The organism is Pseudomonas orientalis (assembly GCF_001439815.1).
Taxonomy (GTDB): domain Bacteria; phylum Pseudomonadota; class Gammaproteobacteria; order Pseudomonadales; family Pseudomonadaceae; genus Aquipseudomonas; species Aquipseudomonas orientalis.
Window position 1 is genome coordinate 284,483 of record NZ_JYLM01000004.1, and the last position, 55,108, is coordinate 339,590.

Here is a 55,108-nt window from a genome sequence, read left to right on the forward strand (position 1 = left end):
ACAGGGCACGGTGCCACAACGCGTAATACACCCGCCCTGACTTCTGCTCCCGGTGCAGGCGCCAGCTGCCCGGCAAGCCGAGCGTCGACGGCGCGGTCTCGCTCTCAGTGTAGATCCACGCATCCGGCGCCAGCCACTGGCGTTCTTCCAGCAACGCACACACAGTCGGCAGCAGGTTCTGGTTGAACGGCGGGTCGAGGAACACCACGTCGTATTCGCTGGCTGCCTGGGTTTCCAGGTAGCGCAAGGCGTCGGCGGTCTGGACCTGGCCGTTGGTGCAGCGCAAGGTGCCCAAGTGTTCCTTGAGGCTGGATACCGCCACATTGCTCGCATCCAGCGCCTGTGCCTGGGCTGCGCCACGGGACAGCGCCTCCAGGAACAACGCGCCACTGCCGGCAAACGGGTCGAGTACCTTGGCGCCGCCGATGTACGGCGCCAGCCAGTTGAACAAGGTTTCGCGCACGCGATCCGGCGTCGGGCGCAGACCCACGACATCGGGGAAGCTCAGCTTGCGGCTGCCCCATTCACCGCCAATGATGCGCAGTTGGCCCACACCGTTATGCACGTTGTGGACAGGTTTTTTCGGGCGAGATGAACTGGCCATTAATGCTCCGGAACCCCGAGCGGCTGCTCGGCGGGTTTATCAGTGGGGGGCGGTAGTGGCTTTTGCGCAATCGTCGGGCCGGCGGTCACGATGACCATCTTGTCGGCGCTCAAGTGTTTGTTCATTGCAGCCTTGACCTGCTCTACGGTCAGGGCCTGGGATTGTTTCATGAAATCTTCCAGATAGCTCAGTGGCAGGTTATAGAAACCCATGGCACCGAGCTGACCGACGATATCGGCGTTGCTGGCGGTGGACAGCGGAAAGCTGCCGGCCAGCTCGCGCTTGGCGTCATCCAGCTCTTTCTGGGTGGGGCCGGTCTTGAGGTAGTCCGCCACCACGTCTTCAACCAGGCGCAAGGTGCCGCCGCTCATTTCGGCGCGGGTCTGCAGGTTGATCATGAACGGGCCGCGCACCTGCATCGGCGAAAAACCGGAGTACACGCCGTAGGTCAGGCCGCGTTTTTCGCGCACTTCGCTCATCAGGCGGGTACCGAAGCCACCGCCGCCGAGAATCTGGTTGCCGAGGGACAAGGCCGCGTAATCCGGGTCGGCACGATCGATACCCAGCTGGGCGAACAGCAGGTGGGTCTGCTTGGAGGGAAACTCGATACGGCTCAGGCCGGCCTTTGGCTCCGTCGGTTGGGCAATCTTCGCCAGCGCCGGGCCCTTGGGCAACGCGGCAGACACCTTGGCGGTCATGGCTTCGGCTTCGGCACGGCTCAGGTCGCCGACCACCGCGATCACCGCATTGCCCGCCGCGTAGGCCTTGGCGTGAAAGGCCTGCATCTGTTGCACGGTAATCGCCGGAACGCTTTCAGGCGTGCCTTCGCTCGGGTGGGCATACGGGTGGTCGCCGTACAGGCGCTTGAACAGCTCGATGCTCGCCAGCTTGGCGGGGTTCTGTTTCTGGTATTCGAAGCCGGCCAGGATCTGGTTCTTGATGCGTGCCAGAGAGTCAGCCGGAAACGTCGGCTTGCCGATCACGTCATCGAACAGCGCCAGTGCGGCCTCGCGCTTGTCGCTGTCGCTCAGGCTGCGCAGGGACACCAGCGCCATGTCGCGGTAGGCGCCATTGCCAAAATCGGCGCCCAGGCCCTCAAAGCCGCTGGCGATCTGGCTGACATCCTTGCCCGGCACGCCTTCGTTGAGCATGGCATTGGTCATCAAGGCCAGTCCCGGCACGTTGCCGTCCTGGCTGCTGCCGGCGGCGAACAGGATGCGCACGTCGAACATCGGCAACTCGTGGGCCTCGACGAACAGCACCTTGGCGCCTTCGGCGGTGGTCCAGGTCTGCACATCGAGCTTGCGGTTGGTCGGCGCTTTACCGTCCAGCTCAGCCAGCGATTGCAGCTTGCTGGCCGATTGAGCCTTGTCCAGCGCCGGGCTGGCGAAGGACTCGTTCGGGCGCAGGAAATACACGGCACTGGCCGCGATCAGGGTAACGGCGATCAGACCGGGCAGAATCAGGCGGCTGCTTTTGCGATCACTCATGAGCGGTCTCCTCAGGCAGAACATGGGCGACGCTCAGACGTTCGCGGGTGAAATAGGTGCGCGCCGCCTTCTGGATATCTTCCGGGGTCACGCTTTGCAGGTCGGCAAGCTCGGTGTCCATCAGCTTCCAGGACAGGCCGACGGTCTCCAGCGAGCCGATGGCCGTGGCCTGGCTGGTGATGGAGTCGCGCTGGTAGACCACGCCGGCAATCACCTGGGCGCGGATGCGCTCGAGTTCTTCGGCGGTGGGCGGCTTGGCCTTGAGCTCTTCCAGCAGGCGCCACAGGCCGGCTTCGGCCTGGGCGACGGTCTTTTTCTTCTGCTGGTTAGGCGTGGCGCTCAACATGAACAGGGTATCGCCGCGGGTGTAGGCGTCGTAATTGGTGGAGGCGGCGGAGACCAGTTCTTCACCGCGCTCCAACTGCTCGGAAATCCGCGCGCTGTAGCCGCCGTCGAGCAGGGCCGAGATCAGACGCAGGGCTTGTACCGAGCGCTTGTCTTCGGCAGTCGCCAGGCCCGGCACGTTGAAACCGAGCATGACGCTGGGCAACTGGGTTTGCACGTGCAGGGTCAGCAGGCGCTCGCCGGGCTCGGCCAGCTCCATCGGAATCTTGGCGGGCGGGACGTCGCGCCTGGGGATCGGGCCGAAGTAGCGCTGGGCCAGGGTTTTCACCTCGTCCGGCGTGACATCGCCGACCACCACCAGGGTCGCGTTGTTCGGCACATACCAGGCCTGGTACCAGTGGCGCAGTTCCTCGACCTTCATGCGTTCCAGGTCGGCCATCCAGCCGATGGTTGGCGTGTGATAGCCGCTGGCCGGGAAGGCCATGGCCTTGAAACGTTCAAAGGCCTTGGACATCGGGTTGTCGTCGGTGCGCAGTCGGCGCTCTTCCTTGATGACCTCGATTTCGCGGCTGAACTCATCGGCCGGCAGGCGCAGGCTGGCCATGCGGTCGGCTTCCAGCTCGAAGGCCACGCCCAGGCGGTCGCGGGCCAGCACCTGATAGTAGGCGGTGTAGTCGTCACTGGTAAACGCGTTTTCTTCGGCGCCCAGGTCGCGCAGGATCAGCGAGGCTTCGCCGGGGCCGACCTTGGCGCTGCCCTTGAACATCATGTGTTCCAGTGCGTGGGATAAACCGGTCTGGCCCGGGGTTTCGTAGCTCGAGCCCACCTTGTACCAGACCTGGGAAACCACCACCGGCGCACGATGGTCTTCGCGCACGACGACCTTGAGGCCGTTGTCGAGGGTGAATTCGTGGGTGGGTTGTGGGTCGGCAGCCAAAGCTGAAAGGGGCAGACAAACTGTGCTGAGCAGCAGGCCTGCGGCGCGGCGGGCTAGAGCATTCATTCGTTTTTTAACCTGTTGGACTGCCCGCTTGGTCTTAGCGTCGGCGGGCGAGGAGGTGCTAGGATACCGATCCGACTTAGGGGCGGCCACTACGGCTGTCTTGTTGAGGCCCTATTTTGGCCTTCAAAATGTTGCGCATGAACGAGCTGGCTAAAAAACAGTCTGTTACGCATCGAATTTTATTTACCGAAGCGCCGCTTGGCGCGTCGCTACCTTGAGATAGCCGTCTCCATGTTTGGTTCCAACGACGACAAGAAGACCCCAGCTGCGGCTGGCGAGAAAAAAGGCCTGTTCGGATGGCTGCGCAAAAAGCCGCAGGAAACCGTCGTCGAACAGCCGCAGGTTCAATCTGAACCGATTCCAGAGCCTATAGTAGAAGCCGAGCCGGCTGCCGAAGCGCCGGCACCGGTGGTGCTGCCTATTGCGGAGCCGGTGTTGCAGCCGGTAGTCGAGGCAGAACCTGCGCCTGAACCTGAACCCGAGCACAAACCGTGGCTGGAGCTGCCGGTAGCCGAAGAGCCGGTGGCACTGGTCGAGGATGTGCAGGCTGAACACGTGACGCCGCCCATTCCTGTCGCGCCACCGGCAGCGGTCGTTGTCGAGGCGCCCCCTGCAGTCGAAATCCCTGCCGAAGTGCCTGCTGTGGTTGCCATGCCTGCGGTCATCGAAGAGCCCGCCGTACCCGCCGAAACCAGCAAGGCCGGCTTCTTCACCCGTCTCAAGCAAGGCCTGAGCAAAACCAGCGCCAGTATCGGCGAAGGCATGGCCAGCCTGTTTCTCGGCAAAAAGACCATCGATGACGAATTGCTGGAAGACATCGAAACCCGCCTGCTTACCGCCGACGTGGGCGTCGAAGCCACCGCCGTGATCATCCAGAGCCTGACCCAGAAAGTCGCGCGCAAGCAATTGACCGACGCGGACGCGCTGTACAAGTCCTTGCAGGCCGAGCTGGCCGCCATGCTCAAACCCGTTGAAGCGCCGCTGGTGATCACCCCGAAGAAACCTTTCGTGATCCTGGTCGTGGGCGTCAACGGCGCCGGCAAGACCACTACCATCGGCAAGCTGGCCAAGAAGCTGCAGGGTGAGGGCAAGAAAGTCATGCTCGCCGCCGGCGACACCTTCCGTGCCGCTGCCGTTGAGCAACTGCAAGTGTGGGGCGAGCGCAACAAGATCCCGGTGATCGCCCAGCACACCGGTGCCGACTCCGCTTCGGTGATCTTCGATGCCGTGCAGGCCGCCAAGGCCCGTAACATCGATGTGTTGATCGCCGACACCGCCGGTCGCCTGCACACCAAAGACAACCTGATGGAAGAGCTGAAGAAAGTTCGCCGCGTGATCGGCAAGCTCGACGCCGATGCCCCGCATGAAGTGCTACTGGTGCTGGACGCCGGTACTGGGCAGAACGCCATCAGCCAGGCCAAGCAATTCAACCAGACGGTGCAACTGACCGGCCTGGCCTTGACCAAGCTCGACGGCACGGCCAAGGGCGGGGTGATTTTCGCCCTGGCCAAACAGTTCGGGTTGCCGATTCGTTACATTGGCGTCGGTGAAGGCATCGACGACCTGCGCACCTTTGAAGCCGAACCCTTTGTACAGGCACTGTTTGCCGAGCGGGAGCGTTCATGATTCGATTCGAACAGGTCGGTAAACGCTACGCCAACGGGCATGTGGGCTTGCATGAGCTGAGCTTTCGAGTACGGCGGGGCGAGTTTTTGTTTGTCACCGGTCACTCCGGCGCCGGTAAGAGCACCTTGTTGCGCCTGCTGCTGGCCATGGAGCGTCCGACCACCGGCAAGCTGCTGCTGGCGGGCCAGGACCTGGCCACCATCAGTAATGCGCAGATCCCGTTCCTGCGCCGTCAGATCGGCGTGGTGTTTCAGAACCACCAGTTGCTGTTCGATCGCACGGTGTTCAACAACGTCGCCTTGCCCCTGCAGATTCTCGGGCTGTCCAAGGCCGAGATCGTCAAGCGGGTGGATTCGGCCCTGGAACGCGTGGCGTTGTCGGACAAGACCGACCTCTACCCCGGCGACCTGTCCACCGGCCAGCAACAGCGCGTCGGTATCGCCCGCGCCATCGTCCACCGCCCGGCGTTGCTGCTGGCGGACGAACCCACCGGTAACCTTGACCCACGCCTGGCGGCCGAGATCATGGGGGTGTTCGAAGACATCAACCGCCTGGGTACCAGCGTATTGATCGCCAGTCACGACCTGGCCCTGATCGCCCGCATGCGCCATCGCATGCTGACCCTGCAACGTGGTCGCCTGATCGGTGACGGGGAGGCCGGCGTATGAGTGCAACACGCAGTCCAAAAGTGTCCGAACGCGTGGCGCCGAAACCGGCCGACCCGCAACCGAACAAGAAAAAACGCGACGATGACGACGGCCCGGACTTCGGCACCCTGTTGCGTGCCTGGATCGAAAGCCATCGCGCCAGCCTGCTCGACAGTCTGCGCCGCCTGGGCAAGCAGCCGATCGGCAGCTTTTTCACCTGCCTGGTGATGGCCGTGGCCCTGAGCCTGCCGATGGGCTTGTCGTTGCTGCTCAATAATGTGGAACGCCTGGGCGGTTCCTGGCAGCGCGCGGCGCAGATTTCGCTGTACTTGAACCTGGATGCCAGCACCCAGCAAGGCGAAGCGCTGCGCGACGATATCAAGAACATGCCGGGCGTGGCGGAGGCCGAATACATCAGCCGCGACCAGGCCCTTGAGGAGTTCCAGCAACAATCCGGCCTGGGCGAGGCGCTCAAGGAGCTGCCGCAGAACCCGTTGCCGGGCGTGGTGCTGGTGACGCCGAATGAGGTGGACAAGCCGGCCCTGGAAGCCCTGCGACAAAAACTCGCAGAGATGCCCAAGGTACAACAGGCGCAACTTGATCTAGTCTGGGTAGAGCGCCTGGCCGCGATCCTCAAGCTGGGCGACCGCTTCGTGTTCGGTTTGACGGTGTTGTTGGTGTCTGCATTACTTTTGGTGATAGGTAATACCATTCGTCTTCATATTGAAAACCGTCGCACCGAGATAGAAGTGATTAAACTGGTCGGCGGCACGGACAGCTATGTGCGTCGTCCTTTTCTGTACATGGGCGCGCTTTATGGCTTGGGTGCCGGGGTTTTGTCCTGGGGCGTGCTGGCTTTTGGACTGGACTGGCTGAACGATGCGGTTATCGGGCTGGCCGGCTTGTACGGCAGCGATTTTGCCCTGGCTGGCGTGCCGGTAGCTGACGGCCTGAGCCTCTTGCTTGGCGCGGTATTGTTGGGGTATATCGGTGCGTGGATTGCGGTCGCACGGCATTTACGTGAGCTGGCGCCGAAGTAGTTAATGTCAGGGTAATGTAGTTTCGTTTGTATTGACCGTGTCAGCAGTTTAGGGAACTTGTCCTACGGTTCCCCGGTCAATTTTCGCAGTGCTGAACTGCACGAGTTATGTGAGTCGGAGGTTTTTTCGTATGACCACTTCTTTGCAACCTGCTTATGCCCTGGTCCCGGGTGCGAACCTGGAAGCCTATGTGCACACGGTCAACAGCATTCCATTGCTGACGCCCGAGCAGGAGCGTGAACTGGCCGAGAGTCTCTACTATGAGCAGGATTTGGGGGCGGCTCGGCAGATGGTGCTCGCCCACCTGCGTTTTGTCGTACATATCGCCCGTAGCTATAGCGGCTACGGTCTGGCCCAGGCTGACCTGATTCAGGAAGGTAACGTCGGCCTGATGAAAGCTGTAAAGCGTTTCAACCCTGAAATGGGTGTGCGCCTGGTGTCGTTCGCCGTGCACTGGATCAAGGCGGAAATCCACGAGTTCATCCTGCGCAACTGGCGCATTGTGAAAGTCGCGACCACCAAGGCCCAGCGCAAGCTGTTCTTCAACCTGCGCAGCCAGAAGAAACGCCTGGCGTGGCTGAACAACGAGGAGGTCCACCGCGTGGCCGAAAGCCTCGGCGTGGAGCCTCGTGAAGTGCGCGAGATGGAAAGCCGTCTGACCGGCCATGACATGGCCTTCGACCCGGCTGCCGAGGCAGACGACGACAGCGCCTTCCAATCGCCGGCCAACTACCTGGAAGACCACCGGTATGACCCGGCGCGTCAACTGGAAGATGCCGACTGGAGCGACAACTCCAATCACAACCTGCACGAAGCGCTGGAAGTACTGGACGACCGCAGCCGTGACATCCTCTACCAGCGCTGGCTGGCGGAAGAAAAAGCCACGCTGCACGACCTGGCGCAGAAGTACAACGTGTCGGCCGAGCGGATTCGTCAGCTTGAGAAAAGCGCGATGAACAAGCTGAAGCTGTCGATCGCTGCCTAAAGCTACTGGCAGCACTGGGTAAAAAATGTGGGAGGGGCTTGCCCCCGATTGCAGAGTTTCAGTCGACATCAAAGTGACTGATCCACCGCTATCGGGGGCAAGCCCCCTCCCACAGTTGTTTTGTATTGTGTCAGTCGGACCAGGGGGTCTTGCGGGAGTTGTTCAGCTCAAGCAGGTAGCCATCGCCACCGAGTTGACTCATCTGCTGGCGAATCCACGCCGCCCGCCGCGCCACATAGGCGGTCGGATGGCTGGCACTCCACACTCGCGGGTTCGGCAATACGGCAGCCAGATAGCTGGCTTGCTGGCGGGAGAGGGATCTGGCACTCACCCCGAAATGATGCCGCGCCGCCGCTTCTGCGCCAAACACGCCCTCATCCCACTCCACGCTATTGAGATACACCTCAAGAATGCGCTGCTTGGGCCATAGCACCTCGATCAGCCCGGTAAACCACGCCTCCAGGCCCTTGCGCAGATAACTGCGGCCGGCCCACAGGAACAGGTTCTTCGACACCTGCTGGCTCAACGTGCTGGCGCCGCGGATCGAACCGCCGCGTTCGTTGTGCTGGATCGCTGCCTGGATGGCGCCAAAATCAAAGCCCCAATGCTGTGGGAAACGCTGGTCTTCACCGGCCATCACCGCCACTTTGAGGTCATCGGAGATCTCGTCCCACGGCACCCAGCTGCGCTGCAGGTCAATAGGCTCGCCGTCGATCCAGGATTCGACCTTGCGTTCCACCATAAGCGCGGTGAACGGCGGCGGTACGACGCGAAACAGCAGCACCAGCAGCACACTGCCGATGGCGAACCATTTCAGGACGTTGAGAAAGCGTTTGAAGAGGACACGCAGCATAGAGATGGCTTGGCCGAACCCGTTGAGCGGGCCATTATACAGACCCTGCCCGATGAGTCTGACTGGAGTTCCTCATGCTGCGTAGCTTTCTGATGCTGGCTGCTTTTTTCGGCTTCACCGGTGTCGCCCTCGGCGCCTTCGCCGCCCACGGCCTGAAGAACCGCCTGAGCGCCGATTACCTGGCGATCTTCCACACAGGGGTGACGTATCAACTGGTGCACGCCCTGGCGTTGTTTGGCGTGGCCCTGCTGGCCGCGCATATTCCAGGGCGACTGGTCACCTGGGCGGGTGTTTCGTTTGTCGTCGGTATTCTGCTGTTCTCCGGCAGCCTGTATGTGTTGACGATGACCGGGATCAGCAAGCTGGGCATCATCACGCCATTTGGCGGCCTGGCGTTCCTGCTCGGCTGGTTCTTCCTGGGCTTGACGGCGTGGCGTCTGCAGCTTTGACCGCTTGACGCCTGGAGCTGACCTTCAGGCCCCAATCGCGTTAGAATGCCGGCCCCTAAAAACGATGGCGGCCCGTGGCATGCGCATTCAGTTGAACGGCGAACCCCTTGAACTGCCCGACGGTGAAACCGTTGCGGCCCTGCTGGCCCGCCTGGATTTGACCGGGCGTCGTGTCGCAGTGGAGCTCAATCTGGATATCGTCCCGCGCAGTCAGCACGAAAGCACCGCGCTCAGCGACGGTGACCAGGTCGAAGTGGTCCACGCCATCGGCGGCGGCTAGTCGCCCCGGCTGTAACGCATTCTGCAGAACCTCACCCCATTACGAGGATTTCCCATGAGCATCGTTCGTAGCGACAAGCCCTTCGTCCTGGCCGGTCGTACCTACCAGTCCCGTCTGCTGGTGGGCACCGGCAAGTACCGCGACATGGAAGAAACCCGCCTGGCCATCGAAGCCTCGGGCGCCGAAATCGTTACCTTCGCCGTACGTCGCACCAACCTCGGCCAGATCGCGGGCGAGCCGAACCTGCTTGAAGTCTTGTCGCCGGACCGCTACACCTTCCTGCCGAACACTGCCGGTTGCTACGACGCCATCGAAGCCGTGCGCACCTGCCGCCTGGCCCGTGAGCTGCTCGACGGCCATAACCTGGTGAAGCTGGAAGTGCTGGCCGACCAGAAAACCCTGTTCCCCAACGTGATCGAAACCCTCAAGGCCGCCGAAACCCTGGTCAAGGAAGGCTTTGACGTGATGGTCTACACCAGCGATGACCCGATCATTGCGCGCCAACTGGCGGAAATCGGCTGCATCGCGGTGATGCCGCTGGCCGGCCTGATAGGCTCCGGCCTGGGTATCTGCAATCCGTACAACCTGCAGATCATCCTTGAAGAAGCCAAGATCCCGGTGCTGGTGGATGCGGGCGTGGGTACTGCCTCCGACGCCACCATCGCCATGGAACTGGGCTGCGACGCGGTGCTGATGAACTCCGCTATCGCCCATGCCCAGCAACCAGTCATGATGGCCCAGGCCATGCAACATGCAATCGTCGCGGGCCGCCTGGCTTACCTTGCCGGGCGCATGCCGAAAAAACTCTATGCCAGCGCCTCTTCGCCGCTGGATGGTCTGATCAAGTAAGAGCTATTGATGACTGAATCAAACGAAACGCCGAACACCCTGGAAGCAGGCGACGAGTCCAAGCACCGCCGCATCAAGAGCTTCGTGATGCGCGCCGGTCGCATGACCGAAGGCCAGCAAAAGGGCCTGGAGCAGGGCACACCGCTGTTCGTATTGCCCCTGGCCGACGCGCCGGTGGATTACGACCAGGTGTTCGGCCGTTCGGCCCCGCGCTCCCTGGAAATCGGCTTCGGCATGGGCCATTCCCTGCTGGAAATGGCTGCGGCCGCGCCGGAACAGGATTTCATCGGTGTGGAAGTGCACCGTCCAGGCGTCGGCGCGTTGCTGAACGGCGTGCTGACCCAGGGCCTGACCAATCTTCGGGTCTACGACTGCGATGCGATTGAAGTGCTCAACCGTTGCATCGCCGACAACAGCCTGGACCGGCTGATGCTGTTTTTCCCCGACCCATGGCACAAGGCGCGTCACCACAAACGCCGCATCGTCCAGGCGTCCTTCGCGGAACTGGTGCGCAGCAAGCTGAAAGTGGGCGGCATCCTGCACATGGCCACCGACTGGGAACCGTACGCCGAATACATGCTGGAAGTGATGAACGTCGCCCCGGGCTACCGCAACCTGGCCGAAGACGGCAAATGCGTGCCACGCCCGGCGGAGCGGCCGATCACCAAGTTCGAACGCCGTGGCGAGCGGTTGGGGCACGGGGTGTGGGATTTGAAGTTCGAGAAGCTGGCGTAATTCGCCCCTGACTTGAAATGCAATCAAATGTGGGAGGGGGCTTGCCCCCGATAGCGGAGTGTCAGTCGACATCTAAGTGACTGATCCACCGCAATCGGGGGCAAGCCCCCTCCCACATTTGGTTTTGTGTTGGGTTCGGGATCAGCGGCGGTCTGCGACTACGCCGATCAACACCAGCACCACCACCAATACCGGCGCCAGGCTGTAGTTATTGAACTGGCTCAGCCCCCGCACAATCCACGGCGTGGCATAGATCAGCGCCGCACCGCTGCCGATCAGGCACAGCAGGGCCATCAAGGGGACGCGCAAGGCGCCGGCGATACTGCCCAGGCGGGCTTCGACCCAGCCCTTGATATCGGCGCCGAACAGCACCAGCAGACAGCCGACCAGGGCCAGGGAGATTTCCGACAGGTTGCTACGGCTCCAGCGGGACACGGTGGCGAGCAGGTCGAGTACCAGATCCATTCGATTTCCTTAAAAAGCGTCAGCTCAAAAACGTCTGCAACAGGTCATTGAGAAAGAGTTGCCCGCGGTCGGTCGCCGCCAGGCGTGACGGTTCGACCCGCATTAAGCCACTTTGTTCGGCCTCGCGGCGGCCTTCGTCGAGGCTCGCCAGGTCAAGCCCGGTGCGCTCGGCGTAGAGCTTGGCATCGACCCCTTCGGTGAGGCGCAGGGCGTTCATCAGGAATTCGAACGGCAGCTCTTCGTTGGTCAGCTCTTTGGCCCCGGCCTGGAAGCTTTTGGCCGGGTTGAGGTAGTCCTTCGGTGCGCGGGTTTTCCAGGTGCGTACGATGCGTCCGTCGGGGTGGCTGAGCTTGCCGTGGGCGCCGGCGCCAATGCCGATGAAGTCGCCAAAGCTCCAGTAATTGAGGTTATGTCGCGCCGCGCGACCCGGTTGGGCGTAGGCCGACACTTCGTATTGTGCGTAAGCGTGTTCGGCGAGCAGCGCCTGGCCGGCTTCCTGGATATCCCACAGCGTATCGTCTTCGGGCAGCGCGGGTGGCTGGTTCCAGAACACGGTATTGGGTTCCAGGGTCAGCTGGTACCAGGACAGGTGTGTGGGCTTGAGCGCGATGGCTTGGCGCAGGTCGCTCAACGCATCGTCCAGGGATTGGTTGGGCAAACCGTGCATCAGGTCCAGATTGAAGTTATCGAACCCGGCCTTGCGTGCCATATCCGCTGCACGTACGGCTTCGTCGCCATTATGAATGCGACCCAGCGCCTCGAGTTTTTCCTGCTGGAAGCTCTGGATGCCGATGGACAGGCGATTGATCCCCAGCTTGCGGTACGCCACGAACTTCTCTTGCTCGAAAGTCCCGGGGTTGGCTTCCAGGGTGATCTCGATATCGCCGGCAAACGGGATGCGTGCCTCCACACCCTCAAGCAGGCGGCCCAACGCAACGGCGCTGAAGAGGCTCGGCGTACCGCCACCAAAGAAGATCGAACTCAACTCGCGGCCGTAGACCGCGTGCAGGTCCTGATCGAGATCGGCCAGCAATGCGTCCACATACTCTTCTTCCGGCAGCACTGTGCTGGCGGTGTGGGAGTTGAAGTCGCAATACGGGCATTTGCGCACGCACCATGGAATGTGGATGTACAACGCCAGCGGAGGCAGCACAGGCAAGGCTGCCCGAGGTGTTTGCGCGCCGCCGTGGATCAGCGGCAGCGCCGGGGTGTCGTGGGTCATTTCAAACCCAGGCGCTGGCGCAGCAACGCCATCGCGCGGGCGCGGTGGCTGATCTGGTTCTTGTCGGCCGGGCTCAGTTCGGCGCTGGAGACATTGCGCTCGGGCACCCAGAACAGCGGGTCATAGCCAAAGCCATGCTCACCGCTGGCCGCATGCAGGATGCGACCGTGCCACAAGCCTTCGCACAGGATCGGCAACGGGTCATCGGCGTGTCGCACCAGGGCCAGCACGCAGACAAACTGTGCACCACGTTCTGCGTCGGGCACGTCCTTGAGAGCGTCCAGCAACTTGGCGTTATTGGCTGCGTCGCCTTTGCCGTCGGCGTAGCGGGCCGAGTAGATCCCAGGTGCGCCGCCAAGAAAATCCACCGCCAGGCCCGAGTCATCCGCCAGGGCCGGCAGGCCGGAGATACGCGCTGCGTTGCGTGCCTTGAGGATCGCGTTTTCAACGAACGACAGGCCGGTTTCTTCCGGTTCGACCTGGCTGAACTCGCCAATCGAACGCAGTTGCACGGACTCACCGAGCATGGCCTGCAATTCCTTGAGTTTGCCGGCGTTATGGCTGGCCAGTACGAGTTGGGTAAGGTTCATCATTCGGCCGGAAACAGTTCCTGGTTGAATTGGAAGCCGTGGGCTTTGCCACCGGTTTCAACGTTGATGGTAAACGTCTTGTATTCCCGCTGGGTCACCGAGTAGGGCGCCAGGTAGCTGATGCCGCCTTTCTCTTCGATTTGCTTGAAGGTCAGTATCTCGCTCTTGCCGCCCAGGTCCTTGATGGTACCGGTCACTTGGGCCGCGACCGGGGTGACGCCCTTGATCACCGTCACATTGATCAAGCCCTTCTCCTTGCTGCGCACCACGCCGACTTTCTGGGCGGTTTCCGGCGGCAGGAAGCTTGAGGTGAAGGTGTTGTAGTGCACGGTGATATCACCGAAGTCTTTCTTGCGATTAGCGTCGATAGTGTCCGCGGCCATGGCGCTGGCGCCCAGGCACGCGGTCAATAGAAAAATAGCCAAGCGACTCATGAACGTCCCTCTTGAAAATGATTAGACGGCAATTTTGTGGTCGGTCAGGCCAGGGCTGCTGACCCGGTAGATACCGATTTCGCCCAACAGGTTGGGCCATAGCTTACTCGCCCAGCCGTGGCGGTGCTGTTGATCGACGGCAAGGCGGTTGATCACCTTGGCTTCACGCTCGCCACACAGGGCTTCGAAGTCTTCGAAGGTGCAAAAGTGAATGTTCGGCGTGTTGTACCAGGTGTAGGGCAGGAAGTCCGAGACCGGCATGCGGCCCTTGGTGGCCAGGTACCAGCGGCAGCGCCAGTGACCGAAGTTGGGGAAGGTGATGATGCACTGGCGGCCGACCCGCAGCATTTCATCGAGGATGCGGTCCGGGTAGTGCACCGCTTGCAGGGCCTGGGTCATCACCACGATGTCGAAGCTGTTGCTGGCAAAGTTGCCCAGGCCCTTGTCCAGGTCCTGCTCGATCACGTTGATGCCCTTGGCCACGCACTGGGCGATATTGTCAGGGTCGTTTTCCAGGCCATAGCCGGTGACTTGCTTGTTATCGCGCAGCCAGCTCAGCAGTTCGCCATCGCCGCAGCCCAGGTCGAGCACGCGGCTGCCGGCGGGGATCCAGTCTTGGATGATTTCCAGGTCGGCTCTCATGGCGTTCTCCCAAAGCGTAAGCAATTCATATAAGCGCTATTCGGTTCATGTAATTGCTGAACGCCTGCAGATAACGGGGGATCGGAATCAGGAAGGCGTCGTGGCCCTGCGGTGCATCGATCTCCAGGTAGCAGACGTCTTTCTTCGCAGCCATCAGGGCGTCCACCAGTTCGCGCGAGCGCGCCGGCGAGAAGCGCCAGTCGGTGGTGAACGACATCACGCAGAACTTGGCCGTGGCGTGTTCGAAGGTTTTCGCCAGGTCGTCGTCGTGGTTCGCGGCCGGGTCGAAGTAGTCCAGCGCCTTGGTCATCAGCAGGTAGGTGTTGGCGTCGAAACGCCCGGAGAACTCCTCACCCTGATAACGCAGGTAGCTTTCCACCTGGAACTCGACGCTGTGGAAGTCGTAATTGAGCTTTTCGCTCTTGAGACCACGGCCGAATTTTTCGCCCATGGAATCATCGGACAGGTAGGTAATGTGCCCGACCATCCGCGCCAGCATCAGGCCGCGCTTGGGGATCACCCCGGCTTCCTGGAACGAACCGCCGTGGAACTCGGGGTCGGTAAGGATGGCCTGGCGCGCCACTTCGTTGAAGGCGATGTTCTGCGCCGACAACTTGGGGGCCGAGGCAATCGCCAGGCAATGGCGCACGCGATTTGGGTAGGTGATGGTCCATTGCAGGGCTTGCATGCCGCCCAGGCTGCCACCGATCACGGCCGCCCACTGGTTGATGCCGAGCAGGTCCGCCAGACGCGCCTGGCTGTGCACCCAGTCTTCCACGGTGAGCACCGGGAAGTCGGCGCCGAAGGGCTTGCCGGTTTCCGGGTTGAGGCTGCTGGGTCCGGTGGACCCGTTGCAGCCGCCGAGGTTGTTCAGGCTGACCACGAAGAACTTGTTGGTGTCGATGGGCTTGCCGGGGCCGATGCAGCTGTCCCACCAGCCGGGCTTGCGCTCGTCGACCGAGTGGAAACCGGCGGCGTGATGATGGCCGGACAAGGCGTGGCAGATCAGCACGGCGTTGCTCGACGTAGCGTTCAGTTGGCCGTAGGTTTCATAGATCAGGTCGTAGGCCGGCAGCGAACGGCCACAGGCCAGCGCCAGCGGTTCGCTGAAGTGCGCCACTTGGGGCACGACCAGTCCAACGGAATCGGGGGGGAAGGCAGTTGGCATCGACCCTGCTCTCGTTTAAATGAGGCGTAAGTCTAAAGAGCGGGGCCCCCAGCGGCAAGCAATGGTCTGCGCGTATTCAATTCAATACGCAGATGCAAAATGTGGGAGGGGGCTTGCCCCCGATAGCGGTGAGTCAGTTACAGATAAGTTGACTGATCCGCCGCTATCGGGGGCAAGCCCCCTCCCACATTTTCATGCGTATTTTCAGATCAGGCCGAACAGCTCTTTTGGCATGAACGCATAGAACGCCAAGCGCGGAATCACCCAGCTCTGAATCAGCTGGATCGCGATAAACGCGAAGATCGGCGAGATATCCAGCCCGCCCAGGTTCGGGATCAGGCGACGGAATGGCGCCAATACGGGCTCGGTGATCTGATACACCAGTTCGGCACCCGGACTGCGGCTGCCCGGCGCAACCCACGACAGGATCACGCTGATGATCATCGACCAGAAGATGATCTTCAAAAACAGCGAGAAAATACCGATCAGCGCCCATGGCAACAGCAGCACCGTGAAGGCCTGGTAGCCATTGAGCATCAGGATCACCACGAACAGCAGGATCTGCAGCAGCAGTGCCAGTACCAGCGACGACATGTCCAGCCCGAACAGGCTCGGGATCACGCGGCGCAGCGGCTTGAGCAGCGGTTGGGTGGCCTTGACCACGAACTGGCACAGCGGGTTGTAAAAGTTCGCCCGCACCAGTTGCAGGATAAAGCGCATCAGCACGATCAGCAGGTACAGGCTGCCCAGGGTCTGGATGATGAAGACGGCAGCGTCATTGATTCCGAGCATGTTTGATTACCTTGGTAAGGGACGACTATTTGCCCAGTTGTTCGGCCATCTCGGCTGAACGATGTGCCGCGGCACCCAGTGCTTTTTCCACCAGGGCTTCAAAGCCCCCGGCCTGGAAGGATTCGATCGCGGCTTGCGTGGTGCCCCCCGGGGACGTGACCCGACGACGCAGCTCGGCCGCATCCACCTCGCTGGACGCCGCCATCTGCGCGGCGCCCAGGGCTGTCTGCTCGGCCAGTTGCTCGGCAACGTCGGCAGGCAGGCCCAGCTTCACGCCGGCGGCGGTCATGGCTTCGATCAGCAGGAAGAAATACGCCGGGCCACTGCCGGAAACGGCGGTGACCGCGTCCAGTTGCTGCTCCTGCTCCAGCCACAGAGCGATGCCCACGGCGGACAGCAATTGCTGGGCCTGATCACGCTGTGCGGCGCTGACTTCGGCGGTGGCGTACAAACCGCTCACGCCCTGGCGCAACAATGACGGCGTATTCGGCATGCAGCGTACGATTGGCTGGGCGCCGAGCCAGTTTTTCATGCTGGCACAGGTGATGCCGGCAGCGATGGACACCACCAGTTGATGGGGCTGCAGGCTCGGCCGCAGGCTTTCGCACACGGCTTTCATCGCCTGGGGCTTGACCGCCAGCAGGATCACATCGACGCCTTCGATGGCCTCGGCGTTGTCGGCAAAGGTTTCAATCCCGTGTTCGGCGCTGACCCGGGCGCGGGTCTCGGCGCCCGGGTCGCTGGCGCGAATCTGCGCAGCGTCCAGGCCCTTGGCACGCAGGCCGCCGATCAGGCTGGTCGCCATGTTACCGGCGCCGATAAAGGCAATACGCATGTCTTTCATGACAGGTCCTTAGCTAAATGAACGTCAGCCATTTCACGGCTGGCCGTAGTCGCGGGCGCCAAACAGCGCGGTACCGATCCGCACCCAGGTGGCGCCTTGAGCGATGGCCGACTCGAGGTCATGGCTCATGCCCATGGAAAGTGTGTCCAGTGGCAGGTTCAGGCTGCCTTGCAGCTCGCGTACCGTGGCGAACGCTGCATCTTGCGCCGCGCGATCTTCAGTCGGTTCGGGGATCGCCATCAAGCCCCGCAGCTTCAGGCGCGGCAGGGCGCTGATGGCGTGGGCCAGGGCCGGCAGGTCGGCGGGCGTACAGCCGGACTTGCTGGCTTCGCCACTGACATTGACCTGGATGCAGATATTCAGCGCAGGCAGGTCGGCAGGGCGTTGTTCGGACAGGCGTTGTGCGATTTTCAGGCGGTCCACGGAATGCACCCAGGCGAAGTTCTCGGCGATCGCGCGAGTCTTGTTCGATTGAATGGGGCCGATGAAGTGCCAACTCAAGGGCAGGTCGGATAATTGCGCCTGTTTGCCCAGGGCTTCCTGCAGGTAGTTTTCACCAAAATCATGCATTCCTGCGGCATAGGCTTCGCGCACGGCTTGCGCCGGTTTGGTCTTGCTCACGGCCAGCAGGTGGATGCCGCTTGCGTCACGCTGCACGGCGTCGGCGGCGGCGCGGATGCGCTGGCTAACCAGGCCGATGTTGTCTGCTATCGTCGACATTCAAGTTGCGCCCGTGGATATGGAGTCCGCGGCATTCTACTGGAAATGGAAAGCCCTATGGATATCACTGAATTACTCACCGCCAGCGTACGCCGTGGCGCTTCCGACCTGCATCTGTCGGCCGGCCTTACGCCGATGTTGCGCATCGATGGCGAGGTCTGGCCGCTGGATTGCCCGGTGCTGGCCGGGTCGCAGGTCGCGGATTTATTGAGCCCTTTGCTCAACCAGTACCAACAAAAGGATTTCGAAACATCTCTTGAAACAGACTTTGCCTTCGAACTGCCCGGCGTGGCGCGCTTTCGCGTAAATGTGTTCCAGCAGGAGCGGGGCGTGGGCGCGGTATTTCGCACCATCCCCAGCGACATCCAGAGCCTGGAAAGCCTCGGCCTGGGCGAGATTTTCCAGCGTATCGCACAGCTGCCACGCGGCCTGGTGCTGGTGACTGGGCCCACCGGTTCAGGCAAGTCCACCACCCTGGCGGCGATGATCGATTATCTGAACCGGCATCGACGCCAGCACATCCTCACGCTGGAAGACCCGATTGAATTTATCCACCGGCCGAAAATGGCGCTGATCAACCAGCGCCAGGTGCATCGCGATACCCACAGCTTCTCGGTGGCGCTGCGCTCGGCATTGCGCGAAGACCCGGACGTGATCCTGGTGGGCGAGCTACGTGACCTGGAAACCATCCGCCTGGCGCTGACGGCCGCTGAGACCGGGCACCTGGTATTCGGCACTCTGCACACCACCTCGGCGGCAAAGACGGTAGACCGGCTGGTGGACGTGTTCCCGGCCGGGGAAAAGGCCATGGTCCGCTCGATGCTGTCGGAGTCGCTGCAGGCGGTGGTCTCCCAAGTGCTGGTCAGGAAGATCGGCGGCGGACGTGTCGCAGCTCACGAAATCATGCTGGGCACGCCGGCCATTCGTAATCTGATCCGCGAAGACAAAGTGGCGCAGATGGTCTCGGCGATCCAGACCGGCGGGGCGTTGGGGATGAAAACGCTGGATATGAGCTTGAAGGCGCTGGTGAGCGAGGGGGTGATCAGCGCGCAGGAGGCGCGGGAGAAGGCCAGGGTGCCGGCAGACATATAGATCGTAAGACCCACACAAAACAAATGTGGGAGGGGGCTTGCCCCCTCCCACATTTACTGCATTTCAGCCTGGAATCAGCGCTGCACGATCCGCAGGTTGTTGTTCTGCTCTTTGGGCAGTACCCGCTTGGCGATCACGTAGTTCTTGTCCCAGAACGGCTTTTTCAGCGTATCAATGCTTACCGACTTGCCACGACGCGGCGCGTGGATAAAGCGGTCGTTGCCCAGGTAGATGGCAACGTGGTTGACCTGGCGGCTCTTGAGCTTGAAGAACAGCAAATCGCCCGGCTTCAGGTCTTTGCGATCCACTTTCAACCCGTGGCCGGCCGCCATGGCGTTGGACGTACGCGGCAAATCCACCGCCTTGACGTCGTTGAATGCATATTTCACCAGTCCGCTGCAGTCGAACCCTTTACTTGGGCTGCTGCCGCCCCAACGATAAGGTGTACCGAGCACGTTTACGGCGCGGCTCAGGACGTTGCTGCTTTGTTTGGTATTCACGGCCAACTGGGTGGAAAGCGTTTTGCCGTGTGCCTTGCTCAGTTGAGTCGGGCGGCTGACGGTGGGCTTTGCCGATTTTGCGGTGCTGGGCGTGCTATGAACTTTAGGGGTAAAACCGTTAACGTTTGGAAGACGTTGCTCACGATTGGTGGCGTGGGCGGCCAGTGGCATTAATAGGCAAATGGTTAGCCATGTCTTGATAAATGGTCGCATTAGGCGTGGCTCATATGGGTTTGCGCGCAACTTTATAACAGCTTTTTGTGCCGTTCTCAGGCCGTTTGTCGACTGAACCTTGGGGTCAAATTCGGAAAAAACGCGACGATTCGCCGCAATTGTCCGACACAAGTCAGGTGGCATAAGGGTTTGAGGGCAGAACGATACCATTTACCGTGCGTCGGGCGAACGTAAAAAAGTCACAAAAAAAATGAACAAATTTATCTATCGAGTGAAAAGAGGTCCTTCATGAACACCTATCAACAGGTTGCTTCGCAGCAAGACACCCACAGCAAGGTGATCGGTTACCTGCTGTGGATTTTCGGTTTTACCGGAGCGCATCGCTTTTATTACGGCAAGCCGGTCACCGGGACGATCTGGTTTTTCACCTTCGGCCTGCTGGGTATTGGTTGGCTGATCGACCTGTTCCTGATCCCGGCCATGGACCGTGAAGCCGACCTGCGTTTCACCGCCGGGCCCATCGAATACAACGTGGCCTGGATTCTGTTGGCGTTCCTGGGCGTGTTCGGCGTGCACCGGATGTACCAGGGCAAATGGATCACCGGTCTGATCTACCTGCTGACCGGTGGTTTGTTCCTGATTGGGGTGCTGTATGACTTCTGGACGTTGAACAGCCAGATTTCGATCCGCAATGCCGAGCGCAATGGCGGGCGCTGATCTCCCATCCCTATAGAGAGCCAAATGTGGGAGGGGGCTTGCCCCCGATTGCAGTGGGTCAGCTACAGATAAGCTGGCTGATCCACCGCTATCGGGGGCAAGCCCCCTCCCACATTTTTTACCGTGCCCGCTTCAGGCCTGGTAGCTGATCCGCCCATCCATCAAGGTGTAGCGCACCGTGGCCGGCAGGCTATGACCAACGAACGGGCAATTTTCGCCTTTGGACAGCCAGTGTTGCCCGGCAACCGTGGAACTGGCCGGGTCGAACAGCACCAGATCCGCCGCCGCCCCCACCGCCAGCTTACCCGCCGGCAGACGTAACGCTTCGGCCGGCCCGGCGCTCAGCCGCGCCAACAGCGTAGGCAGGTCCAGCAAGCCATCCTCCACCAAGGTCATTGCCAGCGGCAGCAGCAGCTCGACGCTGCTGATGCCTGGCTCGGTGGCACCAAACGGCGCCAGCTTGGCATCGCGTTCGTGGGGCTGATGATGACTGGAAATCGCCGAGACCACGCCCGATTTCACCGCCGCACGCAAACCCTCGCGATCGGCCAGGGTGCGCAGTGGCGGCTGCACGTGGTACAGGCTGGAGAAATCGATCAGCGCCTCATCGGTCAGGATCAACTGGTACAGGGCGACGTCCGCCGTCACCGGCAAACCGCGGGCTTGGGCCTGGGCGATCAGGGCGACGCCGCGGGCGCTGGTCAGTTGGCTGAAGTGCGCGCGTACGCCGCTTTGCTCCACCAGCAACAGGTCACGGGCCAGGGCCACGGTTTCTGCGGTTTCCGGGATGCCTGGCAAGCCGAGGAAGCTGGCCACCGCGCCTTCATGGGCCAGGCCGCCTTCAGCCAGGTCGCGGTCCTGGGAATGAAAGATCACCGTCAGGTCGAACGTGGCCGCGTATTCCAGGGCACGGCACAAGGTACGCGTGCTGCGAAAGCTCTCCAGACCGTTGCTGAACGCCACGCAACCGGCGTCGCGCAAGGCGATCAGTTCAGCCAGTTGTTCGCCCTCCAGGCCTTTGCTCAGCGCGCCCACAGGGAACACTTTGCAGTTGCCCGCTTCACGGGCGCGGTCGAGGATCAGCTCGGTGACCGCCGAGGTGTCCAGGACCGGCTTGGTGTTCGGCGGGCAGCACAGGCTGGTCACGCCACCGGCGGCCGCCGCGCGGGTTTCACTGGCGATGTTGCCTTTGCGGCTATAGCCCGGCTCGCGCAGGGCGACGTTGAGGTCTACCAGCCCAGGCGCGGCGATCAGGCCTTTGGCGTCGATGCTTTCAACCGCGCTGAAGCCTGCGGGCGCGGCACCGACGGCGATAATCCTGCCGGCGTCCAGGTGAAGGTCGGTAACTTGATCCAGGCCGCTGGCCGGATCGATGACTCGGGCGCCGAGAATGCTGAGCTTCACTGGGCGTTCTCCTGCTCGAATTGACGTTGCGCGGTTTGCCCGCTCATGGCCATGGACAGCACGGCCATGCGGATGGCGATGCCGTAGGTCACCTGGTTGAGAATCACCGACTGCGGGCCGTCGGCCACCGCCGACTCAATCTCTACTCCTCGGTTGATCGGGCCCGGGTGCATCACGATGGCATCCGGCTTGGCGCCGGCCAGGCGCGCGGTGGTCAAGCCGAACAGGCGATAGAACTCGCCCTCGCTCGGCAGCAGGCCGCCGGCCATGCGTTCGCGTTGCAGGCGCAGCATGATCACCACGTCCACATCCTTGAGGCCTTCGGCCATGTTGGTATAGACCTTCACGCCGTACTGCTCGATGCCGATGGGCAGCAGGGTTTTCGGGGCGATGACCCGAATGTCCGGGCAGCCCAGGGCTTTGAGGGCCAGCATGTTCGAGCGCGCGACCCGCGAGTGCAGGATGTCACCGACAATGGCCACCGAGAGGTTTTCAAAACCGCCCTTGTGCCGACGGATGGTGAGCATGTCGAGCATGCCCTGGGTCGGGTGGGCGTGGCGGCCGTCGCCGCCGTTAATGATCGCCACATTCGGGCATACGTGTTCGGCGATGAAGTGCGCCGCGCCGGAGTCGCCGTGGCGAACCACGAACATGTCGGCCGCCATGGCTTCCAGGTTGCGCAGGGTGTCGAGCAGGGTTTCGCCCTTGCTGGCCGACGAAGTGGACACATTCAGCGTGATCACGTCGGCTGACAGCCGCTGGGCCGCCAGTTCAAAGGTGGTGCGGGTGCGCGTGGAGTTCTCGAAGAACACGTTGCAGATGGTCTTGCCGCGCAGCAGCGGGACCTTCTTCACCGCCCGGCCGCCGACCTCGAGGAACGAGTCGGCGGTGTCGAGGATTTCGGTGAGCAGCTCGCGGGGCAAACCATCGAGGGACAGGAAATGTTGCAACTGGCCCTGAGCATTGAGCTGCAGCGGGCGCTTGGCATCTAGAGGCGTCATCGCGGGGACTCTGTACAAGGCGGTTTAAAGGGCAAGGTCTTGCAGTTCGAGTTCGAGCGGCGTGGGACCGGACAATTTTACCCGCTGGTGGGCTTCCAGGGACAGCGTTGCGCCGACCACATCCGGGCTGATCGGCAACTCGCCAGCGTCCAGGTCGAGCAGGCACACCAGTGTGATACTGGCCGGGCGACCATAGTCGAACAGCTCGTTCATGGCCGCGCGGATGGTGCGGCCACTCATCAGCACGTCGTCGATCAGCACCAGGTGCTGGCCTTCGATCTCGAACGGCAGCTGCGAGGGGCGCACCTGCGGATGCAGGCCGTTCTGGCTGAAATCGTCACGGTAGAAGGACACATCCAGCGTACCCAGGGGCGAATCACTGCCCAGCGCTTTCAGCAGGGCCTGGGCCACCCACACGCCGCCGGTGCGGATGCCGATGAAGCGCGGCTCGCTGATGGCACGGTGTTGCAGGTGCGCCGTGAGGCGCGTGGCCATCTGGCTGATCAGTTCGGCAGGGTTCGGCAAGCTCATGGTGGCTCCTTCAAGGCAGGCGATGGTGTGTAGGAGCGAGCTTGCTCGCGAAGAACCCACAGGCACCGTGTTTATCCAGGTTCATGCGTTATCGTTGACGTTCTTCGCGAGCAAGCTCGCTCCTACAAACAGCGTTGATGACAGGCAAGCCGCGTCAGTCAGGATTCAAATAAAGCGGTGTTTTCATCCAGCCAGCCCTGCAACAACAGGGCGGCGGCGATGGCGTCCACGGGGTTGTCGCGGTAGCTGCCTTTCTGCCCGCCACGGTCGCGTCGCTCGCCCTTGGCTTCAAAGGTGGTCAGGCGTTCATCGTGGGTATAGAAAGGCAGGTTGTAGCGACCGTTGAGGCGGCGCGCGAACTTTTCGGCGCGCAGGCACATCTCGCTGGGTGTGCCGTCCATGTTCAACGGCAGGCCGACCACCACGGCGTCGGGCTTCCATTCCTTGATCAGCGCTTCGACCTGGCTCCAGTCCGGTATGCCGTTCTGGGCCTTCAGTGTGCACAGCTCGCGGGCCTGGCCGGTAATGACCTGGCCGACCGCTACGCCGATCTGCTTGGTGCCGTAGTCAAACCCCAGGATCAGACGCAAGGCCATCAGGCGTGCCCCGCCTGGCTGGTCAACAGATTGAGGTTGACCCGCAGCTTGGCGGCGGCAGCTTCCAGGCGCAGTTCGCTGGCGGTATTGAACAGGATGTCGGCGTCGAAGGGGCAGGTCAGCCAGGCATTGCTGGCCAGTTCAGTCTCCAGTTGTCCGGCTTCCCAACCGGCGTATCCCAGGGTGATCACACTTTGGGCAGGACCGACGCCATCGGCAATCGCGAACAACACATCCTGGGACGTGGACAGGGATACACCCTCAAGGTCCACCGTGGCCTGGAACTTCGGTCCGGTGGGGTGCAACACGAAACCGCGATCGGTCTGCACCGGCCCGCCGAAGTAGATCGGCACGTGCTGGCAACTGGCCGGCGGATCGATTTCCGGGCGCAATTGCTCAAGGATATCCGCCAGGCTCAGCTCTTGTGGACGGTTCACCACCAACCCCATGGCACCATTGGCCGTGTGCTCGACGATGTAGGTCAAGGTCTGCGCAAAGTTCGGGTCGGCCATATGGGGCATGGCGATCAGGAAGTGGTGCTTGAGGTAGGTCGGGCTGACATTTTTCATGTCCACTAGTGTGGCGTTGGAGGGGCGAACTGACAAGCTGAGCGTGACCCGAATAGAGCGCCGTCTGCTTTTTTGTAGGAGCGAGGCGGGCGGCTAGCCCTTGCTCGCGAAGGTCGTTAACGATGACGCAGTGCTATCAGGTAGTCCGCGCCGCCTATGCGTTTTTCGCGAGCAAGCTCGCTCTTACAGTGAAGGAAAGTGCCAGAGTCAATTGCTGGACAGCCGGTCGCCCCTGGCGAATTTCCAGGTGCGGATGATTTCCAGGCGGTCCACGTCGTTCAAGTCGCCGGTAAAGGGCGCAAAGGGCGCTGCCAGGCGCACGATGCGCTGGGCAGCCTGATCCAGCAGGGGCTGGCCGGATGACTCGAGCACCTGCACCTCATAGAGCGAACCGTCGCGGTTGATCGACACCAGCAGGCGCAAATTGCCATAGATCTGCTGGCGGCGTGCCTCTTCCGGATAGTTGAGGTTGCCGATGCGCTCGACCTTCTTGCGCCATTCATCCTTATACCAGGCGCCTTTGTCGCGCATGGTCGAGGCCGCGTTCAAGCGGTAGATGCGCGGGCGTTTGGCATAGAGCTGCTGTTCGTGGGCCAGTTCGGCTTCCAGGCTGGAAATTTCGTCGGACAGCGTCGAGCTGTCGAATGTCGGCGCAGGCTTGACGGGCTCCGGGTTGGGCTCGGTTCTGGTCTTTTCGCGCTGGGTCGGGGCTTTTTGCGGCTTGGGCGCAACGGTGGTCACGGCAGCCTTGGGCGTAGCCTGTTTGACTTCCGGCCTGGGTGCCGGCGGCGGGGTGACTTTGTTGACCTTGTTGTCCTGGAACGGCGCCACTTCGGTGGTCTTGGGTACGGCCTTCTTGTCGAGGGTGCCGCTGCCTTGCTGGTTTTCCTGGGCGAGAAAGTCGGCCTTTTCGGGCTTTTTATCGCTCTTGAAGGTGGCCAGCGTGATTTCCAGGGTCCTGGTGATCTGTTTGGGTTCGACCAGGGTGAAACCCAGGCCGAGAATCAGTGCGAGGTGAACCAGCGCCGCCAGGAACAGGGTAAATCCGAGCCGATCAGCCGGGCGCACGCCGCTGTGGGAGAGTTCGGGGGGCAGTTCGGACGGGAGCGTCATGACAAGAAAACCAACATCGCGCGTTTCACAGGTGGCGCATGATAACGCAATGTTGGTGTGTGTCCGGCTGTTCTATGTCACTTGGCTTGTAGCTTGCGCTCAATGGCTGCCATCAGCATTTCGCCGATGTTCGTGCCAAATGCGTTATCAATCTCGCGAATACAGGTCGGGCTGGTGACGTTGATTTCCGTGAGGTTCTCACCAATTACGTCTAGTCCTACGAACAGCAGACCTTTTTCGCGAAGAGTCGGGCCGACTTGAGCGGCGATCCAGCGATCCTTGTCCGACAGCGGCCGCGCTTCACCACGGCCACCGGCGGCCAGGTTGCCACGGGTCTCGCCGGCCGCCGGGATCCGCGCCAGGCAGTAATCCACCGGCTCGCCGTCGATCATCAGGATGCGTTTGTCGCCGTCCTTGATCGCCGGCAGGTAGGCCTGGCCCATGATCTGTTGGGTGCCCAGCGCGGTCAGGGTTTCCAGGATCACCGACAGGTTCGGGTCGCCCGCGCGGTGGCGGAAGATCGAGGTGCCGCCCATGCCGTCCAGCGGCTTGAGGATCACATCGCCATGCTTGGCGGCGAACTCACGCAGCACGTCGGCGCGGCGGCTGACCACGGTCGGCGGCGTGCACTGCGGGAAGAGGGTGGCGAACAGTTTTTCATTGCAGTCGCGCAGGCTTTGCGGCTTGTTGACGATCAACACGCCGGCGCGCTCGGCCTGCTCCAGCAGGTAGGTGGAATACACGAATTCCATGTCGAACGGCGGGTCCTTGCGCATCAGGATCACGTCCAGATCGCTCAGGGGGCTGTCGATTTCATCCTGCAGTTCGAACCACTTCCCGGGGTTGGCGAATACCTGCAACGGGCGCATCCGCGCACGGGCTTCGCCATCGCCCTGGTAAAGGTCGCGCTGTTCCATATAGAACAGGGTCCAGCCGCGGGCCTGGGCGGCCAGGAGCATGGCCAGCGAGCTGTCCTTTTTATAGGAAATGCTGGCAATAGGGTCCATGACAATGCCGACGCGAACGCTCATGGGTTATTTCCTCTGGCAAATTGGGGCGCATAAAAGTGGCGTCAGAGTGGCGCTGCGGCTGTTGCGGGTCAAGGAAAAACCACCAGGCGGGCGCCTCGATAGATTGCGCCCGGAGACTGTGCTAAAAAGACTGCCACGGCGCAGCAGCCCTTGAATTCCAAGGCCTGCGGGGCTCATCCTGTGACACATCAGGCAGTACACACCGAAAACCGATTCGCTGTGGCGATGGTAGAGCAACTATGGAACAGCATTCCAACGCCTTGAGAGTGATGGTGATCGACGATTCGAAAACGATCCGCCGCACCGCCGAGACGCTGTTGAAGAACATGGGGTGTGAGGTCATCACGGCCATCGACGGTTTCGATGCCCTGGCCCGGATCGTGGATCATCACCCGCACATTATCTTTGTCGACATCATGATGCCGCGCCTGGATGGTTACCAGACCTGTGCCCTGGTGAAGAACAACCCGGCGTTCAAGTCGATCCCGGTGATCATGCTGTCCTCCAGGGACGGCCTGTTCGACAAGGCCAAGGGGCGTACCGTGGGGGTCGATCAGTTTTTGACCAAGCCTTTCAGCAAGGAAGAACTGCTGGGTGCGATCAAGGCCTATGTGCCTGCCTTCGCCGCAGTAGAACAAGCACACTGACGCCGCCCCCGAGGGCCGGCGCCGACCAATGTAGTGGGGAAAACCATGGCACGTGTTCTGATCGTCGACGATTCGCCGACCGAAATGTACAAACTGACCGGCATGCTGGAAAAGCATGGCCACCAGGTATTGAAAGCCGAAAACGGCGCGGACGGCGTGGCCCTGGCCCGTCAGGAAAAACCCGATGCGGTGCTGATGGACATCGTGATGCCGGGCCTCAACGGCTTCCAGGCCACGCGCCAGTTGTCCAAGGAGCCGGAAACCAACGGCATCCCGATCATCATCATCACCACCAAGGACCAGGAAACCGACAAGATCTGGGGCGCACGCCAGGGCGCCAAGGACTACCTGACCAAGCCGGTGGACGAAGAAACCCTGATCGCCACGCTGAACAAGGTGCTGGCCGGTTGACGGCACGCCATCATGACCGAGTCGCAGACCGCCTTTGAGTTGCTGCTGGACATCGACCGCCGCTGCCGCCTGCTGGCCGCCGACCTGCCGTCCCAGGAAACCCGCCTGCAACGCTGGAGCGGGATCGGCTTTCGCCTGGGGCAGCACTGGTATGTGGCGCCCATGGGTGAAGTCGCCGAGGTGTTGCATGAGCCGCGCTGCACCCTGATGCCCGGGGTTAAACCCTGGGTCAAGGGTGTGGCCAACCTGCGCGGGCGTTTGCTGCCGGTGATGGACCTGGGCGGGTTTCTCGGCCAGGCACTGTCCAGGGCGCGCAAGCAGCGGCGGGTGCTGGTGGTGGAATACAACGATCTGTTTGTCGGGTTGCTGGTGGACGAGGTGGTGGGCATGCAACATTTTGCACTCGATGCGTGGCTGGCGAATGCCGCCTGCGGCGCGCCGTTTATCCAGGGCCAGTTCGATGGCGACCCGCAGTGGCAGGTCTTCAGCCCCTTCGCCCTGGCCCAGGCGCCGGGCTTTATGGATGTGGCCGCATGAGCACCGTGATCACGCCCAAGCCCCAGGCCGCCTCGCGCAGCCGCTCGCAGATCATCGTGCTGTTTATCGCACTGATCGTGTTCATCATGCTGTTGTTCGCCAACTTCGCGTACCTCAACACCCAGTCCACCTACGACAAACAGTACATCGGCCACGCCGGCGAACTGCGGGTGCTGTCCCAGCGCATCGCCAAGAACGCCACAGAGGCCGCCGCCGGCAAGGCTGCCGCGTTCAAGCTGCTGGGCGAGGCGCGCAACGACTTTGCCCAGCGCTGGGGCTACCTGAAAAAAGGTGACCCGCAAACCGGCCTGCCGGCCGCACCCAGTGCCGTACGCGCCGAGATGCGCGCGGTGCAGACCGACTGGGAAGCCCTGCTGAAAAACACCGACGCCATTCTTGCCAGCGAACAGACCGTACTGTCGTTGCACCAGGTGGCCGCCACCCTCGCCGAAACCGTGCCGCAGTTGCAGCTAGAGTCGGAAAAAGTCGTCGACATCCTGCTCCAGCGCGGCGCCCCCGCGAGCCAGGTGGCGCTGGCCCAGCGCCAGTCACTGCTGGCCGAGCGTATCCTGGGCGCGGTCAACACCGTGCTCGCCGGCGACGAAACCGCCGTGCAGGCCGCCGATGCCTTTGGTCGCGATGCCAATCGCTTTGGCGTGGTGCTAAACGGCATGCTCAACGGCAACCCCGGCCTGCGCATCACCCAGGTCGAAGACCCTGACGCCCGCGCGCGGCTGGGGGAAATTGCCGAACTGTTCGAGTTCGTCTCGGGTTCCGTGGATGAAATCCTCGAGACCTCGCCGCAGCTGTTTCAGGTACGCGCATCGGCGAGCCATATTTTCAACCTGTCGCAGACCCTGCTCGATGAAGCCTCGCACCTGGCCACCGGTTTCGAAAACCTGGCGGGCGGGCGCAGCCTGGATACCCTTGGCGGCTATGTGCTGGGCCTGCTGGCGCTGGCCTCGATCATCCTGATCGGCCTGGTGATGGTGCGCGAGACCAACCGCCAGCTGCGCGAAACCGCCGAGAAGAACGAGCGCAATCAGAACGCGATCATGCGTCTGCTGGATGAAATCGAAGACCTGGCCGACGGTGACCTGACCGTCACGGCCTCGGTCACCGAAGATTTCACCGGCACCATTGCCGATTCGATCAACTATTCGGTGGACCAACTGCGCGACCTGGTGGCCACCATCAACCTCACTGCCGGGCAAGTCGCCGGTGCGGTGCAGGAGACCCAGGCCACCGCCATGCACCTGGCCCAGGCCTCGGAGCATCAGGCCCAGCAGATCGCCGAAGCCTCCACCGCCATCAACCAGATGGCCCAGTCCATCGACCAGGTGTCGGCCAACGCCGCCGAATCCTCGGCGGTGGCGGAGCGTTCGGTGGAGATTGCCAACAAGGGCAACGAGGTGGTGCACAACACCATCCACGGCATGGATAACATCCGCGAACAGATCCAGGACACCGCCAAGCGCATCAAGCGCCTGGGTGAATCGTCCCAGGAGATTGGCGACATCGTCAGCCTGATCGACGACATCGCCGACCAGACCAACATCCTCGCCCTGAACGCGGCCATCCAGGCGAGCATGGCCGGCGATGCCGGGCGCGGTTTCGCGGTGGTGGCCGATGAAGTGCAACGCCTGGCCGAGCGCTCGTCGGCCGCCACCCGGCAGATCGAAACCCTGGTGCGGGCGATCCAGGCCGATACCAACGAGGCGGTCATCTCCATGGAACAGACCACCACGGAAGTGGTGCGCGGCGCGCGGTTGGCCCAGGACGCCGGGGTGGCGCTGGAAGAGATCGAAGGCGTGTCGAAAACCCTGGCGGCGCTGATCCAGAGCATTTCCAATGCCGCGCAGCAGCAGACCTCGTCGGCGGGGCAGATTTCGCTGACGATGAATGTGATTCAGCAGATCACCACGCAGACGTCGTCGGGTTCCACGGCGACGGCCGAAAGCATTGGTAACCTGGCAAAAATGGCCAGTCAGTTGCGCAGGTCGGTGTCGGGGTTCACGCTCCCGCCGCCCAAGCAGGTAGATGATTGAAATGCGCTCCAAAGATCACCACAGTCCAAATATGGGAGGGGGCTTGCCCCCGATAGCGGTCTGACAGTCAAAAGTTGGTCGCCTGACACACCGCTATCGGGGGCAAGCCCCCTCCCACACTTAATCTCCATGTGTTTCAAGAACACCAGCAACCCATGAATTCCAAGCGGAGCAGTTATGGTTGATCGGCACGACTACGTGGCCCTCGAATGGGTCAAGGGCGACATTGCCGAAACCCTGAAGCAGGCCCGTTCGGCGCTGGACGCCTACGTTGAAAACGGCGACGCCATTGATCAATGCCTGGCCGGTATCCACCAGGTGCACGGCGCGCTGCAGATGGTCGAGTTCTACGGCGCGGCGCTGCTGGCCGAAGAGATCGAAGCCCTGGCCCTGGCGTTGCAGGCCGGGCATGTCGGCCAGCGCGACGAAGGCATCCGCCTGCTGCAACAGGCCCTCGGCCAATTGCCGCTGTACCTGGACCGCGTGCACAGCGCCCGTCGCGACCTGCCGCTGGTGGTGTTGCCGTTGCTCAACGACCTGCGCAGCGCCCGCGGTGAAAGCCTGCTGTCGGAGACCAGCCTGTTCAGCCCGCAGCTGTTGACCATCGCGCCGCTGCCCGATGAGGCACTGGCCCAACGCACACCGCCGGACCTTCACCCGCAACTGCGCCAATGGCACGCACTGCTGCAACAGGCCCTGGCCGGGTTGCTGCGCGAGGACCACGGCCCGAGCAACCTGGAAGACATGGCGCGGGTCTTCGCACGCCTGGAGGCGCTGTGCCAGGGCGCGCCGCTGTTGCCGTTGTGGCAGGTCGCCTCGGCGCTGGTCGAAGGCATGCTCACCGGGGTGATCGCCAACAGCCCGGCACTGCGCAGCCTGCTCAAGGCCAGCGGCAAGCAACTCAAGCGCCTGCTGGCCCAGGGCATCGGCGGGATCAACCAGGCGGCGCCGGATGAACTGCTCAAGAGCCTGCTGTTCTACGTCGCCAAAGTCACCCGGCCGACGCCGCGCATGCAAAGCCTTAAGGAACGCTACGGTCTGGACGAGGCCCTGCCCGACAGTGCCGTGGTCGATGCCGAACGTGCGCGCCTGGCCGGGCCGGACCGCAATGCCATGGGCTCGGTACTCGGCGCCTTGTGCGAGGAACTGGTACGGGTCAAGGAACGCCTCGATCTGTTCGTGCGCAGCGACCGCCAGCACACCCAGGACCTTGACCCGCTGCTGGCACCGCTGCGGCAGATCGCCGACACCCTGGCGGTGCTCGGTTTCGGCCAGCCGCGCAAAGTCATCATCGACCAACTCGCCGTGGTACTGAGCCTGGTCCAGGGGCAGCGCGAACCCAGCGACGCCGTCTTGATGGACGTCGCCGGGGCGTTGCTCTATGTCGAGGCCACATTGGCCGGAATGGTCGGCACGGTCGAACCGCAAAGCCGCGAAGACAGCCGCCTGCCGACCACCGACCTGACCCAGATCCACCAATTGGTGATCCGCGAATCCTGCCAGTGCCTGCGTCAGGCCAAGGAGTTGGTGATCGATTGCATCGAGGCCGACTGGGATCGCCAGCGCCTGGAATCCCTGCCTGAGCTGTTGAGCCAGGTGCGCGGTGCCCTGGCGATGATTCCACTGCCCCGCGCGGCGAGCCTGATGCGCGGGTGTACCGTTTACGTCGATGAGCAGTTGATGGTCAACGATAATGCGCCCGACGAAGCGCCGCTGGCGCACTTTGCCGATGTGATCAGCAGCCTGGAATACTACCTGGAGCGCATGCTCCAGGACCCCGACGCTGCGGGAGAAAGGGTGCTGGAACTGGCCACTCAGGCCTTGAGCGCGCTGGGCTACCTGCCGGTGGAAAAGCCCTGGCGCCAGGCATTGGCTGCGCCCGACAATGCCTTGGTCAGCGACACTGCGCCAAGCCAATCCCGATTCGATGCGCTGGCCAGTCCCACCTCGCGCCTCAACCCTCCGGCCCTGCAACGGCCGGGCAGTTTGCAGCCGCCCCCGTCCGATGAAGAGCCGATTGACGACGAGTTGCGCGAAGTCTTCCTCGAAGAGACCGATGAAGTCCTTCATGTGCTGCACCGTTATTTGCCCGACTGCGCGGACAAAACCGCCCAGAGCGAAATGCGCCGGGCCTTCCACACCTTGAAAGGCAGCGGCCGTATGGTCCGCGCCCTGGTCGTTGCCGAGCTGGCCTGGGCCGTGGAAAACCTGCTCAATCGCGTACTGGAGCGCAGCGTGGCGATCGGCCCCGAGGTGCGGCAGGTGCTGGATGAAGCGGTGGCGTTGCTGCCGGAGCTGATCGCCGACTTCGCCACCGGCCGACAGCGCCAGCGCGATGAGGTCGACGCCCTCGCTGCCCGCGCCCACGCCTTGGCCAGCGGCGCACAGGTAGCGGTTGCCGAACCGCACGACCCGATGCTGCTGGAGATCTTCCGCAACGAAGCCCAGAGCCATCTGGACAGCCTCAACCAGTTCCTGCAACAGGCCGCCGAACACGTGCCGCTGCAGGTTACCGATGAACTGCAACGCGCCCTGCACACCCTCAAAGGCAGCGCCTACATGGCCGGCGTATTGCCGATGGCCGAACTGGCGCGTCCCCTCGACCACCTGACCCGCGAATACAAGGCTCATCGTCTGCCACTGGACCTGGATGAAGTCGAGCTGTTGCTGGAAGCCGAAGGCGTGTTCCAGCGCGGGCTACGAGAGCTGGACAGCGAACCCCTGACGCCGATCAAGGGCGCGGCGCAGTTGATCAAGCGCACCCAAAGCCTGCTGGACCAACAGCTTGAAGCGCTGCTCAACGCCCCCGGCACGGGCCTGCGCATCAAGCGCGATCCGCACCTGATCACCAACTTCCTGGCCCAGGGCATGGACATTCTGCTCGACGCCGAAAACCTGCTGCGCCGCTGGCAGCAACACCCCGGCGAGCGCCAGGAGCTCACCGCGCTGCTGGACGAACTGACCACCCTGGGGCAGGGCGCGCACCTTGCCGACCTGCACGCTATCGATCAACTGTGCGAAGCCTTGCTCGACCTGTATGGCGCGGTGGAAGAAAGCAGCCTGGCGGTCAGCGAGCGGTTTTTCCATGAGGCCGAGCAGGCCCATGAAGCGCTGATCACCATGCTCGACCAATTGGCCGCCGGGCAGGAAATCAGCCCGGCGACGGCACGGGTACAGGCCCTGCGCGAATTGCTCGATGACGCACTCGATCCGTCCGCCACCGGCCTGATCAAACGTGACGGCAGCGGCGCCCCGAGTATCGCCGAGCTGGGCGCCGCGACCGAGCAACTGAGCCGGCACACGGCGCTGGACGACGAGATCGTCGACATCTTCCTTGAAGAGGCCGTGGATATCCTCGACAGCGCCGGGCAGTCCCTCAAGCGCTGGTTGCTGGAGCCCGATGGCATGGCGCCGTTGTCCTCGTTGCAGCGGGACTTGCACACCCTCAAGGGCGGCGCGCGCATGGCCGAAATCGACGCGGTAGGCGATCTGGCCCAGGAGCTGGAATGCGTTTATGAGGGCCTGGTGGACCGTCGCTACAGCTACTCCACCGAGCTGTCCCACATGCTGATGGCCAGTCATGAACGGCTGGCCTTGCAACTTGAAGAACTGCACCGGCAGCAGCCCTTGAGCGACAGTGACGAGCTGGTCGCCAGGTTGCGTGAATGGCGCCAGAACAGTCTGCCGACGGCCCCGGTTGCAGCGCCGCAACCCTGGGGCGCCGACCCCGAACTGCTGGAGATTTTCCTCGAGGAAGCCGCCGATATTCTCGACAGTTCAGGCAGTGCATTGCTGCGCTGGCAGGCCGAGCCCGGCAACCGCCAGGAAGTCGAAACCCTGCTGCGTGACCTGCACACCCTCAAGGGTGGCGCACGCATGGTCGAAATCGGCCCGATCGGCGACCTGGCCCACGAGCTGGAGTTTCTCTATGAGGGGCTGTCCGCCGGGCTGCTGGCGCCGTCGCCCGAACTGTTCGCACTGCTGCAGGGTTGCCACGACCGCCTGGCGCAGATGATCGATGCAGTGGCCGACGGGTTGCCGGTGGGCTCGGTGGACAAGCTGATCGAGCGCATCAAAAGCCTGGTGCACCCAGGCGACGAGCCGGCGGTACCGGTAGCGTTGCCGGCGGGCAAGACGGACGCGGTGGTCGATCCGGCCGCCGACATGGTGAAGATATCCGCCGAACTGCTCGACGAGCTGGTCAACCTGGCCGGCGAAACCTCGATCTTCCGTGGCCGTATCGAGCAGCAGGTCAACGATGCGCGCACAGCGCTCACGGAGGTGGAAACCACCATCGAGCGCATGCGCGATCAACTGCGCCGCCTCGACAGCGAAACCCAGAGCGGTCTTTTCAGTCGCCAGCACGCCGAGGCCGAGCGCCTGGGCTACGAGGAATTCGACCCGCTGGAGATGGACCGCCATTCGCAATTGCAGCAATTGTCCCGCGCCCTGTCCGAATCCGCCTCCGACTTGCTCGACCTCAAGGAAACCCTGGAGCGTCGCAACCAGGACGCCCATGACCTGCTGCAGCAACAGGCACGCATCAACACCCAATTGCAGGAAGGCCTGATGCGCACGCGCATGGTGCCGTTTGAGCGCATGCTGCCGCGCCTCAAGCGCATCGTGCGCCAGGTGGCCGGTGAGCTGGGCAAGGACGTGGAATTCGTGGTCGGCAATGCCGAGGGCGAGATGGACCGCAACGTGCTGGAGCGCATGGCGGCGCCGCTGGAACACATGCTGCGCAACGCCGTCGACCATGGTCTTGAGTCGCGCGAGGTGCGCCTGCAGGCGGGCAAGCCGGAGAAGGGCCGCATCAGCCTGGACCTGACCCACGAAGGCGGCGATATCGTCTTCGACATGCGCGACGACGGTGCCGGTGTGCCCCTCGAAGCCGTGCGCCGCAAGGCGATCAAGCGTGGCCTGCTCGACCCCAATCAAGCCATCAGCGACCGCGACGTGCTGCAGTTCATCCTGCAGCCGGGGTTCTCCACGGCAGAGAAGATCACCCAGATTTCCGGGCGCGGCGTGGGCATGGACGTGGTGCATGAGGAAGTGCGCCAGCTCGGTGGCTCGATGGTGATCGACTCGATCCCGGGCGTGGGTGTGCATTTCAGGATTCGCCTGCCGTTTACCGTGTCGGTCAATCGCGCACTGATGGTGCAATGCGCGGACGATCAGTATGCGATTGCGCTCAATACCATTGAGGGCCTGGTGCGTGTGCTGCCCCATGAATTGGCGGGGCACTACCAGCAGGATCCGCCGTGCTATGAATACGCCGGCCAACGCTACGAACTGTTCTACCTCGGTGACCTCTTGCACACCGTCAGTCGCCCCAGGTTGCTCGGCCAGTACCAGCCGGTGCCGGTGTTGCTGATGCACTGCAACGAGCGGCAGGTGGCGGTGCATGTGGATGCCATGGCGGGGACGCGCGAGATCGTGGTCAAGGGCCTGGGCCCCCAATTTGCCGGGGTGCAGGGCTTGTCCGGCGCGACGATCCTGGGCGATGGCCGTGTGGTACTGATTATCGACTTGTTGGCGCACATCCGCGCGCGGCCACCGGCGTTGCCGGCGCAGTCGGTGGACACGCCACTGACCCTCAACGACCCGCTGAAAAAACGCCCGCTGCTGGTACTGGTGGTGGACGATTCGGTCACCGTGCGCAAAGTCACCAGCCGCCTGCTGGAACGCAACGGCATGAACGTGCTCACCGCCAAGGACGGCATCGACGCCCTCGCGGTGCTTGAGGAGCACACCCCGGACCTGATGCTGCTCGACATCGAAATGCCGCGCATGGACGGCTTCGAAGTGGCCATCCAGATCCGCAACGACCCGCGCCTGATGCGCCTGCCGATCATCATGATCACCTCGCGCACCGGCCAAAAACACCGCGACCGCGCCATGGCCATCGGCGTCAACGACTACCTCGGCAAGCCGTACCAGGAGTCGGTGCTGCTGGAAAGCATTGCCTACTGGAGCAAGCCCCATGCTTGACCACCGCGCGAGCCAACTCACCGGGTTGCTGCTGCCGTTGGCTGACCGTCATCTGATCCTGCCGAATGTCGCGGTGGCCGAACTGATCGACTTCCAGCGCGGCGAACCGGCCAGCGACGCACCGCCCTGGTATCTGCGCCAAGTCACGTGGCGGGATCGGCAAATCCACTTGATCAGCTTTGAAGCGGTGTGCGGCGAAGCCAGCGTGACCGGCGAGCGCTCGCGGATCGTAGTGTTGAACGCCTTGGGCGGGCGGCCGACGCTGAAGTTCATCGCAATGGTGATCCAGGGGATTCCGCGCTCGTACAAACTCGACAGCGAATTGAGCTACGTGGACGTGCCGCTGTGCCCGCTGGAACTGGCGGCGGTGCAGGTAGGCGAGCATGTGGCGAAGGTGCCGGACCTGATGGGGCTTGAAGCCCTGCTGGCCGAGTCCGGCCTGGCCTGATCTTGAGCCCTATGAAGATCCACCGTGGAAGGGGGCTTGCCCCCGATGACAGAGTGTCAGTGGATAAATTTCTGGCTAGCCCACTGCCATCGGGGGCAAGCCCCCTCCCACATTAAAGTATCGGTGTTTGACAGACTGCGGGTGGCTTCGGACTTTTCCTGCAAGATTTTGGGCCATGCATGAACTTGTGGTGAGAAGTCCGCACGCCTAGTCTTCGTCCCGTCATCGCAAAAAACGGTGACACGGACGTGCAAGTCCGGTTACATATCGGCGCACCAACGCCCATAGCCATTCAACGGGCGTTTTTTATGCCTGCTGTACTCGTTATGGCGGCTGTGCGTGGGAGATTCTTCGGGGTCTGCCGGGGTCCGATATGCCCGGTCTTGCACACCTGCGTACAGCTGCCACCTTGATTCGCGTGCAAGCGGAAGAGGGCAGCTTCCATCACATATCGGAGCTGTCAATCATGATCAAACCTACCCCCAATCCACCCCTGTTCACCGTAAACCCTCACCAAAACACCGAAACCCTGTTGGTCAACGCCAGCGAAACCCTGTCCTCCCTCAACGCGCTTACCTGCAACCTGGCCTTCGATCTGGACACTTCCCAGCGCGCCGTTATGCTTGGGATCCAGCAAATGGCAGAGTTGGGGCAGTTGCTGGTCGATAGAGCATTGGAGCAAGTCAGTCCTTCGCCGGGATTTTAAAGCGGTCCCAAATAGGGACTGATCGGTCCTTGATTGGGACCGCTATCTAACAGGCGCTACTGAGCAAATGTGGGAGGGGGCTTGCCCCCTCCCACATTTTGATCTTCGTTACTCCAGGCGTAACGGTTCGCGCTCCAGCTTGATTGATGCTCTTCAGCTTCACTCCTAAGGTAAGCCCCACGACAGCAACCCCGTGGAGCAACCATGACAACAACCATCACCCCCGACTCGCGCTGGACGCGGCGGCGCGACGAGAAGCAGCGGCGGCTCGGGCTGGTCAAACAGTTTGCAGACGGGGCGGTGTTGCCCGGCGACAAGATCGTCGAGGCCCTTGAAGCCTTGATCCTCCCCGGCGACCGTGTGGTGCTGGAGGGCAACAACCAGAAGCAGGCCGACTTCCTCTCGCGTTCCCTGGCCAAGGCCGACCCGGCCAAGCTCCACGATTTGCACATGATCATGCCCAGCGTCGGCCGTTCCGAGCACCTGGACCTGTTTGAAAAAGGCATCGCCCGCAAACTCGATTTCTCCTTCGCCGGCACCCAATCCCTGCGCATCAGCCAGTTGCTGGAAGACGGCCTGCTGGAAATCGGCGCGATCCACACCTACATCGAACTCTATGCGCGCCTGGTGGTGGACCTGATTCCCAACGTTGTGCTTTCGGCCGGCTTCATGGCCGACCGCGCCGGCAATATCTACACCGGCGCCAGTACCGAAGATACGCCAGCGCTGATCGAACCTGCGGCCTTCAGCGATGGCATCGTGATCGTGCAGGTCAACCAGTTGGTGGACGACGTCACCGATTTGCCTCGTGTCGACATCCCCGCCAGTTGGGTCGACTTCGTGGTAGTGGCCGACAAGCCGTTCTACATCGAGCCGCTGTTCACCCGCGACCCGCGTCATATCAAGCCGGTACATGTGCTCATGGCGATGATGGCGATCCGTGGCATCTACGAAAAACACAATGTGCAGTCGCTCAACCACGGCATCGGCTTCAACACCGCCGCCATCGAATTGATCCTGCCGACCTACGGCGAATCCCTGGGCCTGAAGGGCAAGATCTGCCGCAACTGGACCCTCAACCCGCACCCCACGCTGATTCCGGCGATTGAAAGTGGCTGGGTCGAGAGTGTGCATTGCTTCGGCACCGAACTGGGCATGGAAAACTATATCGCCGCACGCCCGGATGTGTTCTTCACCGGCCGCGACGGCTCGATGCGCTCCAACCGCATGTTCTGCCAACTGGCCGGCCAGTACGCGGTGGACCTGTTTATCGGCGCCACCCTGCAAGTGGACGGCGACGGGCATTCCAGCACCGTGACCCGTGGCCGCCTCGCCGGTTTCGGCGGCGCGCCGAACATGGGCCACGACCCACGCGGTCGCCGCCACGGCACACCGGCCTGGCTGGACATGCGCCACGATGATGCGCCGGAAGCCTTGCTCGAACGCGGCAAAAAACTCGTGGTGCAAATGGTCGAGACCTTCCAGGAAGGCGGTAAACCCACCTTTGTCGACACCCTCGACGCGGTGGAAGTGGCGCGCAAAAGCGGCATGCCCCTGGCGCCGATCATGATCTACGGCGACGACGTGACCCACCTGCTTACCGAAGAAGGCATCGCCTACCTCTACAAGGCGCGCTCCCTGGAAGAACGCCAGGCAATGATCGCTGCCGTCGCCGGAGTCACCGCCATCGGTATGCGCCACAACCCCAAGGACACCGCGCGCATGCGCCGCGAAGGCTTGATTGCGCTGCCCGAAGACCTTGGCATTCGTCGCACCGATGCCACCCGCGAGCTGTTGGCCGCCAAGAGCGTGGCCGATCTGGTGGACTGGTCCGGCGGCCTGTACAACCCGCCCGCCAAATTCAGGAGCTGGTAAATGCGCGCCCTCAAACTGCATGAAGTGAGCCTGGCCGATCGCCTGGCGGATAGGGCGGTCGATGCGCTTATCGATGAAGCCGACCTCTCACCTAAACCCGCATTGGTGGACCGGCGCGGCAACGGCGCCCACAGCGATTTGCACCTGGGCCTGATGCACGCTTCGGCGTTGTCGCTGTGGCCGATGTTCAAGGAAATGGCCGAGGCCGCCCTTGAATTCGGTGAAGTCGGTGTACCCCTGCGTGAAGCGCTCGGCCGTATAGGTCGTGAGGGCGAGCAAGCGATGCTCATCACCACCCACGGCGTAAATACCCATCGCGGCGCGATCTGGGCCCTTGGCTTGCTCACCGCGGCAGCGGCCCTGCAACCCCATGCCGTAACCCTGACCGCGGCCAAACTGGCCCTGCTCGATGACCGTTTCGCGCCGCAACCGCTGAGCCACGGCGCCCAGGTCGCCCAACGCTACGGCGCACGCGGTGCCCGCGAAGAAGCACAGTTGGGTTTCCCCTCGGTGATGCAACGCGGCCTGCCGCAGCTGCACAAAAGCCGCCAGCAAAACGCCGGAGAACAGAACGCCCGCCTGGACGCCTTGCTCGCGATCATGACCGAACTGGCCGACACCTGCGTGCTCTATCGCGCAGGCTACGAAGGCCTGACCACCATGCAACAGGGCGCCCAGGCCGTGCTTGACGCCGGCGGCAGCGCAACCCTCGCCGGTCGCCGCCAGTTGCACGCGCTGGACCAACACCTGCTGGCCCTGAATGCGTCTCCCGGCGGCGCCGCCGACCTGTTGGCCGCCTGCCTGTTTATCGACCGCCTCGACGGAGCGTTGTGATGCAAACCTTATCCTTTGAATTCCCCGCCGGGCAGCCGCCAAAAGGCCGTGCGCTGGTGGGGTGCGTCGGCTCCGGCGACCTCGAAGTACTGCTGGAACCGGGCACCGCCGGCACGCTGACGATCCAGGTGCAAACCTCGGTCAATGGCGCCGAGCAACGTTGGCGGCACCTGTTCGAACGCATCTTCCAGGAGCAGACGCCACCGGCCTTGAACATTGATATCCACGATTTCGGCGCCACGCCCGGTGTAGTGCGTTTGCGCCTGGAGCAAGGCTTCGAGGAGATCGGCCATGACTGATTGGCTCAACAAACACAGCTTCGTTGAACTCGGTGCTCGGCAGCGCGCCAAGGCGTTGCTGGATGCCGGCACCTTTCGCGAGCTGATCGACCCGTTTCAACGCGTCATGTCGCCGTGGCTCAGCCGCCAGGGCGTAGTACCCCAGGCGGATGACGGGGTGGTCATCGCCAAAGGCAGTGTCGCCGGTCTACCGGTGGTGATTGCCGCCATCGAAGGTAACTTTCAAGGCGGCAGCCTCGGTGAAGTCGGCGGCGCGAAAATCGCCGGAGCACTGGAACTGGCCGCCGAGGATAACCGCAACGGCATCCCGACCCGCGCCGTGCTGCTGCTGGAAACCGGCGGCGTGCGTTTGCAGGAAGCCAACCTCGGCCTGGCGGCGATTGCTGATATTCACGCGGCGATTGTCGATCTGCGCCAGTACCAGCCGGTGATCGGCGTGGTGGCGGGCAGTGTCGGGTGCTTCGGCGGCATGTCCATCGCGGCGGGGCTGTGCAGCTACCTCGTCGTCACCCGCGAAGCACGGCTGGGTCTGAACGGCCCGCAGGTGATCGAGCAGGAAGCGGGGTTGAACGAATACGACTCCCGCGACCGGCCGTTTATCTGGAGCCTCACCGGCGGCGAACAACGCTTCAACAGCGGCCTGGCCGATCGGTATGTGGCCGACGATGTGGCGCAGATTCAACAGACCGTCAGCGCGCTGCTGCAACACGGCGCGCCCGAACAACCGCGCAGCCGCCGTGCTGATTTCTACCTGGCGCGCCTGGCTGAACTCGACGCCACGGCGCAAATCGACCCGGCGACGGTGCGCGCGCTGTATCAGGGAGAACGCTCATGAGAGGTTTGCAGTGGTTTAACGCCCTAAGCGCCGGCGCGGCGCTGGTGCAAGGGCTGCCCGACTCGCTCAAGGTCGCCGATGGCCAGTTGAACGGTCAGCGCGTGCGCTTTCTTGCCGTGGTCACCGACCCGAACAACCGCTTCCCGCGCGCGCGCAATGGCGAAGTCGGGCTGCTCGAAGGCTGGGGCCTGGCCAAGGCGGTGGATGACGCCATCGCCCTGGGCGACAAGCGCCCGCTGATCGCCATTGTCGATGTGCCCAGCCAGGCCTATGGTCGCCGCGAAGAAGCCCTCGGCATTCATCAGGCGTTGGCCGCCGCCGCAGACAGTTACGCCCGTGCGCGCCTGGCAGGTCATCCGGTGATTGCATTGCTGGTAGGCAAGGCCATGTCCGGCGCGTTTCTCGCCCACGGATACCAGGCCAATCGCCTGATTGCCCTGCACGACCCCGGCGTGATGGTGCACGCCATGGGCAAGGCCTCGGCGGCGCGGGTCACCCTGCGCAGCGTCGAAGAACTCGAAGCCCTGGCCGCCAGCGTGCCGCCGATGGCCTATGACATCGACAGCTATGCCAGCCTCGGGCTGCTCTGGGAAACGCTCACGGTCAACCAGATTGAACAGCCTACGGCGGACGATGTGGCGCGGGTCAGTGACTGCCTGATGAATGCAATAAAGGATGTCGGTACCGCCGATTTGAGCGGGCGCCTTGGTGCGACCAATCGAGCCGCTTCCAGCCATGTGCGCCAACTGCTGCGGGAGCAATGGTGAACGCCCACGACTTGCTCTGGGGCATGACCCCGGCCCATCTGCCCGCCGATGCGCCCGACTGGGTGGTGGAGGCGCTCAGCGCCGGCCACCCGGTGGTGGTGCGCCGCGCCATCGCCGAGCCGGGCCAGGTGGCGGTAGGTGTGCGCGGGCGTTTGCGTGAGCAGCGGTTTGCCGCGCTGATGCCCATTGTCGCCGTACAGCGGCGTGTGGCCCCCGAAGCCTTGCGGGGCGTGGCCTCGCCGCGAGATTTGCCGGCGTGGCGGGCACTTGATCAACTGCGGCCGCTGTTGGCGCACAGCGACTGGGGCGTCAGCGGCAGCGCCGGATTCGAATTGGCCAGCGGCATCGAAGCATTGCATGCCGCGAGCGATCTGGATTTGATCCTGCGCACTCCCGAGCCGCTTGAGCGTCACCAGGCGCACGCGTTATTGGCGATGCTCGATAGCGCACCGTGCAGCGTCGACCTGCAACTGCAAACCCCCGTCGGCGCTGTCGCCTTGCGCGAATGGGCGGGCGCATCACGCCGGGTGCTGCTGAAAACGGCCAACGGCGCGCACCTCGTTGTCGACCCCTGGCAGGCCGTGGCATGAGCAGCCTGTTGGTGTTTCCGGGGCAGGGCGCCCAGCGAGCCGGCATGCTCCAGGCGCTGCCCGCCGAGGTCCTGGACGAGGCCAGCGCTGCCCTGGGTGAAGACGTGCGCCGGCTCGATTCGGCGCAAGCCCTTGAATCGACGCGCGCCGTTCAGCTCTGCCTGTTGATCGCCGGGGTGGCGCATGCGCGTCTGCTGCAGCACGCGCCGGACTACGTCGCGGGCCTGTCCATCGGCGCCTATCCCGCCGCGGTCATCGCCGGCGCAATGGACTTTGCCGATGCAATCAAACTGGTCAGTCTGCGCGGCGAACTGATGCAAAGCGCTTATCCACAGGGCTATGGGATGACTGCGATCATCGGCCCGCAGTTATCCACAGTGGAAACCTTGCTCGCCGAAATCCACAGCCCGCAGACCCCGGTGTACCTGGCCAATATCAATGCCGATAACCAGACGGTCATCGCCGGCAGCGACGCGGCGATGAAGCGTGTCGCCGAACGCATCAAGGGCAACGGCATCGCCAGGCGCCTGGCGGTCAGCGTGCCGTCCCATTGCGCCTTGCTGGACGCACCGGCCAAGGTCCTCGCCCAGGCCTTCGTCCCGCTCAAGACGCCGCGCATCACCTACCTGAGCAGCACCCGCGCGCGTCCCATCCACAACCCCGAGCAACTGCGCGATGACCTGGCCTTCAACATGTGCCGCGTCGTCGACTGGCGCGGCACCGTGCAAAGCGCCGTTGAACGCGGCGTGCGCCTGCAGATCGAACTGCCGCCGGGCGCGGTGCTCACCGGCCTGTCACGTCGCGTGTTCGAACAAGGCACGGTGATCGCCTGCGAAGGCGCGCGCCTGGATACCTTGCAGGCCCTGCTGCAAGAGGAGGAGCGCCGCCACCGATAAAGCATCACCCAAGGCTTTCGAAGCACAACAACAACAATTTCGAACGAGCACTTTGAGGACAATAACAATGATTATCTACGGTGTGGCTTTTCTGGCGTTCTGCACGTTGGCAGGGTTGTTTGTGGGGGAGTTGCTAGGCAAGTTGCTAGGTATCCCAGCCAACGTCGGCGGGGTGGGTATCGCCATGTTGTTGCTGATCGGCCTGGGCAGTTACCTGAGCAAGCGCGGCTGGCTTACCAGCAAGTCGGAAGCTGGCGTGAGCTTCTGGGCGGCGATCTATATCCCGGTTGTGGTGGCGATGGCCGCCCAGCAAAACGTGTATGGCGCCATCAGTGGCGGGCCCATGGCGATCCTGGCCGGGACCCTCGCCGTGGTGCTGGGCTTTGCCCTGGTGCCGGTGCTGGTGCGTATCGGTAATCGCGAGCCGGTTGCGGCTGTTCCCACCAAAGAAGCCAGGTGATCGCCATGTACGAATCGATGATGAAAGTGATCACCGGCTACGGCTTGATCAGTGGTTTTGCCGTGATCGGCCTGACCATGTGGGTCTCCTACTGGATTTCCGATACCTTTACCAAAGGCCGCCTGCACGGTTCGGCCATCGCCATCCTGCTGGGCTTGGGGTTGTCGTATGTGGGCGGGGCCTTCACCGGCGGCTCGAAGGGGGTGGTGGATATTCCGCTGCTGTCAGGTATCGGCCTGTTGGGTGGCGCGATGTTGCGGGACTTCGCCATTGTCGCCACGGCATTTGGCGTGAGTGTCGATGAGCTTAAGCGCGCCGGATACGTTGGTGTGCTGGCGCTGTTTGTCGGTGTGGGTTCGTCGTTTATTGCCGGGGTCGGGGTGGCAATGGCGTTCGGTTATACCGATGCGGTGAGCCTTACCACCATTGGTGCCGGAGCCGTGACCTATATCGTCGGCCCGGTGACCGGCGCGGCGATCGGGGCCAGTTCCGAGGTGATGGCTTTGTCCATTGCCGCGGGGTTGATCAAGGCGATTCTGGTGATGGTGATGACCCCGTTCGTGGCGCCGCTGATCGGGCTGAATAACCCGCGCAGCGCGGTGATCTTTGGCGGTTTGATGGGAACTTCCAGCGGTGTGGCGGGCGGGCTGGCGGCGACTGATCCGAAGTTGGTGCCGTACGGTTGCCTGACGGCGGCGTTTTATACGGCACTGGGGTGCTTATTGGGGCCGTCGCTATTGTTTCTGGTGATGCGCGGGTTGGTGGGCTGACCGACAGATTTTCAGTGTTTGATCGGGCGCTATCGGGGGCAAGCCCCCTCCCACAGTTGACCGAGTTCCAACATGAGAATGCGATCAAAATGTGGGAGGGGGCTTGCCCCCGATAGCGGTCTCAAACCTGGCGATTGGCATACATCCGACACTCCGCCAACAACGCCAGCAAGTTCGGATCGCGCTCCTTGGCCTTCAGGAACACCACGCCGATATGCTGCTGCAACCGATACCTGGGCTGCAGCGGTATCAGCTTCACGCGGTTCTCGTACACCGCCGCGATCCGGCCCGGCAGCAGCGCATAACCCACGCCTGAGCTGACCATGCTCAGCAGCGTGAAGATGTCATTGACCTGCATCGCCACCTTGGGCTCGAACCCCGCCTGCTTGAATACCCGGTTGCCATCCTGGTGGGTGGCGAAGCCTTGGGTGAGGGTGATGAAGGTGGCGTCGCGCACGTCGGCCAGGTCGATTTGCCGTTCGCGGTCGAAGGGGGAATCGGCCGGGGTGGCGAGGAAGATGTCATCCGAGAACAGGGCGATCTGCTCACAGTCCGGGTCGTTGGCGTGCTCGTCGAGGGAGATGAGGATCGCGTCCACTTCCATGTTCTTGAGCTTGTAGCGCAGGTCGAAATTGGAGCCCAGGATCAGGTCGATATTCAATTCGCTGCGGCGGATTTTCAGGCCCATGATCAGTTGCGGCACGGTCTTGACCGTCAGCGAATACAGCGAGCCGAGCTTGAAACGTTCGGCGGAGAAACCGGCGGCTTCGCGGGTCAGGCGCACGCTGTCGACCACGTCGGCCACCAGCTTTTGCGCGCGCTCTTCAAGTACATAGGCGCTTTCCAGCGGCGTCAGGTTGCGGCCCTCGTGTTTGAACAGCGGGCAGCGCAGGGCATTTTCCAGCGAATGAATGGCGCGGTGCACGCTGACGTTGCTGGTTTGCAGCTCGGCGGCGGCGCGGGCCAGGTTGCCGGTGCGCATGAACGCCAGGAAGATTTCCAGTTTCTTGAGGGTGAATTCTTCGTCGATCAACATGGCCGTGGCTCTTGTTCGAATGCCCTCGATTGTGCCCGCAAAACCGCGCGGCGTCGTCGGAACGTCATAACCCGCTTGCACTCTGATGCGCAAGGTTGGACGCTTGTCCGCTTGTGCTTGGGGTAACGGGAGGTCGGTGACAGATGTACCACGGAGAACGATTCAACGCCTGGAGCCATTTGCTCGGTGCAGTCGCGGCGTGTATTGGCGCTGTGTGGATGCTGGTGGTGGCAAGCCTGGATGGCAGCCCCTGGAAGATCGTCAGCGTGGCGATTTACGGCTTTACCCTGATCGCGCTGTACAGCGCCTCGACGGTGTATCACAGCGTGCGGGGGCGGCGAAAAGAGATCATGCAGAAGGTCGATCACTTTTCGATCTACCTGTTGATCGCCGGCAGCTACACCCCGTTTTGCCTGGTGACACTGCACGGGCCATGGGGCTGGACGTTGTTCGGGATTGTATGGGGGCTGGCGGTGATCGGCATTTTGCAGGAGATCAAGCCGCGTTCCGAGGCGCGGATTCTATCCATCGTGATCTATGCGGTGATGGGCTGGATCGTGCTGGTGGCGGTCAAGCCGCTGATAGCGGCGCTGGGCACGGCGGGTTTTATCTGGCTGGCGTCGGGCGGGGTGCTCTACACCGTGGGCATTATCTTTTTTGCCCTGGAAGACCGCCTGCGCCATTCCCATGGGATCTGGCACTTGTTTGTGATTGGCGGCAGCCTGCTGCATTTTGTGGCGATCATGCATTACGTGCTTTGAATGGAGCAGAGAGCAAGCCCTAATGTCATTCAGTTAAGGCTTTTTTGCAGGAGCGAGCTTGCTCGCGAAAAACTCACAGGCGCCGCGTTCAATCAGGAAGCACGCGTTATCGTTGACGTTTTTCGCGAGCAAGCTCGCTCCTACAGAGGGCTTTCTGTCAGATATAAATTATCTGGCTGACACACCGCTATCGGGGGCAAGCCCCCTCCCACATTGGACCCAGGGTGTTCTTAGAGGCGGTCGAGCAATTTACAGGCGCGGTTGCCAAAGATCTCCAGCAGCTTGGCCAGCATATGCGGCGGTGGCTCGTTGGCGCGGGTCAGGGCGTAGAGGGTGATGGGCAGCGGTGGGGTGAGCGTGCGGATCTGGGTGGTGGCGGTTGAGGCACCCAGCGCCGTGAACGGATCGATCACGGTCAGACCGGCCCCGGATTCGACCATCGCACGCGCCAGGGAATAAGTTTGCACCGAGATCGTCACCCGGGGCGGCGGGTCGATATTTTCCAGGTAGCTGCCCAGCTTCGCCGCCAACGGGTCGGCGCTGGACAGGCCGATCAACGGCGCACCGGCCAGCTCGGCCAACGGCAAGGGCTGATGCCGTTCGGCATCCGGCCAATAGCCTTTGGACGCCAACGCCACCAGTACACCGTTGGCCAGCACCTGGGTCGTGAGTCCCGGATGGCCGGAGAAGTTGAGCGTCAACGCCAGGTCGATCTCGCGCATCAACAGCTTCTGCACCAACTCGCGGCTATGGTCGCTGGACAGTTCGCAGGCCATGTCCGGGTAATCGCGTTTCCACTCCAGGATCGACGGCGGCAGCAGCGACAGCGCCAGCGTCGGAATCGCGCCGATGCGGATACTCTGCCCAGGTTCACGGCGCAAGCTATTGGCCAGGCGCCTTACGCCTTGCAGGCTCGTGGTGACTTTCTCGACTTCGCTTTCCAGCGCCAACGCTTCGGGCGTGGGCTGCAACTTGCCGCGTACCCGCAGGAACAGCGCAAAGCCCAGCTGCAATTCGGCGTGCTGCAACACCTTGGTCACCGCCGGCTGCGAGACGTGCAGCAACTGCGCGGCGGCGCTGATGGAGCCCGTCTGGCGGATGGCCTGGAAGATTTCGATATGACGCAAGCGCATGACGAGTCCATAACCTTTGTTTATAGGTGACCCATCTTTATTCATTGTCGGTGAGCTGTCACCTGCCTCTAGGCTTGAGCCTTCTTGAATCAACGGCGGGAGGCTGGCATGGCCGGACAGGTTTGCATCATCGGCGGTGGAGTGATCGGCTTGACGAGCGCGTATGCGCTGGTGCGTGCCGGCCATGCAGTGACGGTGATCGACGCGCGTGACAGCCTGGGCAGCGAAACCAGCTTCGCCAACGGCGGGCAGTTGTCCTATCGCTATGTGGCACCGTTGGCGGATGCCGGCGTGCCGCTGCAGGCGATTGGCTGGTTGCTGCGCGGAGACTCGCCGTTGAAATTGCGCCCACGGCTCGACCCCCGGCAATGGCGCTGGATGGCAGCCTTCATGGCCGCCTGCCGGGGTTCGGTGAATAAGCGCAATGCAGCGCACTTGTTGCGCCTGGCATCCTTGAGCCAGGCCACCTTGCAGCAATGGCGCATCGATGACCGCCTGGAAGATTTCGACTGGCGGCGCAACGGCAAGCTGGTGACGTTTCGTACTGCCAATAGCTTCGAACATGCGCGCAGCAAGGTCACCGACATGTTGCAGCAGCAGGTGTTGTCCATGGGCGATTGCGCGCGGCTGGAGCCGGCATTGGCGGCGGGTGATTTCGTCGGTGGTATCTACACGCCGAACGAGGAGGTCGCCGATTGCCATGCCTTCTGCCAACGGCTGGCGGCGCGGCTCGAGGCCTCGGGGCGCTGCACGTTTATGCTCGGGCGCAAGGTCACCAGGATTCGCCATGCCGACGGTGCAGTGCAGGCCATCGAGTTGGGCAGCGAAGAGATGCCGGTGGAACAACTGGTACTTGCGGCGGGGCATCGCAGCGCCGAATTGGGCTTGCCGGGGTTGGCGCTACCGCTGTATCCGCTCAAGGGCTACAGCCTGAGCGTGCCGATCGGCGCGCAGCACCGGGCGCCGAACCTGAGCATTACCGACTATGACCGCAAGATCGTCTACGCGCGTATCGGTGACCAACTGCGGGTCGCCGCCATGGTGGATATCGTTGGTTTCGATACCGGACTTGAACCCAAGCGCCTGACCCTGATGAAGCGTCAGGCCCTGGAGACATTCCCGCTGGCCGGTGACTACACCCACGCAGTCGAATGGGCCGGCATGCGCCCGGCCACGCCGACGGGGGTGCCGCTGATCGGTGCAAGTCGCTACCGCAACTTGTGGCTCAACCTCGGCCATGGCGCCCTTGGCTTTACGCTGGCTTGTGGCAGCGGCCAACTGCTGGCCGAGCTGATCGATCAGCGCACGCCGTCCATCGATATGCACGGCCTGACGCCTCGCGTCGCTTGAATCTCTACCCCAAAACCAACGGAGAATAACAATGAAAAAGATCCTGTTGACCGGCTGCACCCTGGGCCTGTTGTTCGGCGCACAGGCGCATGCGACGCAAACGCCGCTGGAGGGCACCTTGAGCAAGATCGCCAATGCCAGGTCCATTACCCTGGGTTACCGCGATGCGTCGGTGCCGTTTTCCTATGTTGCCGATACCAGCGGCAAACCCATGGGGTATTCAGTGGACCTGGCGAGCAAGATCGTCGAGCGCATCCAGCTAAAAACCGGGGTGGCCGACCTCAAGGTGAGCTACAACCTGGTGACCTCTCAAACGCGTATACCGTTGGTGCAGAACGGAACGGTGGATCTGGAGTGCGGCTCCACTGGCGTGACGGCCGAGCGGCAGAAGCAGGTGGCGTTTTCGTACGGTTTTATCTACGTGAAAGGCCAGCTGCTGACGGCCAGGGGCAGTGGCATCAAGGGCTTTGCGGACCTGCAGGGCAAGAACGTGGTGACCACCGCCGGCACCACCAACGAACGCTTTCTCAAAAGCTACAACGCCGAACACAAGGCCGATATGTTCGTCATCAGCGCCAAGGACCACGGAGAGGCGTTCAAGATGCTCGAGACCGGCCGCGCAGCGGCATTCTATATGGATGACGCGTTGCTCTATGGCGAACGCGCCAAGGCCAGGGACCCGCACAACTGGGTAGTGGTGGGGGAAGAACAGTCGCGGGAAATCTACAGCTGCATGGTGCGCAAGGATGACCCGCAGTTCCTGGCGGTGGTCAACGAAGCATTGGCCGATCTGTACCGCAGCGGGGAAATCAATGGGATTTACCAACGCTGGTTCGAACAGCCGATTCCGCCCAAGGGTTTGAACCTGGAATTCCCGATGACCAGCGAGTTAAAGGCAATTATTGCAAAGCCGGTGAGCGACCCGGTGGAGTAAGAAGCGCTAACCCAAGATCGTTCCTACGCTCCGCGTGGGAGTGCATCCTTGGACGCTCCGCGTCCGCTTCTAAAGTCGTAACGCAGAGCGTCACAGGCGGCATTCCCACACACAGCGTGGGAACGATCACTCGGAGGGTTAGAAGTCGCCCCACAACTGTTGGGCCACAGCCAGCGCCACCACCGGCGCGGTTTCGGTACGCAACACCCGTGGACCTAGGCGGGCGGCTTGGAAGCCGGCGCTTTGGGCGGTTTCCACTTCGACGTCGGTCAATCCACCTTCAGGGCCGATCAGGAAGGCCAGGCTCGAAGGTTTGGCATGGCTGATCATTGGCTCGGCTACCGGATGCAGTACCAGCTTCAGGTCGGCCTCGGTCTGTTTCAGCCAGTCTGCCAGCAACAGCGGCGGGTGAATCACCGGCACCGTTGAACGCCCGCATTGCTCACAGGCACTGATCGCCACCTGGCGCCAGTGCAGCAGGCGTTTGTCGGCGCGTTCGTCCTTGAGGCGCACTTCGCAGCGCTCGCTGAAAATCGGGGTGATGGCATTGACGCCCAGTTCGGTGGCTTTCTGGATCGCCCAATCCATGCGCTCGCCCCGGGAAAGACCTTGCCCGAGGTGGATATGCAGCGGCGATTCGGCCTGGCCGTTGAAGCGTTGCGTCAGTTGTACGGTGACGCGTTTTTTACCGACTTCCAGCAGGCTGCCGAGAAACTCCTGGCCGGAGCCGTCGAACAGTTGCACGGCGTCGCCTTCGACCATGCGCAACACGCGGCTGATGTAATGCGCCTGGGCTTCGGGCAACTCATGGTCGCCGAGGCTCAGCGGGGTGTCGGTGAAAAAACGGGACAGTCTCATTTCTGTTCTCTGGAAAAATTATGCATACACACGTTCTGTCTTTCTGTAGGAGCGAGCTTGCTCGCGAAAAACGTATACCCGACGCCGTAATGTGCCTGGAATACCTTCGCGAGCAAGCTCGCTCCTACAGGGATTTTGGACACTATCCCGGATCACGGAAACCTGGGTGAAAATCCTTCGGCACGGCAACGCTGACCTTGCTGTTGGTGGCGATATCGATGCCTTCACTCGCAACCTCGGCAAGGAAATCGATCTGCTCCGGGGTAATCACATACGGCGGCAGGAAATACACCACGCTGCCCAACGGCCGCAACAGCGCACCGCGTGCCAGGGCATGCTCGAATACTTTCAGGCCCCGGCGTTCCTGCCAGGGGTAGGCGGTTTTGGTGGCTTTGTCCTGCACCATCTCGATGGCCAGCACCATGCCGGTCTGGCGCACTTCCGATACGTGCGGGTGGTCCACCAGATGGGCCGTGGCGCTGGCCATGCGCTGGGCCAGGGCCTTGTTGTTTTCGATGACGTTGTCTTCCTCGAAGATATCCAGGGTCGCCAGCGCCGCCGCGCACGCCAGCGGGTTGCCGGTGTAGCTGTGGGAATGCAGGAAGGCGCGCAGGGTCGGGTAGTCGTCGTAGAAGGCGTCGTACACGTCATCGGTGGTGACCACGGCGGCCAGCGGCAGGTAGCCACCGGTGAGGGCCTTGGACAGGCACAGGAAGTCCGGGCGGATGCCGGCCTGTTCGCAGGCGAACATGCTGCCGGTGCGGCCAAAGCCCACGGCGATTTCGTCGTGGATCAGGTGCACGCCATAACGGTCGCAGGCTTCGCGCAGCAGCTTGAGGTACACCGGGTGATACATGCGCATGCCACCGGCGCCCTGGATCAACGGCTCCACGATCACGGCGGCGACGCTGTCGTGATGTTCGGCCAGGGTCTGTTCCATCGCCACGAACATGTTGCGCGAGTGTTCTTCCCAGCTCATGCCCTCGGGGCGCAGGTAGCAATCCGGGCTTGGCACCTTGAGGGTGTCGAGCAGCAGCGCCTTGTAGGTTTCGGTGAACAGCGGCACGTCACCCACAGACATCGCCGCGATGGTTTCGCCATGGTAGCTGTTGGTCAGGGTGACGAAGCGCTTCTTGTCCGGCAGGCCACGGTTGAGCCAGTAGTGGAAGCTCATCTTCAGCGCGACTTCGATGCATGACGAGCCATTGTCGGCGTAGAAGCAGCGGGTCAGGCCTGCGGGGGTCATGGCCACCAGGCGTTCGGACAGTTCGATCACCGGCTGGTGGCTGAAACCGGCAAGGATCACATGTTCCAGTTGGTCCACCTGATCCTTGATGCGCTGGTTGATGCGCGGATTGGCATGGCCGAACACGTTGACCCACCAGGAACTGACGGCATCGAGGTAGCGCTTGCCTTCGAAGTCTTCCAGCCATACGCCTTCACCGCGTTTGATCGGCACAAGGGGCAATTGCTGGTGGTCTTTCATCTGGGTGCAGGGATGCCACAGCACCGCGAGGTCGCGTTGCATCCACTGGTTATTCAAGCCCATCGGTGATCTCCTCGAAGCGGTCCTGCAACCTGCGCAGGCGAAACAATCGCGCAAGCCTATGCAATGGTGGCGTGGGTCACAAGCCATTGTGGGGAAATTCGCGGTAAATGCAGGACGGTCTGTCACGTTTCCAGGGAATAGTCTTAATCCCTTGTTAATTTATGATGCATAGGCTTCAGATCGCCTTTCTCGATATTTCGAAGCGAAATTTTCCGCTTTAATTCGATAGATAAAGCGCTAGTCTTGGGCACGGTTCTTACGGGATTAAGTACATGCAGCTACGCAACTCACCGGCCCGCTATGGTTGGGTCAGCATGGTTCTGCACTGGGGCGTGGCCCTGGTGGTATTCGGGTTGTTCGCCCTGGGCCTGTGGATGGTCGGTCTCGATTACTACAGCGCCTGGCGCAAAGACGCGCCGGACCTGCACAAGAGCATTGGCATCACGCTGTTTGCCATCATGCTGGTACGCATTGTCTGGCGCCTGGTCAGCCCGCCGCCGCCGCCGTTGACCAGCTACAGTCGGTTGACCCGCCTCGGCGCCGCGTTTGGTCACGCGTTCCTGTATCTCGGGTTGTTTGCCGTGATGATTGCCGGTTACCTGATTTCCACCGCAGACGGTGTCGGTATCCCGGTGTTTGGCCTGTTTGAAATTCCTGCCGTGGTTTCCGGTCTACCGGACCAGGCAGATACCGCCGGTTGGGTGCATTTGTACCTGGCCTGGGTGTTGGTGGTGTTCGCCGGCTTGCACGGCGTGGCGGCGCTGAAACACCATTTTATCGATCGTGATGTGACCCTGACGCGAATGCTGGGGCGCAAAGCCTGATGTTCAACCTCGACTCACAAGGAATAGAAAACATGTTGAAGAAGACACTCGCCGCTCTGGCAATCGGTACCGCTCTGCTGTCTGCCGGTCAGGTAATGGCGGCTGACTACAAGATCGACAAGGAAGGCCAGCACGCCTTCATCGATTGGAAAATCAGCCACCTGGGCTACAGCTACATCCACGGTACTTTCAAGGACTGGGATGGTACGTTCAGCTGGGACGCAGCCAAGCCTGAGGCCAGCAAAATCGCCGTCGATGTGAAAACCGCCAGCCTGTGGTCCAACCACGCAGAACGTGACAAGCACATCGCCAGCAAAGACTTCATCGACGTGGCCAAGTTTGCCGACGCCAAGTTCGTGTCCACCGCCGTCAAATCCACCGGCGAAAAGACCGCTGACGTGACCGGCGACCTGACCTTCCACGGCGTGACCAAGCCGGTGACCTTCAAGGCTACCTTCAACGGTGAAGGCAAGGATCCATGGGGCGGCGAACGTGCCGGCTTCAACGCCAAGACCACCATCGACCTGAACGACTTCGGCGTGAAAGGCCCAGGCCCGACTTCGCAGACTGTCGACCTGGACATCTCGCTGGAAGGCGTGAAGCAGAAGTAATGCTTCGTATGTAGGAGCGAGCTTGCTCGCGAAAAACGTCAACGATGACGCGTGAAACCTGGATGTACGCGGTGTCTGTGAGTTCTTCGCGAGCAAGCTCGCTCCTACAGTTTAAAAGCACAAAAAAATGCCCCGTCTCGAAAGAGGCGGGGCATTTTTTATGGCGCTTTGAAACTCAGCGGTTGCGGGTCAGCAGCGCTGGTTTCTCACCACGAGGACGGCCAGGCAGCTGATCCAGCTGCTCGGGTGTCGGGAAGCGATCCGCTTTCGACTCCTTGTGGATAATCTTTGGCGCCGGGCCACCGCGCGGGTTTTGCACCGCAGGCTCGGACAGAGGCTGGTCGTCACGGGCCGGGCGGCGGTTGTTGCTGCGCGAGTCTTCGCGACGGGCCTGGCCGTCACGCGGTGCACCATTACGTGGGCCGCTGCGCTTGGCTGGCGGCGTACCGGTGGTGCCGCCGCTGCTGTTGCGCGGGCCATTCTGACGGGCGCCCTGTGGCTGGCCGCCACGCGGAGCGGCTGCGCCTTGTGCCGGGGCACCCGGGCGACGGCCACGGCCTTGTGCCGGCTTGGCCTGTGGCACGTAGTCGACGCGGTTACCGAAGTTATCCACATCGTCGTCGAGGAACTCGTCCGGGGCACGATCGGAAGCGGCGCGTGGCGGCTGGCTCGGCTGGCGCTGTTCGCGGGCCGGGGTGCCTTCACGAGGCTTCTGCTCGCGGGCCGGGCGTTCGCCACGGCTGCTGGTCGCGGTTTTTTCCTTGCCTTTGTCCTTGCCCTTGTCGCGACGACCACCGCCGCCACCGCCGCCGTTCGGGCCATCGCCCTTCGGACCGCGTGGGTTGCGCGGGTTACGCACGTCCGGACGCTCGCGCGCTTCTGGCTTCTCGGCCTCCACTGCGCTGGAATCGAAGCCCATCAGGTCGCCGTCGGCGATTTTCTGCTTGGTCATGCGCTCGATGCTTTTGAGCAGTTTTTCTTCGTCCGGTGCAACCAGGGAGATGGCTTCACCCGAACGACCGGCGCGGCCGGTACGGCCGATACGGTGCACGTAGTCTTCATCGACGTTCGGCAGCTCGAAGTTGACCACGTGTGGCAGTTGGTCGATATCCAGGCCGCGGGCGGCGATATCGGTGGCGACCAGGATGCGTACGGAACCGGCCTTGAAGTCGGCCAGGGCTTTGGTGCGCGCGTTCTGGCTCTTGTTGCCGTGGATGGCGACGGCGGTGAGGCCGTGCTTGTCCAGGTACTCGGCCAAGCGGTTGGCGCCGTGCTTGGTGCGGGTGAACACCAGCACCTGTTCCCAGGCACCGTGGGTGATCAAGTGCGCCAGCAGCGAGCGCTTGTGGCTGGCGGCCAGGCGGAACACGCGTTGCTCGATACGCTCGACCGTGGTGTTCGGCGGCGTGACTTCGATGCGTTCCGGG

At 62.4% G+C, this 55,108-nt stretch carries 57 protein-coding genes (2 of these 57 cut by a window edge); 31 read left to right on the plus strand and 26 right to left on the minus strand.

Features of this window, described 5'->3' with window-relative positions:
• The 3 genes in view from rsmD to TU82_RS12550 are tightly spaced (each overlapping or abutting the next) and all read right to left on the minus strand, a layout consistent with a single transcriptional unit that may run on beyond the window.
• Positions 1 to 604, minus strand: the 5' portion of a protein-coding gene (gene rsmD, locus TU82_RS12540) for a 16S rRNA (guanine(966)-N(2))-methyltransferase RsmD (protein WP_057723500.1). It extends 2 nt beyond the left edge of the window; the window shows 604 of its 606 coding nt (coding positions 1-604); the start codon lies at positions 602 to 604; the stop codon is cut by the window's left edge — 1 of its three bases falls inside, at position 1.
• Positions 604 to 2,094 carry a M16 family metallopeptidase gene (locus TU82_RS12545; RefSeq protein WP_057723501.1) on the minus strand — a complete coding sequence of 497 codons (1,491 nt, stop codon included), beginning with the start codon at positions 2,092 to 2,094 and terminating at the stop codon, positions 604 to 606. The genes rsmD and TU82_RS12545 overlap by 1 nt, the downstream gene beginning before the upstream one ends.
• Positions 2,087 to 3,442, minus strand: coding sequence for a M16 family metallopeptidase (locus TU82_RS12550; RefSeq protein WP_057723502.1), 1,356 nt, complete (start codon positions 3,440 to 3,442; stop codon positions 2,087 to 2,089). The genes TU82_RS12545 and TU82_RS12550 overlap by 8 nt, the downstream gene beginning before the upstream one ends.
• A 231-nt stretch (positions 3,443 to 3,673) precedes the next feature.
• Here TU82_RS12550 and ftsY point away from each other — a divergent pair, with 231 nt between their 5' ends.
• From ftsY to rpoH, 4 genes are all read left to right on the plus strand, one after another.
• Positions 3,674 to 5,068, plus strand: a complete 1,395-nt coding sequence (gene ftsY, locus TU82_RS12555) for a signal recognition particle-docking protein FtsY (RefSeq protein WP_057723503.1) — start codon at positions 3,674 to 3,676, stop codon at positions 5,066 to 5,068.
• Positions 5,065 to 5,736, plus strand: coding sequence for a cell division ATP-binding protein FtsE (gene ftsE / locus TU82_RS12560; protein ID WP_003234627.1), 672 nt, complete (start codon positions 5,065 to 5,067; stop codon positions 5,734 to 5,736). Before ftsY ends, ftsE begins: the two co-directional genes overlap by 4 nt.
• The gene (gene ftsX / locus TU82_RS12565; RefSeq protein WP_057723504.1) at positions 5,733 to 6,755 is read left to right on the plus strand and encodes a permease-like cell division protein FtsX; all 1,023 of its coding nucleotides are present in this window, start codon (positions 5,733 to 5,735) and stop codon (positions 6,753 to 6,755) included. Before ftsE ends, ftsX begins: the two co-directional genes overlap by 4 nt.
• A 130-nt stretch (positions 6,756 to 6,885) precedes the next feature.
• The gene (gene rpoH / locus TU82_RS12570; RefSeq protein WP_003176698.1) at positions 6,886 to 7,740 is read left to right on the plus strand and encodes an RNA polymerase sigma factor RpoH; all 855 of its coding nucleotides are present in this window, start codon (positions 6,886 to 6,888) and stop codon (positions 7,738 to 7,740) included.
• 130 nt (positions 7,741 to 7,870) lie between these two features.
• Here the strand turns inward: rpoH and mtgA are convergent, their stop codons facing one another.
• Positions 7,871 to 8,593, minus strand: a complete 723-nt coding sequence (mtgA, locus tag TU82_RS12575; RefSeq protein ID WP_057723505.1) for a monofunctional biosynthetic peptidoglycan transglycosylase — start codon at positions 8,591 to 8,593, stop codon at positions 7,871 to 7,873.
• A gap of 74 nt (positions 8,594 to 8,667) precedes the next feature.
• Here mtgA and TU82_RS12580 point away from each other — a divergent pair, with 74 nt between their 5' ends.
• The 4 genes from TU82_RS12580 (at position 8,668) to trmB (ending at position 10,906) form a co-directional block, all read left to right on the plus strand.
• The gene (locus tag TU82_RS12580; protein ID WP_057723506.1) at positions 8,668 to 9,042 is read left to right on the plus strand and encodes a DUF423 domain-containing protein; all 375 of its coding nucleotides are present in this window, start codon (positions 8,668 to 8,670) and stop codon (positions 9,040 to 9,042) included.
• Positions 9,043 to 9,121: 79 nt separating this feature from the next.
• The gene (thiS, locus tag TU82_RS12585) at positions 9,122 to 9,322 is read left to right on the plus strand and encodes a sulfur carrier protein ThiS (protein WP_057723507.1); all 201 of its coding nucleotides are present in this window, start codon (positions 9,122 to 9,124) and stop codon (positions 9,320 to 9,322) included.
• Between the two features lie 54 nt (positions 9,323 to 9,376).
• On the plus strand, positions 9,377 to 10,171 hold the full coding sequence (locus TU82_RS12590) for a thiazole synthase (protein ID WP_057723508.1): 795 nt from the start codon (positions 9,377 to 9,379) through the stop codon (positions 10,169 to 10,171).
• A gap of 9 nt (positions 10,172 to 10,180) precedes the next feature.
• Positions 10,181 to 10,906 carry a tRNA (guanosine(46)-N7)-methyltransferase TrmB gene (trmB, locus tag TU82_RS12595; protein WP_057723509.1) on the plus strand — a complete coding sequence of 242 codons (726 nt, stop codon included), beginning with the start codon at positions 10,181 to 10,183 and terminating at the stop codon, positions 10,904 to 10,906.
• A gap of 141 nt (positions 10,907 to 11,047) precedes the next feature.
• On the opposite strand, the gene TU82_RS12600 is transcribed toward trmB, so the two are convergent.
• The 9 genes from TU82_RS12600 to TU82_RS12640 form a co-directional block, all read right to left on the minus strand.
• Entirely contained in the window at positions 11,048 to 11,371 is a 324-nt protein-coding gene (locus TU82_RS12600; protein ID WP_034133991.1) for a DUF3392 domain-containing protein, read from the minus strand.
• Positions 11,372 to 11,390: 19 nt separating this feature from the next.
• Complete coding sequence (hemW, locus tag TU82_RS12605; protein WP_057723510.1) at positions 11,391 to 12,593, minus strand: radical SAM family heme chaperone HemW; 1,203 nt, start codon at positions 12,591 to 12,593, stop codon at positions 11,391 to 11,393.
• A complete protein-coding gene (gene rdgB / locus TU82_RS12610; RefSeq protein ID WP_005792276.1) occupies positions 12,590 to 13,186 on the minus strand; it encodes an RdgB/HAM1 family non-canonical purine NTP pyrophosphatase in 597 nt (198 codons plus the stop codon). Before rdgB ends, hemW begins: the two co-directional genes overlap by 4 nt.
• The gene (locus TU82_RS12615; protein WP_057723511.1) at positions 13,183 to 13,617 is read right to left on the minus strand and encodes a DUF4426 domain-containing protein; all 435 of its coding nucleotides are present in this window, start codon (positions 13,615 to 13,617) and stop codon (positions 13,183 to 13,185) included. The genes rdgB and TU82_RS12615 overlap by 4 nt, the downstream gene beginning before the upstream one ends.
• Before the next feature lie 21 nt (positions 13,618 to 13,638).
• Positions 13,639 to 14,259 carry a methionine biosynthesis protein MetW gene (metW, locus tag TU82_RS12620; protein WP_016972957.1) on the minus strand — a complete coding sequence of 207 codons (621 nt, stop codon included), beginning with the start codon at positions 14,257 to 14,259 and terminating at the stop codon, positions 13,639 to 13,641.
• A gap of 25 nt (positions 14,260 to 14,284) precedes the next feature.
• Positions 14,285 to 15,427, minus strand: a complete 1,143-nt coding sequence (gene metX / locus TU82_RS12625; RefSeq protein WP_057723512.1) for a homoserine O-succinyltransferase MetX — start codon at positions 15,425 to 15,427, stop codon at positions 14,285 to 14,287.
• Positions 15,428 to 15,631: 204 nt separating this feature from the next.
• Complete coding sequence (locus TU82_RS12630) at positions 15,632 to 16,219, minus strand: YggT family protein (RefSeq protein ID WP_057723513.1); 588 nt, start codon at positions 16,217 to 16,219, stop codon at positions 15,632 to 15,634.
• 25 nt (positions 16,220 to 16,244) lie between these two features.
• Entirely contained in the window at positions 16,245 to 17,063 is an 819-nt protein-coding gene (gene proC / locus TU82_RS12635; protein ID WP_057723514.1) for a pyrroline-5-carboxylate reductase, read from the minus strand.
• Positions 17,064 to 17,096: 33 nt separating this feature from the next.
• Positions 17,097 to 17,783 carry a YggS family pyridoxal phosphate-dependent enzyme gene (locus tag TU82_RS12640; RefSeq protein ID WP_057723515.1) on the minus strand — a complete coding sequence of 229 codons (687 nt, stop codon included), beginning with the start codon at positions 17,781 to 17,783 and terminating at the stop codon, positions 17,097 to 17,099.
• A 57-nt stretch (positions 17,784 to 17,840) separates the two neighbouring features.
• Here TU82_RS12640 and TU82_RS12645 point away from each other — a divergent pair, with 57 nt between their 5' ends.
• Entirely contained in the window at positions 17,841 to 18,875 is a 1,035-nt protein-coding gene (locus TU82_RS12645; RefSeq protein WP_057723516.1) for a type IV pilus twitching motility protein PilT, read from the plus strand.
• A 74-nt stretch (positions 18,876 to 18,949) separates the two neighbouring features.
• Here the strand turns inward: TU82_RS12645 and TU82_RS12650 are convergent, their stop codons facing one another.
• A complete protein-coding gene (locus TU82_RS12650; protein ID WP_057723517.1) occupies positions 18,950 to 19,588 on the minus strand; it encodes a C40 family peptidase in 639 nt (212 codons plus the stop codon).
• Between the two features lie 249 nt (positions 19,589 to 19,837).
• On the opposite strand from TU82_RS12650, the gene TU82_RS12655 reads away from it, so the two are divergent.
• A complete protein-coding gene (locus tag TU82_RS12655; protein WP_057723518.1) occupies positions 19,838 to 20,266 on the plus strand; it encodes an NINE protein in 429 nt (142 codons plus the stop codon).
• Between the two features lie 132 nt (positions 20,267 to 20,398).
• Here TU82_RS12655 and TU82_RS12660 read toward each other — a convergent pair whose 3' ends face one another.
• The 7 genes from TU82_RS12660 to gshB all read right to left on the minus strand — a co-directional run bounded on the left by TU82_RS12660 (position 20,399) and on the right by gshB (position 26,511).
• On the minus strand, positions 20,399 to 21,670 hold the full coding sequence (locus TU82_RS12660; protein WP_057723519.1) for a dihydroorotase: 1,272 nt from the start codon (positions 21,668 to 21,670) through the stop codon (positions 20,399 to 20,401).
• Positions 21,667 to 22,671 carry an aspartate carbamoyltransferase catalytic subunit gene (locus tag TU82_RS12665; RefSeq protein ID WP_057723520.1) on the minus strand — a complete coding sequence of 335 codons (1,005 nt, stop codon included), beginning with the start codon at positions 22,669 to 22,671 and terminating at the stop codon, positions 21,667 to 21,669. Before TU82_RS12665 ends, TU82_RS12660 begins: the two co-directional genes overlap by 4 nt.
• A 24-nt stretch (positions 22,672 to 22,695) precedes the next feature.
• Positions 22,696 to 23,202, minus strand: coding sequence for a bifunctional pyr operon transcriptional regulator/uracil phosphoribosyltransferase PyrR (gene pyrR, locus TU82_RS12670; RefSeq protein WP_057723521.1), 507 nt, complete (start codon positions 23,200 to 23,202; stop codon positions 22,696 to 22,698).
• A 158-nt stretch (positions 23,203 to 23,360) separates the two neighbouring features.
• Positions 23,361 to 23,798 (minus strand): Holliday junction resolvase RuvX, encoded by a 438-nt coding sequence (gene ruvX, locus TU82_RS12675; RefSeq protein ID WP_057723522.1) that lies wholly within the window; start codon positions 23,796 to 23,798, stop codon positions 23,361 to 23,363.
• Complete coding sequence (locus tag TU82_RS12680) at positions 23,798 to 24,367, minus strand: YqgE/AlgH family protein (protein WP_057723523.1); 570 nt, start codon at positions 24,365 to 24,367, stop codon at positions 23,798 to 23,800. Before TU82_RS12680 ends, ruvX begins: the two co-directional genes overlap by 1 nt.
• A 207-nt stretch (positions 24,368 to 24,574) precedes the next feature.
• Positions 24,575 to 25,480 carry an energy transducer TonB gene (locus tag TU82_RS12685; protein WP_057723524.1) on the minus strand — a complete coding sequence of 302 codons (906 nt, stop codon included), beginning with the start codon at positions 25,478 to 25,480 and terminating at the stop codon, positions 24,575 to 24,577.
• A 77-nt stretch (positions 25,481 to 25,557) separates the two neighbouring features.
• The gene (gene gshB / locus TU82_RS12690; protein ID WP_057723525.1) at positions 25,558 to 26,511 is read right to left on the minus strand and encodes a glutathione synthase; all 954 of its coding nucleotides are present in this window, start codon (positions 26,509 to 26,511) and stop codon (positions 25,558 to 25,560) included.
• A gap of 239 nt (positions 26,512 to 26,750) precedes the next feature.
• Here gshB and pilG point away from each other — a divergent pair, with 239 nt between their 5' ends.
• The 16 genes from pilG (at position 26,751) to madM (ending at position 44,625) form a co-directional block, all read left to right on the plus strand.
• Positions 26,751 to 27,158 (plus strand): twitching motility response regulator PilG, encoded by a 408-nt coding sequence (gene pilG, locus TU82_RS12695; RefSeq protein ID WP_057723526.1) that lies wholly within the window; start codon positions 26,751 to 26,753, stop codon positions 27,156 to 27,158.
• Between the two features lie 45 nt (positions 27,159 to 27,203).
• Positions 27,204 to 27,569, plus strand: a complete 366-nt coding sequence (gene pilH, locus TU82_RS12700) for a twitching motility response regulator PilH (RefSeq protein WP_014720320.1) — start codon at positions 27,204 to 27,206, stop codon at positions 27,567 to 27,569.
• Positions 27,570 to 27,581: 12 nt separating this feature from the next.
• Positions 27,582 to 28,106 (plus strand): chemotaxis protein CheW, encoded by a 525-nt coding sequence (locus TU82_RS12705; protein ID WP_057723527.1) that lies wholly within the window; start codon positions 27,582 to 27,584, stop codon positions 28,104 to 28,106.
• Positions 28,103 to 30,154 (plus strand): methyl-accepting chemotaxis protein, encoded by a 2,052-nt coding sequence (locus tag TU82_RS12710; RefSeq protein WP_057723528.1) that lies wholly within the window; start codon positions 28,103 to 28,105, stop codon positions 30,152 to 30,154. Before TU82_RS12705 ends, TU82_RS12710 begins: the two co-directional genes overlap by 4 nt.
• A 177-nt stretch (positions 30,155 to 30,331) precedes the next feature.
• Complete coding sequence (locus TU82_RS12715; protein ID WP_057723529.1) at positions 30,332 to 36,145, plus strand: Hpt domain-containing protein; 5,814 nt, start codon at positions 30,332 to 30,334, stop codon at positions 36,143 to 36,145.
• Complete coding sequence (locus tag TU82_RS12720; RefSeq protein ID WP_057723530.1) at positions 36,138 to 36,593, plus strand: chemotaxis protein CheW; 456 nt, start codon at positions 36,138 to 36,140, stop codon at positions 36,591 to 36,593. Before TU82_RS12715 ends, TU82_RS12720 begins: the two co-directional genes overlap by 8 nt.
• 466 nt (positions 36,594 to 37,059) lie before the next feature.
• Positions 37,060 to 37,299 (plus strand): DUF6124 family protein, encoded by a 240-nt coding sequence (locus TU82_RS12725; protein ID WP_057723707.1) that lies wholly within the window; start codon positions 37,060 to 37,062, stop codon positions 37,297 to 37,299.
• Between the two features lie 204 nt (positions 37,300 to 37,503).
• Entirely contained in the window at positions 37,504 to 39,174 is a 1,671-nt protein-coding gene (gene mdcA, locus TU82_RS12730) for a malonate decarboxylase subunit alpha (RefSeq protein WP_057723531.1), read from the plus strand.
• Positions 39,175 to 40,008, plus strand: coding sequence for a triphosphoribosyl-dephospho-CoA synthase (locus TU82_RS12735; protein ID WP_057723532.1), 834 nt, complete (start codon positions 39,175 to 39,177; stop codon positions 40,006 to 40,008). It begins immediately after the preceding gene.
• Entirely contained in the window at positions 40,008 to 40,307 is a 300-nt protein-coding gene (locus TU82_RS12740; RefSeq protein WP_057723533.1) for a malonate decarboxylase subunit delta, read from the plus strand. The genes TU82_RS12735 and TU82_RS12740 overlap by 1 nt, the downstream gene beginning before the upstream one ends.
• Positions 40,300 to 41,142: a biotin-independent malonate decarboxylase subunit beta gene (locus TU82_RS12745; RefSeq protein ID WP_057723534.1), complete on the plus strand. Its 843-nt coding sequence runs from the start codon at positions 40,300 to 40,302 to the stop codon at positions 41,140 to 41,142. Before TU82_RS12740 ends, TU82_RS12745 begins: the two co-directional genes overlap by 8 nt.
• On the plus strand, positions 41,139 to 41,909 hold the full coding sequence (gene mdcE / locus TU82_RS12750) for a biotin-independent malonate decarboxylase subunit gamma (protein WP_057723535.1): 771 nt from the start codon (positions 41,139 to 41,141) through the stop codon (positions 41,907 to 41,909). Before TU82_RS12745 ends, mdcE begins: the two co-directional genes overlap by 4 nt.
• A complete protein-coding gene (locus tag TU82_RS12755) occupies positions 41,903 to 42,499 on the plus strand; it encodes a malonate decarboxylase holo-ACP synthase (protein WP_057723536.1) in 597 nt (198 codons plus the stop codon). The genes mdcE and TU82_RS12755 overlap by 7 nt, the downstream gene beginning before the upstream one ends.
• Positions 42,496 to 43,395 carry a malonate decarboxylase subunit epsilon gene (gene mdcH, locus TU82_RS12760; RefSeq protein WP_057723537.1) on the plus strand — a complete coding sequence of 300 codons (900 nt, stop codon included), beginning with the start codon at positions 42,496 to 42,498 and terminating at the stop codon, positions 43,393 to 43,395. Before TU82_RS12755 ends, mdcH begins: the two co-directional genes overlap by 4 nt.
• A 67-nt stretch (positions 43,396 to 43,462) precedes the next feature.
• Entirely contained in the window at positions 43,463 to 43,855 is a 393-nt protein-coding gene (gene madL / locus TU82_RS12765) for a malonate transporter subunit MadL (protein WP_057723538.1), read from the plus strand.
• A 5-nt stretch (positions 43,856 to 43,860) separates the two neighbouring features.
• Entirely contained in the window at positions 43,861 to 44,625 is a 765-nt protein-coding gene (gene madM / locus TU82_RS12770) for a malonate transporter subunit MadM (RefSeq protein WP_057723708.1), read from the plus strand.
• A 121-nt stretch (positions 44,626 to 44,746) separates the two neighbouring features.
• Here the strand turns inward: madM and TU82_RS12775 are convergent, their stop codons facing one another.
• Entirely contained in the window at positions 44,747 to 45,661 is a 915-nt protein-coding gene (locus TU82_RS12775) for a LysR family transcriptional regulator (RefSeq protein ID WP_057723539.1), read from the minus strand.
• 143 nt (positions 45,662 to 45,804) lie between these two features.
• On the opposite strand from TU82_RS12775, the gene trhA reads away from it, so the two are divergent.
• On the plus strand, positions 45,805 to 46,422 hold the full coding sequence (trhA, locus tag TU82_RS12780; protein WP_057723540.1) for a PAQR family membrane homeostasis protein TrhA: 618 nt from the start codon (positions 45,805 to 45,807) through the stop codon (positions 46,420 to 46,422).
• A gap of 230 nt (positions 46,423 to 46,652) precedes the next feature.
• Here the strand turns inward: trhA and TU82_RS12785 are convergent, their stop codons facing one another.
• Positions 46,653 to 47,555 (minus strand): LysR family transcriptional regulator, encoded by a 903-nt coding sequence (locus TU82_RS12785; protein ID WP_057723541.1) that lies wholly within the window; start codon positions 47,553 to 47,555, stop codon positions 46,653 to 46,655.
• A gap of 108 nt (positions 47,556 to 47,663) precedes the next feature.
• Here TU82_RS12785 and TU82_RS12790 point away from each other — a divergent pair, with 108 nt between their 5' ends.
• Positions 47,664 to 48,905, plus strand: a complete 1,242-nt coding sequence (locus TU82_RS12790; protein WP_057723542.1) for a D-amino acid dehydrogenase — start codon at positions 47,664 to 47,666, stop codon at positions 48,903 to 48,905.
• Positions 48,906 to 48,936: 31 nt separating this feature from the next.
• Positions 48,937 to 49,839, plus strand: coding sequence for a transporter substrate-binding domain-containing protein (locus TU82_RS12795; protein ID WP_057723543.1), 903 nt, complete (start codon positions 48,937 to 48,939; stop codon positions 49,837 to 49,839).
• 138 nt (positions 49,840 to 49,977) lie between these two features.
• On the opposite strand, the gene TU82_RS12800 is transcribed toward TU82_RS12795, so the two are convergent.
• Together TU82_RS12800 and TU82_RS12805 are read right to left on the minus strand one after the other, a co-directional pair.
• Complete coding sequence (locus tag TU82_RS12800) at positions 49,978 to 50,697, minus strand: 16S rRNA (uracil(1498)-N(3))-methyltransferase (protein ID WP_057723544.1); 720 nt, start codon at positions 50,695 to 50,697, stop codon at positions 49,978 to 49,980.
• 142 nt (positions 50,698 to 50,839) lie between these two features.
• Positions 50,840 to 52,246, minus strand: a complete 1,407-nt coding sequence (locus TU82_RS12805) for an adenosylmethionine--8-amino-7-oxononanoate transaminase (RefSeq protein WP_057723545.1) — start codon at positions 52,244 to 52,246, stop codon at positions 50,840 to 50,842.
• 272 nt (positions 52,247 to 52,518) lie between these two features.
• Between TU82_RS12805 and TU82_RS12810 the strand changes: the two genes are divergently transcribed.
• Positions 52,519 to 53,070, plus strand: a complete 552-nt coding sequence (locus TU82_RS12810) for a cytochrome b (protein WP_057723546.1) — start codon at positions 52,519 to 52,521, stop codon at positions 53,068 to 53,070.
• A 32-nt stretch (positions 53,071 to 53,102) separates the two neighbouring features.
• Complete coding sequence (locus TU82_RS12815; RefSeq protein WP_057723547.1) at positions 53,103 to 53,681, plus strand: YceI family protein; 579 nt, start codon at positions 53,103 to 53,105, stop codon at positions 53,679 to 53,681.
• Positions 53,682 to 53,856: 175 nt separating this feature from the next.
• Here the strand turns inward: TU82_RS12815 and rhlE2 are convergent, their stop codons facing one another.
• Positions 53,857 to 55,108 carry the 3' portion of an RNA helicase RhlE2 gene (rhlE2, locus tag TU82_RS12820; RefSeq protein ID WP_057723548.1) on the minus strand. Its footprint extends 623 nt past the window's final position, so only the last 1,252 of its 1,875 coding nucleotides appear in the window; its start codon lies off the right edge, out of view; its stop codon occupies positions 53,857 to 53,859.

Excerpts from the sequence above, each read along its gene's own strand:
- TU82_RS12755 (WP_057723536.1), top strand. The coding sequence starts at position 41,903 with ATGGTGAACGCCCACGACTTGCTCTGGGGCATGACCCCGGCCCATCTG.
- ruvX (WP_057723522.1), bottom strand. The coding sequence starts at position 23,798 with ATGGCCTTGCGTCTGATCCTGGGGTTTGACTACGGCACCAAGCAGATC.
- TU82_RS12630 (WP_057723513.1), bottom strand. The coding sequence starts at position 16,219 with ATGCTCGGAATCAATGACGCTGCCGTCTTCATCATCCAGACCCTGGGC.
- TU82_RS12745 (WP_057723534.1), top strand. The coding sequence starts at position 40,300 with ATGACTGATTGGCTCAACAAACACAGCTTCGTTGAACTCGGTGCTCGG.
- TU82_RS12815 (WP_057723547.1), top strand. The coding sequence starts at position 53,103 with ATGTTGAAGAAGACACTCGCCGCTCTGGCAATCGGTACCGCTCTGCTG.
- TU82_RS12795 (WP_057723543.1), top strand. The coding sequence starts at position 48,937 with ATGAAAAAGATCCTGTTGACCGGCTGCACCCTGGGCCTGTTGTTCGGC.
- ftsX (WP_057723504.1), top strand. The coding sequence starts at position 5,733 with ATGAGTGCAACACGCAGTCCAAAAGTGTCCGAACGCGTGGCGCCGAAA.
- hemW (WP_057723510.1), bottom strand. The coding sequence starts at position 12,593 with ATGACCCACGACACCCCGGCGCTGCCGCTGATCCACGGCGGCGCGCAA.
- thiS (WP_057723507.1), top strand. The coding sequence starts at position 9,122 with ATGCGCATTCAGTTGAACGGCGAACCCCTTGAACTGCCCGACGGTGAA.
- TU82_RS12550 (WP_057723502.1), bottom strand. The coding sequence starts at position 3,442 with ATGAATGCTCTAGCCCGCCGCGCCGCAGGCCTGCTGCTCAGCACAGTT.
- madM (WP_057723708.1), top strand. The coding sequence starts at position 43,861 with ATGTACGAATCGATGATGAAAGTGATCACCGGCTACGGCTTGATCAGT.
- TU82_RS12735 (WP_057723532.1), top strand. The coding sequence starts at position 39,175 with ATGCGCGCCCTCAAACTGCATGAAGTGAGCCTGGCCGATCGCCTGGCG.
- TU82_RS12590 (WP_057723508.1), top strand. The coding sequence starts at position 9,377 with ATGAGCATCGTTCGTAGCGACAAGCCCTTCGTCCTGGCCGGTCGTACC.
- TU82_RS12665 (WP_057723520.1), bottom strand. The coding sequence starts at position 22,671 with ATGACGCCTCTAGATGCCAAGCGCCCGCTGCAGCTCAATGCTCAGGGC.
- gshB (WP_057723525.1), bottom strand. The coding sequence starts at position 26,511 with ATGAGCGTTCGCGTCGGCATTGTCATGGACCCTATTGCCAGCATTTCC.
- TU82_RS12715 (WP_057723529.1), top strand. The coding sequence starts at position 30,332 with ATGGTTGATCGGCACGACTACGTGGCCCTCGAATGGGTCAAGGGCGAC.
- TU82_RS12810 (WP_057723546.1), top strand. The coding sequence starts at position 52,519 with ATGCAGCTACGCAACTCACCGGCCCGCTATGGTTGGGTCAGCATGGTT.
- TU82_RS12640 (WP_057723515.1), bottom strand. The coding sequence starts at position 17,783 with ATGTCGACGATAGCAGACAACATCGGCCTGGTTAGCCAGCGCATCCGC.
- ftsE (WP_003234627.1), top strand. The coding sequence starts at position 5,065 with ATGATTCGATTCGAACAGGTCGGTAAACGCTACGCCAACGGGCATGTG.
- TU82_RS12685 (WP_057723524.1), bottom strand. The coding sequence starts at position 25,480 with ATGACGCTCCCGTCCGAACTGCCCCCCGAACTCTCCCACAGCGGCGTG.
- TU82_RS12800 (WP_057723544.1), bottom strand. The coding sequence starts at position 50,697 with ATGAGACTGTCCCGTTTTTTCACCGACACCCCGCTGAGCCTCGGCGAC.
- TU82_RS12720 (WP_057723530.1), top strand. The coding sequence starts at position 36,138 with ATGCTTGACCACCGCGCGAGCCAACTCACCGGGTTGCTGCTGCCGTTG.
- TU82_RS12645 (WP_057723516.1), top strand. The coding sequence starts at position 17,841 with ATGGATATCACTGAATTACTCACCGCCAGCGTACGCCGTGGCGCTTCC.
- TU82_RS12655 (WP_057723518.1), top strand. The coding sequence starts at position 19,838 with ATGAACACCTATCAACAGGTTGCTTCGCAGCAAGACACCCACAGCAAG.
- TU82_RS12710 (WP_057723528.1), top strand. The coding sequence starts at position 28,103 with ATGAGCACCGTGATCACGCCCAAGCCCCAGGCCGCCTCGCGCAGCCGC.
- rpoH (WP_003176698.1), top strand. The coding sequence starts at position 6,886 with ATGACCACTTCTTTGCAACCTGCTTATGCCCTGGTCCCGGGTGCGAAC.
- TU82_RS12785 (WP_057723541.1), bottom strand. The coding sequence starts at position 47,555 with ATGCGCTTGCGTCATATCGAAATCTTCCAGGCCATCCGCCAGACGGGC.
- mdcA (WP_057723531.1), top strand. The coding sequence starts at position 37,504 with ATGACAACAACCATCACCCCCGACTCGCGCTGGACGCGGCGGCGCGAC.
- pilG (WP_057723526.1), top strand. The coding sequence starts at position 26,751 with ATGGAACAGCATTCCAACGCCTTGAGAGTGATGGTGATCGACGATTCG.
- TU82_RS12725 (WP_057723707.1), top strand. The coding sequence starts at position 37,060 with ATGATCAAACCTACCCCCAATCCACCCCTGTTCACCGTAAACCCTCAC.
- TU82_RS12805 (WP_057723545.1), bottom strand. The coding sequence starts at position 52,246 with ATGGGCTTGAATAACCAGTGGATGCAACGCGACCTCGCGGTGCTGTGG.
- madL (WP_057723538.1), top strand. The coding sequence starts at position 43,463 with ATGATTATCTACGGTGTGGCTTTTCTGGCGTTCTGCACGTTGGCAGGG.
- mdcE (WP_057723535.1), top strand. The coding sequence starts at position 41,139 with ATGAGAGGTTTGCAGTGGTTTAACGCCCTAAGCGCCGGCGCGGCGCTG.
- trhA (WP_057723540.1), top strand. The coding sequence starts at position 45,805 with ATGTACCACGGAGAACGATTCAACGCCTGGAGCCATTTGCTCGGTGCA.
- TU82_RS12680 (WP_057723523.1), bottom strand. The coding sequence starts at position 24,367 with ATGAAAAATGTCAGCCCGACCTACCTCAAGCACCACTTCCTGATCGCC.
- TU82_RS12740 (WP_057723533.1), top strand. The coding sequence starts at position 40,008 with ATGCAAACCTTATCCTTTGAATTCCCCGCCGGGCAGCCGCCAAAAGGC.
- pilH (WP_014720320.1), top strand. The coding sequence starts at position 27,204 with ATGGCACGTGTTCTGATCGTCGACGATTCGCCGACCGAAATGTACAAA.
- TU82_RS12775 (WP_057723539.1), bottom strand. The coding sequence starts at position 45,661 with ATGTTGATCGACGAAGAATTCACCCTCAAGAAACTGGAAATCTTCCTG.
- mtgA (WP_057723505.1), bottom strand. The coding sequence starts at position 8,593 with ATGCTGCGTGTCCTCTTCAAACGCTTTCTCAACGTCCTGAAATGGTTC.
- TU82_RS12545 (WP_057723501.1), bottom strand. The coding sequence starts at position 2,094 with ATGAGTGATCGCAAAAGCAGCCGCCTGATTCTGCCCGGTCTGATCGCC.
- TU82_RS12705 (WP_057723527.1), top strand. The coding sequence starts at position 27,582 with ATGACCGAGTCGCAGACCGCCTTTGAGTTGCTGCTGGACATCGACCGC.
- proC (WP_057723514.1), bottom strand. The coding sequence starts at position 17,063 with ATGAAAGACATGCGTATTGCCTTTATCGGCGCCGGTAACATGGCGACC.
- metW (WP_016972957.1), bottom strand. The coding sequence starts at position 14,259 with ATGAGAGCCGACCTGGAAATCATCCAAGACTGGATCCCCGCCGGCAGC.
- TU82_RS12580 (WP_057723506.1), top strand. The coding sequence starts at position 8,668 with ATGCTGCGTAGCTTTCTGATGCTGGCTGCTTTTTTCGGCTTCACCGGT.
- TU82_RS12615 (WP_057723511.1), bottom strand. The coding sequence starts at position 13,617 with ATGAGTCGCTTGGCTATTTTTCTATTGACCGCGTGCCTGGGCGCCAGC.
- TU82_RS12650 (WP_057723517.1), bottom strand. The coding sequence starts at position 19,588 with ATGCGACCATTTATCAAGACATGGCTAACCATTTGCCTATTAATGCCA.
- ftsY (WP_057723503.1), top strand. The coding sequence starts at position 3,674 with ATGTTTGGTTCCAACGACGACAAGAAGACCCCAGCTGCGGCTGGCGAG.
- pyrR (WP_057723521.1), bottom strand. The coding sequence starts at position 23,202 with ATGAGCTTGCCGAACCCTGCCGAACTGATCAGCCAGATGGCCACGCGC.
- mdcH (WP_057723537.1), top strand. The coding sequence starts at position 42,496 with ATGAGCAGCCTGTTGGTGTTTCCGGGGCAGGGCGCCCAGCGAGCCGGC.
- rdgB (WP_005792276.1), bottom strand. The coding sequence starts at position 13,186 with ATGATGAACCTTACCCAACTCGTACTGGCCAGCCATAACGCCGGCAAA.
- metX (WP_057723512.1), bottom strand. The coding sequence starts at position 15,427 with ATGCCAACTGCCTTCCCCCCCGATTCCGTTGGACTGGTCGTGCCCCAA.
- TU82_RS12790 (WP_057723542.1), top strand. The coding sequence starts at position 47,664 with ATGGCCGGACAGGTTTGCATCATCGGCGGTGGAGTGATCGGCTTGACG.
- TU82_RS12600 (WP_034133991.1), bottom strand. The coding sequence starts at position 11,371 with ATGGATCTGGTACTCGACCTGCTCGCCACCGTGTCCCGCTGGAGCCGT.
- trmB (WP_057723509.1), top strand. The coding sequence starts at position 10,181 with ATGACTGAATCAAACGAAACGCCGAACACCCTGGAAGCAGGCGACGAG.